This window comes from Winogradskyella sp. PE311, assembly GCF_046545555.1.
Classification (GTDB): domain Bacteria; phylum Bacteroidota; class Bacteroidia; order Flavobacteriales; family Flavobacteriaceae; genus Winogradskyella.
In genome coordinates, this window is sequence record NZ_JBHZTH010000003.1 from 57,672 (window position 1) to 115,342 (window position 57,671).

General features: G+C 32.2%; 60 protein-coding genes and 1 tRNA gene (2 of these 61 cut by a window edge). 39 read left to right on the plus strand and 22 right to left on the minus strand.

Features of this window, described 5'->3' with window-relative positions; translation table 11 throughout:
* Positions 1 to 2,234: the 3' portion of a M14 family zinc carboxypeptidase gene (locus ACFWU4_RS11425; RefSeq protein WP_411127952.1), read on the plus strand. Its footprint begins 277 nt before the window's first position; 2,234 of the gene's 2,511 nt are visible here — the last part of the coding sequence; its start codon lies off the left edge, out of view; its stop codon occupies positions 2,232 to 2,234.
* Between the two features lie 2 nt (positions 2,235 to 2,236).
* Here the strand turns inward: ACFWU4_RS11425 and ACFWU4_RS11430 are convergent, their stop codons facing one another.
* Entirely contained in the window at positions 2,237 to 2,572 is a 336-nt protein-coding gene (locus ACFWU4_RS11430) for a tRNA-binding protein (protein ID WP_411127954.1), read from the minus strand.
* A gap of 35 nt (positions 2,573 to 2,607) precedes the next feature.
* On the opposite strand from ACFWU4_RS11430, the gene ACFWU4_RS11435 reads away from it, so the two are divergent.
* Positions 2,608 to 3,162: a thioredoxin family protein gene (locus ACFWU4_RS11435; protein WP_411127956.1), complete on the plus strand. Its 555-nt coding sequence runs from the start codon at positions 2,608 to 2,610 to the stop codon at positions 3,160 to 3,162.
* Positions 3,163 to 3,185: 23 nt separating this feature from the next.
* Entirely contained in the window at positions 3,186 to 3,725 is a 540-nt protein-coding gene (locus ACFWU4_RS11440; protein WP_411127958.1) for a GNAT family N-acetyltransferase, read from the plus strand.
* A gap of 9 nt (positions 3,726 to 3,734) precedes the next feature.
* Here the strand turns inward: ACFWU4_RS11440 and ACFWU4_RS11445 are convergent, their stop codons facing one another.
* Positions 3,735 to 5,885, minus strand: coding sequence for a TonB-dependent receptor (locus ACFWU4_RS11445; protein WP_411127960.1), 2,151 nt, complete (start codon positions 5,883 to 5,885; stop codon positions 3,735 to 3,737).
* 209 nt (positions 5,886 to 6,094) lie between these two features.
* Here ACFWU4_RS11445 and ACFWU4_RS11450 point away from each other — a divergent pair, with 209 nt between their 5' ends.
* The gene (locus ACFWU4_RS11450) at positions 6,095 to 6,589 is read left to right on the plus strand and encodes an RNA polymerase sigma factor (RefSeq protein WP_411127962.1); all 495 of its coding nucleotides are present in this window, start codon (positions 6,095 to 6,097) and stop codon (positions 6,587 to 6,589) included.
* Positions 6,590 to 6,593: 4 nt separating this feature from the next.
* Positions 6,594 to 7,208 carry a hypothetical protein gene (locus ACFWU4_RS11455; RefSeq protein WP_411127964.1) on the plus strand — a complete coding sequence of 205 codons (615 nt, stop codon included), beginning with the start codon at positions 6,594 to 6,596 and terminating at the stop codon, positions 7,206 to 7,208.
* Between the two features lie 225 nt (positions 7,209 to 7,433).
* Here ACFWU4_RS11455 and ACFWU4_RS11460 read toward each other — a convergent pair whose 3' ends face one another.
* Complete coding sequence (locus ACFWU4_RS11460; RefSeq protein ID WP_411127966.1) at positions 7,434 to 8,234, minus strand: lysophospholipid acyltransferase family protein; 801 nt, start codon at positions 8,232 to 8,234, stop codon at positions 7,434 to 7,436.
* Between the two features lie 48 nt (positions 8,235 to 8,282).
* Positions 8,283 to 8,924, minus strand: a complete 642-nt coding sequence (locus ACFWU4_RS11465; RefSeq protein WP_411127968.1) for an NUDIX hydrolase — start codon at positions 8,922 to 8,924, stop codon at positions 8,283 to 8,285.
* A gap of 2 nt (positions 8,925 to 8,926) precedes the next feature.
* Here ACFWU4_RS11465 and ACFWU4_RS11470 point away from each other — a divergent pair, with 2 nt between their 5' ends.
* Positions 8,927 to 9,631 (plus strand): peptidylprolyl isomerase, encoded by a 705-nt coding sequence (locus tag ACFWU4_RS11470; RefSeq protein WP_411127970.1) that lies wholly within the window; start codon positions 8,927 to 8,929, stop codon positions 9,629 to 9,631.
* 125 nt (positions 9,632 to 9,756) lie between these two features.
* On the opposite strand, the gene ACFWU4_RS11475 is transcribed toward ACFWU4_RS11470, so the two are convergent.
* Both ACFWU4_RS11475 and ACFWU4_RS11480 read right to left on the minus strand, forming a co-directional pair.
* Positions 9,757 to 10,368, minus strand: coding sequence for a trimeric intracellular cation channel family protein (locus tag ACFWU4_RS11475; protein ID WP_411127972.1), 612 nt, complete (start codon positions 10,366 to 10,368; stop codon positions 9,757 to 9,759).
* Positions 10,368 to 11,084 (minus strand): RDD family protein, encoded by a 717-nt coding sequence (locus ACFWU4_RS11480; protein WP_411127974.1) that lies wholly within the window; start codon positions 11,082 to 11,084, stop codon positions 10,368 to 10,370. The genes ACFWU4_RS11475 and ACFWU4_RS11480 overlap by 1 nt, the downstream gene beginning before the upstream one ends.
* A gap of 36 nt (positions 11,085 to 11,120) precedes the next feature.
* Here ACFWU4_RS11480 and ACFWU4_RS11485 point away from each other — a divergent pair, with 36 nt between their 5' ends.
* The 7 genes from ACFWU4_RS11485 to ACFWU4_RS11515 all read left to right on the plus strand — a co-directional run bounded on the left by ACFWU4_RS11485 (position 11,121) and on the right by ACFWU4_RS11515 (position 17,935).
* Positions 11,121 to 12,119, plus strand: a complete 999-nt coding sequence (locus tag ACFWU4_RS11485; RefSeq protein WP_411127976.1) for a stage II sporulation protein M — start codon at positions 11,121 to 11,123, stop codon at positions 12,117 to 12,119.
* Between the two features lie 22 nt (positions 12,120 to 12,141).
* Positions 12,142 to 13,032 carry a hypothetical protein gene (locus ACFWU4_RS11490; protein ID WP_411127978.1) on the plus strand — a complete coding sequence of 297 codons (891 nt, stop codon included), beginning with the start codon at positions 12,142 to 12,144 and terminating at the stop codon, positions 13,030 to 13,032.
* Complete coding sequence (locus ACFWU4_RS11495) at positions 13,033 to 13,767, plus strand: DUF4129 domain-containing protein (RefSeq protein ID WP_411127980.1); 735 nt, start codon at positions 13,033 to 13,035, stop codon at positions 13,765 to 13,767.
* A 65-nt stretch (positions 13,768 to 13,832) separates the two neighbouring features.
* Entirely contained in the window at positions 13,833 to 14,987 is a 1,155-nt protein-coding gene (locus tag ACFWU4_RS11500; protein WP_411127982.1) for a DUF4350 domain-containing protein, read from the plus strand.
* The gene (locus tag ACFWU4_RS11505; protein ID WP_411127984.1) at positions 14,969 to 15,964 is read left to right on the plus strand and encodes an AAA family ATPase; all 996 of its coding nucleotides are present in this window, start codon (positions 14,969 to 14,971) and stop codon (positions 15,962 to 15,964) included. The genes ACFWU4_RS11500 and ACFWU4_RS11505 overlap by 19 nt, the downstream gene beginning before the upstream one ends.
* A gap of 17 nt (positions 15,965 to 15,981) precedes the next feature.
* Positions 15,982 to 17,313, plus strand: a complete 1,332-nt coding sequence (locus ACFWU4_RS11510) for a DUF58 domain-containing protein (protein WP_411127986.1) — start codon at positions 15,982 to 15,984, stop codon at positions 17,311 to 17,313.
* Between the two features lie 145 nt (positions 17,314 to 17,458).
* Positions 17,459 to 17,935 carry a DUF2141 domain-containing protein gene (locus ACFWU4_RS11515; RefSeq protein WP_411127988.1) on the plus strand — a complete coding sequence of 159 codons (477 nt, stop codon included), beginning with the start codon at positions 17,459 to 17,461 and terminating at the stop codon, positions 17,933 to 17,935.
* Between the two features lie 85 nt (positions 17,936 to 18,020).
* Here ACFWU4_RS11515 and ACFWU4_RS11520 read toward each other — a convergent pair whose 3' ends face one another.
* Genes ACFWU4_RS11520 through ACFWU4_RS11530 form a run of 3 tightly spaced genes read right to left on the minus strand, consistent with a single transcriptional unit; the run spans position 18,021 to position 21,812 of the window.
* On the minus strand, positions 18,021 to 20,321 hold the full coding sequence (locus ACFWU4_RS11520; protein WP_411127990.1) for a TonB-dependent receptor plug domain-containing protein: 2,301 nt from the start codon (positions 20,319 to 20,321) through the stop codon (positions 18,021 to 18,023).
* Between the two features lie 3 nt (positions 20,322 to 20,324).
* Positions 20,325 to 21,245 carry a FecR family protein gene (locus ACFWU4_RS11525; RefSeq protein WP_411127992.1) on the minus strand — a complete coding sequence of 307 codons (921 nt, stop codon included), beginning with the start codon at positions 21,243 to 21,245 and terminating at the stop codon, positions 20,325 to 20,327.
* Positions 21,246 to 21,299: 54 nt separating this feature from the next.
* The gene (locus tag ACFWU4_RS11530) at positions 21,300 to 21,812 is read right to left on the minus strand and encodes an RNA polymerase sigma factor (RefSeq protein ID WP_411127994.1); all 513 of its coding nucleotides are present in this window, start codon (positions 21,810 to 21,812) and stop codon (positions 21,300 to 21,302) included.
* Positions 21,813 to 21,947: 135 nt separating this feature from the next.
* Between ACFWU4_RS11530 and ACFWU4_RS11535 the strand changes: the two genes are divergently transcribed.
* Complete coding sequence (locus ACFWU4_RS11535; protein ID WP_411127996.1) at positions 21,948 to 23,273, plus strand: hypothetical protein; 1,326 nt, start codon at positions 21,948 to 21,950, stop codon at positions 23,271 to 23,273.
* Between the two features lie 132 nt (positions 23,274 to 23,405).
* Positions 23,406 to 24,344: a LysR substrate-binding domain-containing protein gene (locus ACFWU4_RS11540; protein ID WP_411127998.1), complete on the plus strand. Its 939-nt coding sequence runs from the start codon at positions 23,406 to 23,408 to the stop codon at positions 24,342 to 24,344.
* Between the two features lie 28 nt (positions 24,345 to 24,372).
* Here ACFWU4_RS11540 and ACFWU4_RS11545 read toward each other — a convergent pair whose 3' ends face one another.
* The 3 genes from ACFWU4_RS11545 to ACFWU4_RS11555 all read right to left on the minus strand — a co-directional run bounded on the left by ACFWU4_RS11545 (position 24,373) and on the right by ACFWU4_RS11555 (position 26,164).
* Positions 24,373 to 24,570, minus strand: a complete 198-nt coding sequence (locus tag ACFWU4_RS11545; protein WP_411128000.1) for a hypothetical protein — start codon at positions 24,568 to 24,570, stop codon at positions 24,373 to 24,375.
* A 216-nt stretch (positions 24,571 to 24,786) separates the two neighbouring features.
* Positions 24,787 to 25,611: a TIGR00266 family protein gene (locus ACFWU4_RS11550; RefSeq protein WP_411128002.1), complete on the minus strand. Its 825-nt coding sequence runs from the start codon at positions 25,609 to 25,611 to the stop codon at positions 24,787 to 24,789.
* A 97-nt stretch (positions 25,612 to 25,708) separates the two neighbouring features.
* On the minus strand, positions 25,709 to 26,164 hold the full coding sequence (locus ACFWU4_RS11555) for a DUF4442 domain-containing protein (RefSeq protein ID WP_411128004.1): 456 nt from the start codon (positions 26,162 to 26,164) through the stop codon (positions 25,709 to 25,711).
* 147 nt (positions 26,165 to 26,311) lie between these two features.
* Between ACFWU4_RS11555 and ACFWU4_RS11560 the strand changes: the two genes are divergently transcribed.
* The 5 genes from ACFWU4_RS11560 (at position 26,312) to ACFWU4_RS11580 (ending at position 30,959) form a co-directional block, all read left to right on the plus strand.
* On the plus strand, positions 26,312 to 26,758 hold the full coding sequence (locus tag ACFWU4_RS11560) for a DUF4870 domain-containing protein (protein WP_411128006.1): 447 nt from the start codon (positions 26,312 to 26,314) through the stop codon (positions 26,756 to 26,758).
* Between the two features lie 88 nt (positions 26,759 to 26,846).
* Positions 26,847 to 27,188: a PadR family transcriptional regulator gene (locus tag ACFWU4_RS11565; protein ID WP_411128008.1), complete on the plus strand. Its 342-nt coding sequence runs from the start codon at positions 26,847 to 26,849 to the stop codon at positions 27,186 to 27,188.
* A complete protein-coding gene (locus ACFWU4_RS11570; protein WP_411128010.1) occupies positions 27,185 to 28,987 on the plus strand; it encodes a PspC domain-containing protein in 1,803 nt (600 codons plus the stop codon). The genes ACFWU4_RS11565 and ACFWU4_RS11570 overlap by 4 nt, the downstream gene beginning before the upstream one ends.
* A gap of 231 nt (positions 28,988 to 29,218) precedes the next feature.
* Positions 29,219 to 29,947: a head GIN domain-containing protein gene (locus ACFWU4_RS11575; RefSeq protein WP_411128012.1), complete on the plus strand. Its 729-nt coding sequence runs from the start codon at positions 29,219 to 29,221 to the stop codon at positions 29,945 to 29,947.
* 181 nt (positions 29,948 to 30,128) lie between these two features.
* Positions 30,129 to 30,959: a GIN domain-containing protein gene (locus ACFWU4_RS11580; RefSeq protein WP_411128014.1), complete on the plus strand. Its 831-nt coding sequence runs from the start codon at positions 30,129 to 30,131 to the stop codon at positions 30,957 to 30,959.
* A 69-nt stretch (positions 30,960 to 31,028) separates the two neighbouring features.
* Here ACFWU4_RS11580 and trxB read toward each other — a convergent pair whose 3' ends face one another.
* Positions 31,029 to 32,012, minus strand: a complete 984-nt coding sequence (gene trxB, locus ACFWU4_RS11585; protein WP_411128016.1) for a thioredoxin-disulfide reductase — start codon at positions 32,010 to 32,012, stop codon at positions 31,029 to 31,031.
* A 158-nt stretch (positions 32,013 to 32,170) separates the two neighbouring features.
* On the opposite strand from trxB, the gene ACFWU4_RS11590 reads away from it, so the two are divergent.
* Positions 32,171 to 32,653, plus strand: coding sequence for a hypothetical protein (locus ACFWU4_RS11590; RefSeq protein WP_411128018.1), 483 nt, complete (start codon positions 32,171 to 32,173; stop codon positions 32,651 to 32,653).
* Positions 32,654 to 32,671: 18 nt separating this feature from the next.
* On the opposite strand, the gene ACFWU4_RS11595 is transcribed toward ACFWU4_RS11590, so the two are convergent.
* Together ACFWU4_RS11595 and ACFWU4_RS11600 are read right to left on the minus strand one after the other, a co-directional pair.
* Positions 32,672 to 33,460 (minus strand): hypothetical protein, encoded by a 789-nt coding sequence (locus ACFWU4_RS11595; protein ID WP_411128020.1) that lies wholly within the window; start codon positions 33,458 to 33,460, stop codon positions 32,672 to 32,674.
* Positions 33,461 to 33,678: 218 nt separating this feature from the next.
* A tRNA-Pro gene (locus ACFWU4_RS11600) sits at positions 33,679 to 33,753 on the minus strand.
* A gap of 103 nt (positions 33,754 to 33,856) precedes the next feature.
* Between ACFWU4_RS11600 and ACFWU4_RS11605 the strand changes: the two genes are divergently transcribed.
* The 14 genes from ACFWU4_RS11605 (at position 33,857) to ACFWU4_RS11670 (ending at position 48,708) form a co-directional block, all read left to right on the plus strand.
* A complete protein-coding gene (locus ACFWU4_RS11605; protein ID WP_411128022.1) occupies positions 33,857 to 34,957 on the plus strand; it encodes a PQQ-dependent sugar dehydrogenase in 1,101 nt (366 codons plus the stop codon).
* Positions 34,954 to 35,412, plus strand: a complete 459-nt coding sequence (locus tag ACFWU4_RS11610) for a c-type cytochrome (RefSeq protein WP_411128024.1) — start codon at positions 34,954 to 34,956, stop codon at positions 35,410 to 35,412. Before ACFWU4_RS11605 ends, ACFWU4_RS11610 begins: the two co-directional genes overlap by 4 nt.
* Before the next feature lie 43 nt (positions 35,413 to 35,455).
* Entirely contained in the window at positions 35,456 to 36,061 is a 606-nt protein-coding gene (gene udk / locus ACFWU4_RS11615; RefSeq protein WP_411128026.1) for a uridine kinase, read from the plus strand.
* Positions 36,061 to 36,378: an FtsB family cell division protein gene (locus ACFWU4_RS11620; protein WP_411128028.1), complete on the plus strand. Its 318-nt coding sequence runs from the start codon at positions 36,061 to 36,063 to the stop codon at positions 36,376 to 36,378. Before udk ends, ACFWU4_RS11620 begins: the two co-directional genes overlap by 1 nt.
* Before the next feature lies 1 nt (position 36,379).
* Positions 36,380 to 37,762, plus strand: coding sequence for a methylmalonyl-CoA mutase subunit beta (locus tag ACFWU4_RS11625; protein ID WP_411128030.1), 1,383 nt, complete (start codon positions 36,380 to 36,382; stop codon positions 37,760 to 37,762).
* Between the two features lie 55 nt (positions 37,763 to 37,817).
* Positions 37,818 to 39,938: a methylmalonyl-CoA mutase gene (scpA, locus tag ACFWU4_RS11630; protein ID WP_411128032.1), complete on the plus strand. Its 2,121-nt coding sequence runs from the start codon at positions 37,818 to 37,820 to the stop codon at positions 39,936 to 39,938.
* A 168-nt stretch (positions 39,939 to 40,106) separates the two neighbouring features.
* On the plus strand, positions 40,107 to 42,965 hold the full coding sequence (locus ACFWU4_RS11635; RefSeq protein ID WP_411128034.1) for a M16 family metallopeptidase: 2,859 nt from the start codon (positions 40,107 to 40,109) through the stop codon (positions 42,963 to 42,965).
* A gap of 152 nt (positions 42,966 to 43,117) precedes the next feature.
* Complete coding sequence (locus tag ACFWU4_RS11640; protein ID WP_411128036.1) at positions 43,118 to 43,885, plus strand: ParA family protein; 768 nt, start codon at positions 43,118 to 43,120, stop codon at positions 43,883 to 43,885.
* On the plus strand, positions 43,885 to 44,787 hold the full coding sequence (locus ACFWU4_RS11645) for a ParB/RepB/Spo0J family partition protein (RefSeq protein ID WP_411128038.1): 903 nt from the start codon (positions 43,885 to 43,887) through the stop codon (positions 44,785 to 44,787). Before ACFWU4_RS11640 ends, ACFWU4_RS11645 begins: the two co-directional genes overlap by 1 nt.
* A complete protein-coding gene (locus tag ACFWU4_RS11650) occupies positions 44,777 to 45,382 on the plus strand; it encodes a DUF5683 domain-containing protein (RefSeq protein WP_411128040.1) in 606 nt (201 codons plus the stop codon). The genes ACFWU4_RS11645 and ACFWU4_RS11650 overlap by 11 nt, the downstream gene beginning before the upstream one ends.
* A gap of 1 nt (position 45,383) precedes the next feature.
* Positions 45,384 to 46,085, plus strand: coding sequence for a 4-hydroxy-tetrahydrodipicolinate reductase (gene dapB, locus ACFWU4_RS11655; protein WP_411128042.1), 702 nt, complete (start codon positions 45,384 to 45,386; stop codon positions 46,083 to 46,085).
* A 61-nt stretch (positions 46,086 to 46,146) separates the two neighbouring features.
* On the plus strand, positions 46,147 to 47,763 hold the full coding sequence (gene lepB / locus ACFWU4_RS11660) for a signal peptidase I (protein WP_411128044.1): 1,617 nt from the start codon (positions 46,147 to 46,149) through the stop codon (positions 47,761 to 47,763).
* A 22-nt stretch (positions 47,764 to 47,785) separates the two neighbouring features.
* The gene (locus ACFWU4_RS11665; protein WP_411128046.1) at positions 47,786 to 48,400 is read left to right on the plus strand and encodes a WbqC family protein; all 615 of its coding nucleotides are present in this window, start codon (positions 47,786 to 47,788) and stop codon (positions 48,398 to 48,400) included.
* Entirely contained in the window at positions 48,400 to 48,708 is a 309-nt protein-coding gene (locus tag ACFWU4_RS11670) for a DUF6122 family protein (protein ID WP_411128048.1), read from the plus strand. The genes ACFWU4_RS11665 and ACFWU4_RS11670 overlap by 1 nt, the downstream gene beginning before the upstream one ends.
* Here the strand turns inward: ACFWU4_RS11670 and ACFWU4_RS11675 are convergent.
* The 7 genes from ACFWU4_RS11675 to ACFWU4_RS11705 all read right to left on the minus strand — a co-directional run bounded on the left by ACFWU4_RS11675 (position 48,700) and on the right by ACFWU4_RS11705 (position 55,187).
* Positions 48,700 to 49,728 (minus strand): endonuclease/exonuclease/phosphatase family protein, encoded by a 1,029-nt coding sequence (locus ACFWU4_RS11675; protein WP_411128050.1) that lies wholly within the window; start codon positions 49,726 to 49,728, stop codon positions 48,700 to 48,702. The two genes, ACFWU4_RS11670 and ACFWU4_RS11675, sit on opposite strands and share 9 nt — an antisense overlap.
* A 29-nt stretch (positions 49,729 to 49,757) precedes the next feature.
* Positions 49,758 to 50,624: a rhomboid family intramembrane serine protease gene (locus ACFWU4_RS11680; RefSeq protein ID WP_411128052.1), complete on the minus strand. Its 867-nt coding sequence runs from the start codon at positions 50,622 to 50,624 to the stop codon at positions 49,758 to 49,760.
* Positions 50,625 to 50,626: 2 nt separating this feature from the next.
* Complete coding sequence (locus tag ACFWU4_RS11685) at positions 50,627 to 51,379, minus strand: rhomboid family intramembrane serine protease (protein ID WP_411128054.1); 753 nt, start codon at positions 51,377 to 51,379, stop codon at positions 50,627 to 50,629.
* Positions 51,380 to 51,382: 3 nt separating this feature from the next.
* Positions 51,383 to 53,236 (minus strand): DNA mismatch repair endonuclease MutL, encoded by a 1,854-nt coding sequence (mutL, locus tag ACFWU4_RS11690; protein WP_411128056.1) that lies wholly within the window; start codon positions 53,234 to 53,236, stop codon positions 51,383 to 51,385.
* On the minus strand, positions 53,236 to 53,541 hold the full coding sequence (locus tag ACFWU4_RS11695) for a hypothetical protein (RefSeq protein ID WP_411128058.1): 306 nt from the start codon (positions 53,539 to 53,541) through the stop codon (positions 53,236 to 53,238). Before ACFWU4_RS11695 ends, mutL begins: the two co-directional genes overlap by 1 nt.
* Before the next feature lie 371 nt (positions 53,542 to 53,912).
* The gene (gene ribH / locus ACFWU4_RS11700) at positions 53,913 to 54,419 is read right to left on the minus strand and encodes a 6,7-dimethyl-8-ribityllumazine synthase (protein ID WP_411128060.1); all 507 of its coding nucleotides are present in this window, start codon (positions 54,417 to 54,419) and stop codon (positions 53,913 to 53,915) included.
* Positions 54,420 to 54,422: 3 nt separating this feature from the next.
* On the minus strand, positions 54,423 to 55,187 hold the full coding sequence (locus tag ACFWU4_RS11705; RefSeq protein WP_411128062.1) for a tetratricopeptide repeat protein: 765 nt from the start codon (positions 55,185 to 55,187) through the stop codon (positions 54,423 to 54,425).
* 139 nt (positions 55,188 to 55,326) lie between these two features.
* Here ACFWU4_RS11705 and recF point away from each other — a divergent pair, with 139 nt between their 5' ends.
* The 4 genes from recF to ACFWU4_RS11725 all read left to right on the plus strand — a co-directional run.
* Positions 55,327 to 56,406 (plus strand): DNA replication/repair protein RecF, encoded by a 1,080-nt coding sequence (gene recF / locus ACFWU4_RS11710; protein WP_411128064.1) that lies wholly within the window; start codon positions 55,327 to 55,329, stop codon positions 56,404 to 56,406.
* Positions 56,403 to 56,888, plus strand: a complete 486-nt coding sequence (locus tag ACFWU4_RS11715; protein WP_411128066.1) for a hypothetical protein — start codon at positions 56,403 to 56,405, stop codon at positions 56,886 to 56,888. The genes recF and ACFWU4_RS11715 overlap by 4 nt, the downstream gene beginning before the upstream one ends.
* Positions 56,889 to 57,059: 171 nt before the next feature.
* On the plus strand, positions 57,060 to 57,356 hold the full coding sequence (locus tag ACFWU4_RS11720) for a DUF721 domain-containing protein (RefSeq protein WP_411128068.1): 297 nt from the start codon (positions 57,060 to 57,062) through the stop codon (positions 57,354 to 57,356).
* 73 nt (positions 57,357 to 57,429) lie between these two features.
* Positions 57,430 to 57,671, plus strand: partial view of a CIA30 family protein gene (locus ACFWU4_RS11725; RefSeq protein WP_411128070.1) — the 5' portion only. 286 nt of this gene lie beyond the right edge of the window; 242 of the gene's 528 nt are visible here — the first part of the coding sequence; the start codon lies at positions 57,430 to 57,432; its stop codon lies off the right edge, out of view.

A 57,671-nucleotide genomic window follows, 5' to 3' on the forward strand; every position in this document is an offset into this window, starting at 1 on the left:
CACCAGAAAATCACCAGAATCTAGATGCTATACAGAAGGCTCATGTAGATGCTACAGAATCTAACACAACTGATACTAATGAAAGACCAATAGTTGTTTATCAAGGTTTTTCAATACATGGTAATGAACCGAGTGGCTCAAACGCTTCATTATTAGCCGCTTATTATTTAGCTGCGGCTAAAGGCTCTAAAATTGATGATTTACTAAAGCACACAATTATTCTTTTTGATCCCTCTTTAAATCCAGATGGCCTACAACGTTTTGCTTACTGGGCAAATACAAATCGAGGCATGAACCTTAACCCAGATCCTAATGATAGAGAATACAGTGAAGTATGGCCTGGTGGACGAACAAATCATTATTGGTTTGATATGAATAGAGACTGGTTACCAGTCCAGTTGCCAGAATCGAGAGCTCGTATAGAATCCTTTCATAATTGGATGCCCAATATATTAACAGATCATCATGAAATGGGAACAAACTCTAGTTTCTTTTTTCAGCCAGGTATTCCTTCTAGGACGCACCCACTAACGCCAAAGCTAAATCAAGATTTAACAAAAGGTATTGCTACTTATCACGCTAAAGCTTTTGATAAAATCGGTTCGCTCTATTACTCTGAAGAAAGTTTTGATGATTTCTACTATGGCAAAGGTTCAACCTTTCCAGATATTAATGGCGGAATTGGTATTTTGTTTGAGCAAGCCAGCTCAAGAGGACATATACAAGAAAGTGATAACGGTGTTCTAACTTTTCCATTTACTATAAGAAACCAATTAACAGCTGCTTTATCAACGCTTGCTGCAGCAAACGGGATGCGTAGTGAGATTTTAACGTACCAACACAACTTTTACAAAAATGCACGTAAAGAGGCTACGAAAGAAGGAAATAAAGCAATCGTTTTTGGTGATGAAAAAGATGCTGCAAAAACCTTTCATCTAGCAGAAATACTTAAACGTCATAAAATTAAATTTCATGATATAAAAGCGGATTTTTCTGCTAATGGAAAAAATTATAAGAAAGGATATAGCTATATCGTACCAAAAAATCAAAAAAATACAAGACTCATTAACGCAATGTTTGAAAAACGTACATCGTTTCAGGATAGTCTTTTTTACGATGTTTCTGCTTGGACTTTCCCATTGGCATTTAATTTAGACTATACTGAAACAACGACTTCCAATGCTGGTAGTGTTGTTACTGACTTACAGCATAGAATAGGTGGCATCAATTCAAAAAGTGAATATGCTTATTTATTTGAATGGAATGAATACTATTCTCCAAAACTTTTAAATGCCATTTTAAAGAAGGGACTTAGGGCAAAGGTGAGTATGAAAAATTTTAAGGCAAACAGTAAATCATATGATTATGGAACTATTATGATTCCTGTTAAAAATCAACATATGAATGCATCAAACATTTATACCTTTATCAATCAATTAGCACAAGAAAGTCATATTAATATTGATGCAGTATCAACAGGACTAAATGATGGTATTGATTTAGGGAGTAATAATTTTAGAACTCTTGAGTTACCAAAAGTTGCCATTTTAGTTGGTGATGGAATGACATCTTATGATGCCGGTGAAATATGGCATCTATTAGATACACGATATGATATTGTAGCTACAAAACTAGATACCAAGCAATTTAGCAGAGCTGATTTGGGTAGATATAATAACATAATTATGGTGAACTCATATTCTGGCTTAAATGAGAGCAATTCGAAGAAATTAAAATCTTGGATTCAAGATGGAGGAACCTTAGTTGCATATAGAAATGCTTTACGTTGGCTTAATTCTAGCGAGTTAATGAAGATTGATTTTAAAAAGAATAAAAGTCTAACTGCTAAAAACATAAGCTTTGAGCAACGCGGTAATTTTAGAGGAGCGCAGGTTATTGGTGGAGCAATATTTGAAACTAAATTAGACCGTTCTCACCCTATTAACTTTGGTTATAAAAACGATAATTTAGCTATATTTAGAAACACTACTATTTTTATTAATGCGAATAAGAATAGCTATAGCAACCCAATTCAATATACTAAAGCTCCATTATTAAGCGGTTATATTTCTGAAGAAAACTTAGATAGTTTAAGCTTATCCGTACCGCTAAAAATAGGTGGTATAGGACGAGGGAATATTATCGCATTTACGGATAACACTAACTTTAGAGGATTTTGGTATGGCACTAATAAGTTATTAATGAATGCCATTTTCTTTAGAGATGAAATGTAAATCTAAGAAACGGTTGTACCATTCTTAACTTTAGTTTCTGGGTGCAGAAGAAATACATCATTTTCTTTAATAGCTCCCATAACTAAGCATTCACTCATAAAATCAGCAATTTGCTTTTTAGGAAAGTTAACCACAGCTACAATTTGTCTGTTTTTTAAGTCCTCCTTAGAATATTGTGCAGTAATTTGTGCAGAAGATTTCTTAATACCTAAGTCACCAAAGTCTATAGCTAATTGATAGGCAGGTTTATGTGCGTTTGGAAAGTCATTTACTTCAACAATAGTTCCTATCCGCAAATCTACCTTTGTAAAGTCTTCAAATGTTATTATATTATCCATACTTTAAAACTAATAAATAAAAACGACATAATTATATGGCACTAACACCTTCAAATATGTTGCCTCTTGGTACAAAGGCACCAGGTTTTACTTTAACTGATACAATCGACAACCAAGAAAAATCGCTAACAAATCTTAAAGGCACGAATGGAACATTAATTATGTTTATTTGTAACCATTGTCCTTTCGTAATTCATGTTAACAAGCAATTAGTTGCATTATCAAAAGACTATATTACAAAAGGAATAAAGTGTATAGCTATTTCTAGTAACGATGCCATAAAATATCCTCAAGACGGACCCAACCAAATGCAACAACACGCCAAGGATAACAACTATCCTTTTCCATATTTATATGATGAAACACAAGTTGTAGCTAAAGCATATGATGCAGCATGCACACCAGATTTTTTCTTATTTGATGCCGAATTAAAATTAGTTTACACTGGTCAACTCGATGATTCTAGACCTGGCAATGGTGAAGCCGTTACAGGAAATGATTTAAGAAACGCTATGGATGCATTAATTAATGGTACGCCTTTAGATTCAAATCAAAAACCTAGTATGGGTTGTAATATTAAATGGAAATAACATAAATTCATTCTTAGTATAAAATGACAATTTCAATCGAAACCGAACGTCTAATCTTAAGACCACTTACAGAATCTGATACCAAAGACTTTTTTGAATTAGACTCAAACCCAAATGTTCATATATATCTAGGTAATAATTTAGTAACTCATATTAAAGAATCTGAAGCGGCCATAAAAAATATTCTTCAACAGTATAAAGTTAATGGTATTGGTCGATTAGCAATAATAGACAAACAAACCAATGAATTTTTAGGTTGGTCTGGTCTTAAGTTTGAAAAACAGCTGCGTAAAGAATTTAATTACTACGATTTAGGCTATAGATTAAAAGAGCAATATTGGGGCAATGGTTATGCGACGGAAGCAGCAATTGCATCTTTAGATTATGGCTTTAATGATTTAAAACTAAAAGAGATCTGTGCTGCAGCCGATGTTAATAATTTAGCTTCAAATGCTATTCTTAAAAAAATTGGACTTCAAACTAAAGGTCAGTTCACTTACGAGGGTTCTTTGTGCAATTGGTATATATTAAAGCACGATGAATGGCTTACTTCTGACCTTTAATTCTAGCTTCTACAAATTATCTAACTGATTATCAGTACCATCTTCACTAATCGTCCAGAAGAAACCAACAAAGAAAAACTGATCTGCAGCAGGCGTTAAAGCGCGTCTATTAAATTGTCCATTAAAGTCTGGCGTATCTGCATATTGATAACCGTTTATATTTTTAAAGCCTAAGACATTGTTAACAGAACAGTATAAAATCTTCTGAGGACTCACTAAATAAGCCCAATTGAGACTAAGACTATTAAATGATTTTGTACGCTCACCTAAAAACTGATTGGTATTTGGATTTGTATAAGGTCTCCCAGATGAAAATCCATAAGCAAGACCTACTTGACTTTTCCAACTATCTATCCAGTATTTACCAACTACAGATAAGTTATGATTAGTAGCAAAACTTGGTTGCGCTGATTGACTAAAATTTCTAGCATTTCGCTCAGTATCTAAATAAGAATAGCTTACCCAATAATCTAAATTCTTTACACTTGTATTATCTCTCCAAAATAAATCTATACCTTGAGCATAACCTTCACCATTATTATTGAAATTACTATCGAAAGCTGTGAACTCCGTATCAAATTTAACTAGATTGCTGTATTTTTTGCGATAAGCCTCTGCTCTAAATATTTTGCCACTATTAACGTATTGGTAGTTTAATATGTAATGAGCAGTTTTTTCTGCTTTCAAATCTCGTTCAAATTTTAATATTGAACTATTAGGGTTCTGAAAGAAATTACCGTAAGCCAAAGAGAATTGTCCATTTTTAGAAATTTTATAGGCTATTGCCATTCTTGGTGCTATATCGGTTTCATCAAAAAGAGAACTATGATCTGCTCTAACACCAACTTTTAGAGCTAAGTCTTTGGAAAAAATAAGGTCTGCTTCAGCAAAACCTGCTGTTATGTTATTTTTAAAACCATAACTCAGATTAAAATCAGAATTTCTAAAATTTTCATTGAAGTCTGTAATAAATTGCTCGCCGCCAAAACTTAACTTAAATCTACTATTAAAACGCTTTTTAACTTTTAATTTAAAATGAGCAGAATTTTCTTTGTCTTCAATATTATTTGTAATAACTGAAATGTCATTTTTAGCGAATGTATAACTTAAACCTGTTTGTACACTCCAGTTATTACCGAGAATGCCCTTGTAAGATGTATTCAAATAAAAATTATTGTTATTTAAAGCAAAGTCAACACCTTCTTCAACATTAATATCTTCTTGGGTTAAATTAAACTTAGATGTATCAAAAGCGGCATAAAATTTTAGCATTCCGTTATTCAATTTCTGTCTAAATACCATTTCACCTTGTGCACCTTGATAAGGTGTTTCCCATTCATTGCGATCTTTAAAAACAGATAAATAAGGGGCTAAATTTATATAAGAAGCATTAAAACTTAATGACGATTTTTCCCATTTCTGAGTATTACCGAGTGTTGCACCTACAGTCATAATTCCGATATCTGTTTTTTCTTGATCTGGTTCGTCGATAGTATTTAAGAGAAGTACGCTAGACAATGCTTGCCCAAATTCTGAAGAGTAACCTCCTGTGGAAAACGTAATACCATCAAACAAAAAAGGTGAATAACGTCCGCGTGTTGGAATGTTGTTCGTTGTTGGTGTATAAGGAGTGAAGACTCTTATACCATCAATAAAAATTTGCGTTTCATCAGCGTTACCACCACGAACAAATAAGCGACCATCTTCTGCAACGTTTGATGTTCCTGGCAAGGTTTGTAATGCACCTACAAAATCGCCAAGTGCGCTTGCTGTAGTGACCACATCTAGTGGCTTTAATACAGATACTTTACTATTGTCATTAGCTTCAAAGGTTCCTGCGCTCAAGACGACTGCGTCTAATGATTCTACATCTTCTCGTAATTTAATATTTAGATTAGATAATTTAGAAACATCATCAATAATCATCTTGGTCTCATAAGATAAAAAAGAGATAATTAAAGTCTGGGTTCCTTTTTCTTCGGTGGTGAATGTAAATTTACCCTCTTCTATAGATGTAGATCCATCGTAGGTACCATCTAAGTAAACATTTGCACCAATAATAGGTTGATTTTTATTGTCAACTACACGACCAGAAATAGTAGTTTGTGCCTGCAGTAATCCTGCTAGAAGTAAAATAATTAAAGTGATTAACTTGTTCATTGTTTGATTGATTAATTCCTGAAAATGCATCCAGGACGTTTTGATAGAACAAACTTCTAGTATTTTTAAACCAACATGAATTCATTTTTACTGAACTGTAAAAATTCTATGATGAATTGAATATATTTGAACACAAAGAAAATCTTCCTATAAATTTGTAACAATATCTAATCTATTACTACTTATAGGTAACTAACCAATCTCATCAATTGAATAAAGAACTTGAACATACTTTTGTAGAACTGTTGCAAAAGCATCAAAATATTGTGCATAAGGTCTGTCGTTTATACACCAATAACTCAGATGCTCATAACGATTTGTTCCAAGAAATAACAATACAGTTATGGCGTGCATATCCTAAGTTTAGAGGGGATTCTAAATTTAGTACTTGGATGTATCGCGTTGGGTTAAACACAGCAATTACACTGTATAGAAAATCTAAACGTCGAATTAATACCCAAGAGTTTGATGCTGTGGAATTTAAAATAAAAGCTGAAGAATATGACGATACCGAAGAACAACAATTAAAGCTCTTATACAAAGCTGTACATCAATTAAACGATATTGAAAAGGCCTTAGTTTTCTTATATCTAGAGGACAAAGATTATAGAGAAATAAGTACAACTTTAGGTATATCTGAAGTTAATGCGCGTGTGAAAATGAATCGTGTGAAAAAGAAATTAAAAACAATATTAAATCCGTAAAATTATGGATGAATTAGATTTATTAAAAAAGGATTGGAACAAAACTGATAATAGTTATCCCACTTTATCCTATGATGAAATATATAAGATGGCACATTCAAAATCATCTAGTATTGTCAAGTGGATTTTTTATATTAGTATGATTGAGCTTGGAATAGGTATTCTTCTTATCTTAATAAATCCACGGATAGATAATCAAATCACTTATCCTTTGTGGTTAGAAGTAGCTGGTTATCTAACAATTCCTGTTATCCTATATTTTATTTATAAATTCTACAAGAATTATAAAGCTATTACAACAACTGACAATGTTAAGAAACTGATAAAGAGTATTTTAAATACTCGAAAAACGGTTAAACACTACGTTATTTTTAATTTAGCATTTGCAGGATGTTTTTCTGCAGTTGCGGCCTTTATTGGTTATACACAAGCCTCAGGTGGTTTTGAGAAATTTAATGAAACTGCACATTTTAAAGAATATGCTATACTTATTTTGGTTATAATTTTGTTCTGCGCTCTTATTCTAGGAATGGTATACGGAATTTACTATCTACTTTACGGGATACTTTTAAAACGCTTAAATAGGAATTATAAAGAGTTGAAAAAACTAGAGGTTTAATGGTCTATAGTTAGCATATTTCAATTGCTTATGGCTAGAACATTAAAAATCCAGAGAAATTAAGTCGCTTTGAGATACCAATATTGGACTAAACAAACAAACACTTTAACAGGGCTATAGGGCTTAAAGCGAAGTTATAAATCATTAGCACTTCAAGTAGATAAGAATAAGCTTTTTAAGAGTTATATTGAAGAGCTAATTAATGCTTAGAAGATTAACTATTAATCACCAATCTCTAAGTTCTTTATTTAATCGCTCTTTTTCTTCGATTTCCTCTTGCGGAATTACTTTTAAAAATGAAGGGTGTTGCTCAATAGCATATTCAATCTTTTCTACAATATCTGCTATAGATTCATTTTCATAATCGATTTTTAAGGGTTCTTTAACCTCAAAAGATTGATAAATATTTTTCTTTTTAATTCTCAAGCCTTTTTTATCAAAAGATCGTCTAAAACCATCTATAACTATAGGAACTACGATTGGCTGATATGTTTTAATAATATGCGCGGTCCCTTTTCTAATAGGCTTAAATGGTGTTGTCGTACCTTGAGGAAATGTTACAACCCAACCATCATCTAAAGCGGTCTTAATAGCGGTAATATCACTCATTTTCACCTGACGATTCACATCCTTACCTTGCGAACGCCATGTACGCTCAATACTAATAGAGCCCGTATAAGCAAATATTTTTGGGATTAATCCAGATTTCATGGTTTCCTTAGCTGCTACATAATACATATTTAGCTTAGGATTCCATAAATAACCAACATTTTTAATATTATCCAAACGGCCGCTTAAACTGGCATTAAATACATGAAACATTGCTATAACATCAGCAAAATATGTCTGGTGATTAGATATGAACAAGACATTTGTATCAGGCAAATTTTTAATAATCTCAGAGCCTTCGATCTGTAAGTCATTAAAACCTCTAAAGCGTCTATGTGTTGCAACGCCTAAGATTCTAATCAACCATTTTTTTACCCAAAGTATATGTCCAAAAGGATTTTTTTTAAATAATCCCATAAATAGTTTTCAGTTTTAGTCAAATACAAATGTAACAAATAACAAACGTTACAGAACTTGTTTTAATAAGTCTTTTAACTCCCCAAGCATCATGGCAGTTGCTCCCCAAACAATTTGATTATTAAGATTAAAAGCTGGCACATCAATATCTCTATTAAAAGACGTTGGTACTGATGCATTTAAGACATTAGAATCGTCTAAGAAATCATGGAGTTTCACTTCAATAATAGCTTCAACCTCCGCTTCTTGTTTAACAAAAGTTGGTGTAATTTTAGAAACTGCCAAATAAGGATGTACCATAAAATTACTTGGAGGAATGTACAATGGGGACATTTTTTTTATAACCTCAATAATAGATTCTGGCACACCGATTTCTTCCTCAGTTTCTCTAATTGCAGTTATTTTCAAATCCAGGTCTTCATCTTCATATTTACCACCAGGAAAACCAACTTGTGCAGAATGAACACCCTTGTATGTTTTTCTTAATATTAAAACTAAGTATGTTTCCCCATCAATATTCGGATAAAATAAAGCCATAACACCAGCTTTTTTTGCTGATTGAGACTTCGCTTTCATTTTTTCTGCTAATTCCACACGATAAGGTGGTGACATTTTAGCATGGGATATTTCGCCAAAAAGCTCTAGATGTTTTACTTTTACTACAGATTTTAAAAACGTATTAAAGCGCATTTATGAGAATTCTATTAGTTATAATAACACTTTTGTTATTATGGAATTGTGAAGATAAACAAACTTCAAAACAAACAGATCGTACGCTAAAAAAAGATTCTGTCGTAGAAAAGTACGAGGCTAAAACAGTTAAGGTTAGTGTAAAACCAGAGTTTCCTTTACTAACTAACAATAATGCCATGGAGTTCTTTCTAGAATATGAGAAAGTAAATAAGGAAAACAAAGTACGAATCTCAACCGATTTTGGCACCATAGATATACTATTATATGACAAAACTAAATTTCATCGCGCCAATTTTATTTACCTAACCAAACGAAATTATTTTAGTGACACACAATTTTACCGCGTCGTCGAGAATTTTGTAATACAAGGAGGTAGTAGTGATGCTTTTGATTTGTATAAGAAGCGTCGTAAAATTGGTAATTATTTATTACCACCAGACACTAAGAGAGGTTACACTCATAAACGTGGCACGATTTCTATGCCTAGTAGCGAAATTGAGAATGCTTATAAATTAGCATCACCATTTCAATTTTTTATTATTAACAGAATTGGCGGAGCCGATTATTTAGATAAAGATTACACTGTTTTTGGTGAAGTTATTAAAGGTATGGATGTAGTTGATAAAATAAATGCTGTTGAAACAGATAAGGGAGATTGGCCACTGCAAAATGTATATATAAGAAAGGTAGAAATTTTAGACTAACAGATTACCATCAATTCTAATACTCTGCATAAGCGTTTGAAATCTAAAGAAGATTTACTTTTCTTTAGAGCTAAGTATATACTGGATTGGTGTTTTCATTCTAAGAATTGAGAACGAGCCTTCATTTACGGCTCATCCTTATAAAGACTTGGCAAGCTAATTTTAAACTTAACGGCTAGTATTCTAACTATTATAACAATAAGACCTGCAATTATAAAAAGATAATTACGATCTTCTAAAATTTCAAGTAGCAAGAAATAAGTGATTCCTCCCAAAATACAAGCTGTTGCATAGATCTCTTTTCTAAAGATTACAGGAATTTCATTACATAAAATATCTCGTAACACACCTCCAAAGCAAGCTGTCATTGTACCTAGTGCTATGCAAATAATTGGGTGCAGACCTGCAACCAAACCAGTCTCAATACCAATAACAGTATACAGAGCAATTCCAATTGTATCAAAAAGAAATAACGATTTGCGTAGATATGAGATTCTTTTTCTAAATACTACAGCAAAAACTGTTGAGCCTATTATAACATAAACAAAAGTCATGTTTCGCATCCAAGATACGGGTTCTACACCAACCATAATATCTCGTAATGAACCACCACCAACTGCGGTTACAAAAGCAATAATAAGGACTCCAAAAGGATCCATACGCTTATTCATTGCTACCAAAACGCCAGAAATAGCAAAGGCAATAGTACCGAATATGTCTATAATATTAAAAAACATTACATATTCTGGGTATAATAGTTATAGTCTTTTATGACCTTCGAGACAAAATTTACGGGATTTTCTTTTGGCTCAACTGCCATAACTTTTATAAGCCTATGGTGTAAATTTAAAATTACATTATGATTGCCTTTTCTTACTGCATCATCATAAAGATTTTTAATTGTTTGCATATCACTATCATTGAGCACAGTAACTTGGCTGTAGGTTGGCACATAATCAACAGGTAAATCTTTAACTAATGTATGATTTATCGTCAATTTTTCCTTTTCGCTAATTACTGTTGTACCAGCCGCAATATCACCAACACGCTGACCGTTTCCTTTGAACAAAATTGTTAGTACAGCAACACCACCAGTTGTTAAAACGACATCAATAACTCTTAATATCCACCTCACAAAATAGTTAGCAAAACTAGCGGGCGAACCATCTAACTTAACCACTCGCATCTTCATAATACTCTTACCAACCGTTTTACCATCCATAAAGGTCTCTAAAAGCACATAGTACAAAAACGCAGGTAAAGACACCAATAGATAGACAGCCCACATATCGCCAGGATCTAAGTCTAACTTTACTAAAAGTAGGATTGCCAAAATCGTGTATAATAGAATTATTGCACTATCAATTAAATATCCCAGCATTCTATCACCAATACTTGCGACGTTTTGGTTTATTCCTACATTTTGAGCAGTTTCTATTTGAAATTCATCCATATTTTCTTTTCTTTGAAAGTCTAAAGGGATTAGTGTATGCGCGAGGCAGCTTTTGTGAAGCAAAATAAAGATAAATGGTTAAGATTTGAAACTATTCTTACAAATAAAACCAATATCGATCCTGATTTACTTTCGGACCTTTATATTGAAATTACAGATCACTTAAGCTACGCTAAAACATTCTATGCTAATAGTAATACAGAACGCTACCTTAACCAAATTGCTTCAAAAGCACATCAAAGTATTTATAAAACTAAGAAAGAGGCTAAAAACAGATTAATTACGTTTTTTACAACTGAATTCCCTTTAATGTTTCACAAACATCATCGTGAGCTACTAATCACATTTTTAGTTTTTGCATTTTTCACTTTTGTTGGGGCATTTTCTACTGCAAGCGACGATGATTTTGTAAGATCCTTTGGATTAAGTGATGGTTATGTTAATATGACATTAGAAAATATAGAGAAAGGTGATCCAATGGCTGTTTATAAGGAGCAAGGAGAATTTAATATGTTTTTAGGTATAACTCTAAATAATATAAAAGTGGCACTTTTTGCCTTTGGCTATGGTATTTTATTTGGAGTAGGTTCTCTTTACTTTATGATGCGTAACGCTATTATGCTTGGTAGTTTCCAATACTTCTTTTATAAACAAGGTCTTTTATGGGAATCTGCTCGGACTATTTGGATCCACGGAACTATTGAAATATCAGTTATTATTATAGCTGGTTGTGCAGGTTTAGTTATGGGAAATGGAATGCTATTTACTGGGACATTGCCAAGACTAGAGGCTTTTAAGCGAGGAGTAATTAATGGACTAAAAATTTTAATGAGCACAATTCCCTTTTTTATTGTTGCTGGTTTTTTAGAGGGTTTCGTTACAAGACATACAGAAATGCCAGATTGGCTAGCTATACTAATAATTTTAGGCTCATTAGCACTTATAATATTTTATTATGTTATTTATCCTATTCGGCTTCACAAAAAAGAGCAAGCCTTTACCGAGTTTAAAAATAAAATAGAGCTCACCAATTAATACACTAACCTAACCGACTTAAATGATGAAAAAGCAATATATAGAATTAAGAAAACAAAGCGACTTCAGTGGCATCTTAACCGATACTTTTGGGTTTATCAGAAATGAATTTAAGCCTTTTATGAAAACTATATTTAGTATAGCAGGACCAGCCTTACTTATTTACATGTTATCATTCGGAGTCTATAATTATGTTGCGGGTGATATATTTAACTTCACTGCCTATGGAGAAACTACGTTTAACTCAGGAAGTATCTTTATGACACTAATTGCTGTAGTTTTCTATGTTATTTCTGCTATTGTGACCTATGTTCTTATGGCTTCTTCTGCGCTCTTCTACATCAAATTTTATATACAAGAAAAAGGAACACCAAATTTAGAAGATGTTAAACGTAGCGTCTACAAATCATTTTGGCCATTTTTGGGCTTAGGGTTTCTTAAAGGGCTCACCTTAGGAGTTGCTTTAATGCTATGCCTTTTGCCTATACTTTACATGATGGTACCTATGGCTGTAGCATATAGTATTTATGTTTTTGAAACGAGACGCTCTGCAACTGACGCGTATAGTCAAAGTTTTAGTTTAGTTAATGCAGATTTTTGGACAGCTTGGGGCTCTTTTATTGTTTTATTTATTTTATACTATGTATTAGCTTTAGTATTCTCTGTACCAAGTACTATATATGCAATGCTCGGAACTGGTATTCTTTCTGGCGAAATAGATCCTGCTAATTTAGATAGTTTTGGGCAAGATCCAGTTATTATTGTTTTAAGTGTAATACAATCTTTTTTTCAAACAGTATTTAATATTATTCTAGTTGTTGGTGGTGCTGTTATTTATTTTCATCTCTATGAAAAAACAAACTTTACTGGCACTTATGAGCGTATTAGCGAAATCGGTAAAATAGAAGAATAAATGAAACTATATTGGTACATCTTTCTATGTTTATTTTTGTTGCAGTTTTCTGTTGCGCAACAAAATGAACAACCGATAAAGCTTGATGATACTGTTATCCAAAAACAGACTATTAATGAGGACGATTTAAAAACTTACAAATCAAATAAAGATTTTAACTATCTTGAAGTTGAAGCTGAAGAAGGTTTTTTAGATAAGGTATATCGCTGGTTAAGAAATGGGTTGCGAAAATTCTGGGAAGCTATTTTTGGCGCAGGTACTGCACAAGGTTTTTTGTATTTTATATTCAGAATTCTGCCGTATATTTTATTAGGGTTTCTAATCTTCTTGCTTGTTCGCTTCTTCCTTAAGGTTAATTCAAACAGATTAATTTATAATGCAAAACAAAGCGGTTCAATTCTTTTAACTGAGGAAGAAGATATTATTAAGAATGAAGATATACCTGCCTTAATAAAGGAAGCTATTAACCAAAAGAATTATAGATTAGCCATACGATATTACTACTTATTGTCATTAAAACATTTAAGCGAAAGTGAACGTATTTTGTGGCAACCACAAAAAACAAATGTAGATTATATAAACGAATTAAATAAAGACAACATAATAGACGGTTTTAAAAATATTACAAAAATCTATGATTATGTTTGGTATGGGGAATTTAATGTCGATGCTCTAAAATTTGAAGCGTTAAAACTACCTTTTGAAAATCTAAACACTATAATTACCAAATCTTGACCAAAAGAGGAAAACTATATATCGTACTGATAGTGTTAACCATACTAACAATAGTGGCATTAGAAATGACAAAACCTAAATCTATTAATTGGTTTCCGTCTTATGCTACACATCATAAAATTCCGTTTGGTTCTTATGTGTTTAATGAACAGTTAGAGCGTATCTCTAATTCTGTAACCTCAGTAAACCGTCCACCATTTGAATTTCTAAAAGACAATAGTATAAATGGTACTTATGTTTTTTTTAACGGAGGTATTGATTTTGGTAAACCAGAACTTAATCAAATACTTGAGTGGGTATCCAATGGCAATACTTTAGTAGTATCCGCGGCAAATTTTGAAAAACAATTACTCGACACCTTAAATCTTAAAACTAAATCCATAAATACAATAGATAATTTTAACAATGTTTTTCAGGTTAATCTTGTAAATTCAAGATTAGATAATTCGGCTAACTATAAATATGACAAAGGTTCAACATTTTATCACTTCGATAAAATTGACACTACACAAACAGCCGTCCTAGGTTTTATTGATAAGTTTAGAGGAGATGGTGAATCTATCCAGGATTCTTTAGTAAACGTAATTAAGCAACCCTTTGGAGGAGGAGAAATTGTACTAAATACATTTCCGCAAGCCTTTACAAATTACTTTATGCTAAAATCACCGAATCAGAATTATACTGCTGGATTATTATCTTATATAGATGTAGAACAGCCTATTTACATAGACACCTATTATAAAACAGGGAAAACTTTTTATACATCACCAATGTATTTGTTTTTAAATACTAAATCTCTAAAATGGGCTTACTACCTAGTTTTAATTGGTGCATTAATTTATATTCTTTTTGAAGGCAAACGCAAGCAACGTGCTATACCAGTCGTAAAACCTCTGAGAAATCAGACGGTAGATTTTACAAGAACTATAGCCAATATGTATTATGAAAACAGTAAACATAAAGACATATCGCAGCACAAAATTCAGCATTTCTTAGAATATATTAGAAATACATTACACCTCAGTACTTCTGAAATTAATGATAGTTTTATAATAAATTTAGCAGCAAGAAGTAATAACACAAAAGAAGATACAAAGGCATTATTTAACTTCATTAATAATGTAAATACAAAAACACAGATTAACTCAAAAGAGCTAGAAAGGTTAAATACCTTAATAGAACAATTTAAATCGCATAACCAATGGAAAACGAAGCAGTAAACAACGACTTAAATTTTGATAATAGAATTCAATTAGAAGGTCTCAAAAATGCTGTAGAAAGCATAAAAGAAGAGCTTAGAAAAGTTATTATAGGGCAAGATAATTTTGTAGAACTACTAATAGTAGCACTTTTAGCAGATGGTCATGTACTTATAGAAGGGGTTCCAGGAATTGCAAAAACCGTTACCGCTAAACTTTTTGCTAAAGTTTTAAAGACTGATTTTAGCCGAATTCAATTTACACCAGATTTAATGCCAAGTGACGTTCTAGGGACATCAGTGTTAAACATGAAAGCGTCTGAATTTGAGTTTAAAAAAGGTCCAATTTTCTCTAATATTGTTTTAATCGATGAAATTAATAGAGCGCCAGCAAAAACACAGGCTGCATTGTTTGAAACTATGGAAGAGCGCCAAGCAACAATTGATGGTACAACTTATAAGTTTGAAAATCCATTTATGGTTTTAGCTACTCAAAACCCAATTGAGCAAGAAGGAACTTATGCATTGCCAGAGGCACAATTAGATCGTTTTATATTTAAAATTAAAGTTACATATCCAACATTAGAAGATGAAGTAAAAATAATTTCATCTCACCACGAACGTAGAGGAGAAAAGCCTCAAACACTTATTAATCCGATATTAGATACGACTTCTTTAGAAGATTATAAAACCAAAACACAGGCTATTCTTGTAGAAGAAAAAATTATTAAATACATCGCAGAAATCGTCTCAAAAACACGTAATCACCCACATCTATATCTTGGTGGATCACCACGAGCTTCAATAGCTATACTAAATACGGCTAAAGCCTTCGCTGCGATTAATGGAAGAGATTTTGTAACACCAGAGGATATAAAAAAGGCATTAAACCCTGTTCTTAATCACAGAATTATTTTAACTCCAGAACGAGAGATGGAAGGCATGACAACTGAAAACGTTATTGAGATGATAGTGCAATCTGTAGAAGTACCAAGGTAAGTAGGCGTAAATAAAATATGAAATTCATAAAATCATTATACATACATAAGCAACTATATATCTATATAGCCATAGCTTCCGTATGCTTTCTTTTGTCTTATTGGTTTCCTGTTTTATATGCTATTGCATCAATACTTACTATTGCATTATTAGTCATCTTTTTTATTGATCTTTTACTACTCTACCAACCTAAATCTGCAATTAGTGCTAAGCGTGTTCTACCAGATAAGTTTTCTAATAGCGACAATAACCCAGTTCCTATAACTATTACAAATAAATATAGTTTTAAAACCTATTTAGATGTTATTGATGAGCTACCCAAGCAATTTCAAAAACGGGACTTCTCATATAAAACAAAGTTAAATCCTCAGCAAAATCATGACTTTGACTATTTAGTGAGGCCAGTGGACAGAGGTGAATATTATTTTGGACATCTTAATATATATGTTTCCTCAATTTTAAAAATAGTAAAGCGCAAATATCAATTTCAAAATGAACAAATGGTAATGGTATACCCATCCATTATTCAAATGCAGAAGTATGATTTCTTAGCAATTAGCAATTCACTTACAGAAATTGGGTTAAAAAAAATTAGACGAATAGGAAACACTTCAGAATTTGAACAGATAAAAGAATACGTGCAAGGCGATGATTTTAGAACTGTTAATTGGAAAGCAACTGCAAAACGAGCTCAATTAATGGTAAACCAATATCAAGATGAAAAATCACAACCCGTTTTTTCTATTATAGACACAGGTCGTGTAATGAAAATGCCCTTTAAGGGGTTAAAACTTTTAGATTATGCTATTAATTCTACGTTAGCATTTAGTAATGTAGCACTAAAAAAACATGATAAAGTAGGAATGTTATCATTTTCTAAAAAAATTGAAGCCTTCTTACCTGCTATAAATAAACTAACATACCTTAATCGTATCTTAGAAAATCTATACAATATAGATACACAGTTTAGTGATAGTGATTTTGGCTTACTTTATGCACAACTCAAACGAAAAGTAACGCATCGTAGTCTATTATTATTATATACTAATTTTGAACATCTAAGTGCATTAAAGCGTCAAATGCCATATCTGCAAGCTATTTCAAAGAAACATATGCTTGTTGTTATTCTTTTTGAAAACACTGAACTCGATCATATTATCAAAGAAAATGCAGAAGACTTGCAATCTATTTATCATAAAACTATTGCAGAAAAATTTGCTTTTGAAAAGCGATTAATGGTTAAGGAACTTCAAAAATATGGTATACAGGCTATACTTACTCCGCCAGAAAAGCTTACAATTAATACTATAAATAAGTATTTAGAGATTAAGGCACGTGGATTATTATAGTGAATAAATAAGGTTCTTGGGTTAATTAACTACAACTCATCCTATAATAATTACAATTCGGTAATTACAATTATTTCTTTTTTACTGTTTATTGGATATTTGAATCATCAAACAAAAAACAATAACCATTAAAACACAAATTATTATGAAATCTAAGATTCAAGAACACAGAAAAAACAATAGAAGTATTGTGATTAAAAATTTAATTTTAACTTTCGCTTTAGCCTTATCAACTTTAATTGGCTTTTCTCAAGATTCTGACACAGAAACGGGTATTAGTATAACAGTAACTATTGACAATGTAAAGAACGACAATGGCACTGTTTTATTCTCTCTACATACAAAGGATACTTTTATGAAAGGCAAAGGTATTATAGATACACAAACAAAAATAAAAGATGGCAAGGTTACTATTACATTTAAAAATGTAATGCCAGGTGAATATGCAATCATGGCATTACATGATGAAAATGACAATCAACGCATGGATTTTAGAGAAAACGGAATGCCTTTAGAATCATATGGTATGTCTAACAATGTGATGTCATTTGGACCACCTCAATACGGTGATGCCAAGTTCAAAGTAGAAAAAGAAGATTTAGAAATGGCAATCAGATTCTAAATTTAATAAAACAAAGCAAAAAGAAAAGACTGAGTTTTCTCAAATGAGATGAGCTCAGTCTTTCGAAATTAATTAAGGGCTAAATCTACCAGTATAATCTAAACATAATGTTTGGTGTTATACCTATGGAGTATCTTTCTATTAGTTCTACAGCATCATTTAAATTATTATTTCCTCTATATTCTCGAGCAATTAAGTTGTTTCTATTATATAGATTACGCACAGAAAGCCCAACCTTACCTTTTAAGCTTTTGGTTTTAGAAAAATTAAAACTATAGGTTGAAGAAAAATCTAATCTGTGATATACTGGAAGCACTCCTGTATTTATACCTTCGTTAAACTCTAATCCATCACTACCTTCTTGTGCAATTGTAAAAGGTCTTCCTGTTTGCCATTTCCAACCCAAAGCAAATTGTAGCTTATTCAACTTATAGCTCAACGCTGTGGATATGGCATGCGTAACGTTAGACTTCGATTTAAAGGATTTATTTTCATTAAGATTTATAAACCGACTTCTAGCACGGTTATAAGAATAACTGACCCAAGAATTTAATCCTCTAAACTGCTTTTTTAAAAACACATCAACACCAAAAATATTTTGACTACCAATATTAAAACCACTATTCTCTGGGTTTAAAAACCCTAAGGATAGGGCTGTTATATTTTTAAGTTTTTTCAAATAAAAGTCAGTATCAAAACTAAAGCCATTTTTTGTGTAAACAAATCCTGTAGAAACGTGCCTACTATTAATTATGGGGAAATCGAGATTATTAGACAATCTCCATACTCTATTCTCTAATGATAAGTCGCTAAATACAGTTTCATCGATTTCACTAATTATCTGGTTTTTAATCTCAGCACTAACCTGAAGTTTAATACGGTCATTTAAGGATTTAAATAGAAGTAATCTTGGCTCTATCCTAACTGCATCTAACTCATTAAAATAGCTACCTCTTAACCCAAATGACAAATCAAATAATTTAGAGTTTTTGTAATCTAAATTTCCATAAACACTATGGGTTTGGACGATATTATCTTCAGTATCTAAAATAAATACTAAATCTGAAGTATTTATAAATGCATAAGCCACATCTTTTAGCGTATATTGATAACCAAAGCTTAAGTTATGTTGGTTTGATGCTCTATAATTTACCTCCGTTGATATCCCAGAATCAAAAATTGAATTTCTTTTTTCAAAATCCGACACTTGACCATCCGTACCAGTAGTTACAAAATTATAATTGAATTTATAATCAGAAAAATAAGCTTGTGTTGTTTGTATTGTTTTCTTATTCCATTTAATATGCCATCCTAATCCATAACCACCATTCTTTATCTTTAAAATATCATTAAAAGTCTTACCCTCTTCACTATCGTTAGACAAATAATTAAGTTGATTATCAATAAAAATTAAGCTAGCATAAAAGCGGTTTGAATCATTGAGCTTATAATTCAGTTTTACATTATAATCTAAAAAAGCAAAATCATTATTACCATTTTCGTCCTGATTAATCTTAGTACTTTCAAAAACTTTATCTGTAAATTGCTTAAAAGTAAAGGTTTCGAATAGACTCGAGTAGCTATGCCTAATGGCCCCTTGAAGGCTTAACTTATCTTTAATTATTGGTAATTCTAAAATCGCATCAGCACTTATTCCATTAAAACCTATTTGAGCTTTAACCTTATTATCAATTATAGACTTTGATTTTATATCAATTACACTAGATAAACGCTCTCCATATTTAGCATCCGTACCTTTATTTACAAATTTTATTTCAGAAGTTATATTAGGATTTAATGGAGAAATCATACCAAACAAATGTCCTTTGTGGTAGATATTTATACCATCAAAAATTAGACGGTTTTGATCAACAGAACCTCCTCTAACAAAAAAACCAGATGCAGTTTCATTAGGACTTAAAACGCCTGGTAATAACTGAATACTTTCCAATACGTCTGGTTCTATTAAACCAGGAAGGATTCCTAATCGAGATGGATTCAATGTATATGTGCCATCTTTATTTTTCTCTATACCTTTTGCCAAATAACTTTTAACAACCACTCGCTGTAAGGGTTCTGTGTTAATTATTTCATCCTTATCTTGACTAATTATTATGTATCGATTTTCTATTAATTGAAAAAATAAATTTGTCTGACGGTTGAGCTCATTCAAAATTTCAGCTAAGGTCCTTTTCTTAAGATTTAGAGTTATACTTTTCTCCTTTATATATTCGTCTTTATAAGAAAATAATACACTGTAAACAGCTTCAATATTTTCTAAAGCGTCTGCCAGCGGAACATTGCTTAATTCAATGGAAAAAGCCTCTTCTTGCGAAAAGGCTGGTAATGAGAGTAACATTAAGACAAAGACACAGATCAACCTCATCCTTTAATATCTGAGTTTAATGTTACGTTTTTCTTCTTCAATATATTTTATATTTAATGGTCTAAAAACTGTCTTCAAAGCAATATTTAAACTATCGTGAGGAAAACTACCTGTAAAGACATCTGTGTCGTTTATGTCGTTGGAGTCAAACCTAATATTATATTGATTTTCTAAAGCTTTTATAACAAATTTTAAAGGGACACTCTTAAAGGTGCTTTCACCGTAAATCCAAGCTGGCAATTTTTCTTCATTTTGTGAAGTTGTAATAGAATATCCATTTACTCGTCTTAAAGCGTCGTTTTGCAACAAGATATAGTCAGATTGCTTGGTCTTTACTCCAACCTTACCTTCGTAACAAACTACATCAAAGAAGTCTTTTGTGCTATTAATATTAAACTGCGTACCTAATACAGTAACTGTACCATTATTTGTATTCACATCGAATTTTTTCCCTTTAGCCACTTTAAAATAAGCCTCGCCATCTAAATTTAGTTTTCTGTTTTCTTCCCAATTATCTTCATTGTAAGTTATCTTAGAATTAGAATTTAGAATAACTTCAGAACCATCTAAAAGCGCAATAGTTTTTTGCTCACCAAAACCTGTCTGAATAATCGTTTCAGTTTCATTTAAAAACATAAACAAACCAAAAATTAATGCAATGGACGCTGCAATAGCAAATGACCAATTTTTATAAAGTGGTATACTTTTTTTGGTCTTCTTTGTAATTTTTTCTTGAATTTTAGCAAATGACAACTCTATTGGTGCATCTAAACACTCTTTTACATACAAACCTTTTCTCAACTTTAAAAAAGCAATATAATCTTGTTCGTCTACAAGATCTTTAAGTTCTTTGTCCGTTAATTCTCCCTCTAACCATTTGGCTAAAAATGTATCTAATTGGTTATGTGAAATCTCTTTTTTCATTTGTTATACTAGTAAGACAACCTAGATATAAAAAACCCTACTTAATATTTAAAATTAAATATTGCCAATCTCTTTTCGCATAACTAAAAGTGCTTGGTGCATTCGTTTTTCTACAGCCTTAACGCTAATGTCTAGTTGGCTTGCAATCTCTTTATACTTTTTCTTTTCTATTCGATTTAACAGAAAAACCTCTCGCTGTTTTTCTGGTAAGTTCGCGATGGTCCTTTCTAACTTATACATAAACTCTTTTTCTAGCATAATAAATTCTGGTGATTCACCAGTACTAGAATTCTGATGTGTTTTAGTATAATTTTGCACAACTTTTAGATGTTTTACATCATTTAAAAACAAATTGTTCGCAACAGTGTAGATATAACTTTTTACTTTATTAAAATCCACCTTACTACAATTATCCCAAAGTTTTATAAAAGCTTCTTGTAACAAATCTTCCGCTTTATCAATGCTTTGTGTTTTAAAAAAAAGGAAACGCCTTACTTCCTTTGCATGAGTATTATAAATACTTTCAAAGGTTTTTGATTCGCAAATATTATAATTGTCTTTAGCCATTGAAGCTTTTAAAATTAAAAAATCAAAACTATGAAAAAAATAGTTTGAGTAAAAAGTAGGGTTTATTAAATCTAGGTTGTCTTACTACTGATTAACCTCAATAATTAATTTTAATCTTATAAATTTTAAGTAAAAATGAAAACATTTAAACTAGCACTTTTTAGCTTAGCTTTCACTTTATTGATGTTTACCTCTTGCACAAATGACGAACCAGTTGTTATGGAGGATCAATCAACAGAAGAAAGTGAATCTATCATTACAACATTTAACCGATTAAATCAACAAGTAGATCAAAATGGCAATTTTAATGTAGAGAACAATCCTGCAGGTAATATTGTATTTGATTTTTGTTTTGACTTTGTTTACCCATTAACACTTTCTTTTAATAATGGTACAACAGTAACTGTAGAGAATTTAGATGGTTTAGTAGATGTTATGATTAACTCTACAGAAGACCTTTATGTTAACGGCATAGCGTTTCCTTTTGATGTTGAAACATACAATGAGACTACAAATGCTATTGATATTGAAACAATTAATAATGAAGAAGAGTTTGCAACTTTACTTGAGAGTTGTTTATTTGACGATTTTGAACCTTGTGACTGTTTCGAAGTTTATGAGCCTGTTTGTGTACAAGTTACTGATCCAAATGGAGAAACTTTCACAATAACATATTCAAATTCATGTTATGCAGAGTGTGATGGCTTTACAGAAGCCGACTTTGTAGATGACTGTGAGGAAGATTATTTTTCTTTCGATTTTGAGTGTTTCACACTTAATTACCCTTTAGAAATTATCATAGATGATGAAACTACTGTAACTGTTAACTCTAATGAAGAACTTGGCAATGCTATTTATGATGTCTATAATTTTGATTTTGTTTATCCTTTTTCAGTAACATTAGAAAATGAAGAGGTTGTTACAATTAATAGTGCTGAAGATATAGAAGCACTAATCGAAACTTGTTTTGGTGATTTAGGAAATTCTGGAGAATGCGAAGAATGTTTAAACTTACCTTTTGATCCTGTTTGTGTTGAAGTAGAAGGTCCTACTGGAGAAACGGCAATCTTCGTTTTCTCAAATGCTTGTGTAGCTGAATGTGAAGGATATACAGAAAACGATTTTGTTAATTGTGAAGATAATACACCTGTTGAATGTACATCAGATAGCGTAGAAGCCATTGCTTTAGAGTGTCCTTGGATTGCTATATATGCTAGCGGCACTTTTGGCTACTCATTTAATAGTGATGGTACGTTTACAGTATCTGACGGAAGTGGTAATACCATTACTACAGGAACTTGGTCAGTTGTACAAGGAAATACTGGTGCACAAACAATAATTTTAGATGCAGTGTCTGGAAATTTTGACGATGAGTGGGCATTTTTAGATTGTAACTGGGACACTTTAAGTGTACAAAGCCTTATAGATCAGAGTGCCGCAATAGGTTCACTCTGCGATTAAATTTAATCATAAGTTAGTAAATTGATTGATTGAAAAAGTCTTCAGGATGTAATAGTCTGAAGGCTTTTTTTTGCATTTTTTCTATAAGTAAAAACAATAGATTTTGTATTTTTATAGTCTTAATCAATCGATATGACAATCACACAACTAAAATATGCATTAGCCATAGCAGAGCATAAAAACTTTACCAAAGCTGCTGAAAAATGCTTCGTTACTCAGCCTACATTGAGTACACAAATACAAAAACTAGAGGACGAATTAGACATTATAATTTTTGACAGAGGTAAAAAACCAATTGAAGTAACCGATGTTGGTAGAAAAATCATTTTTCAGGCGCGTAATATTGTCAACGAGGCAGATCGCATACAAGATATTGTTGATCAGCAAAAAGGATTTATTGGTGGCGAATTTAGATTAGGTATAATCCCAACCGTTATGCCAACCCTTTTACCTATGTTTTTAAAAAACTTCATTAAAAAATATCCAAAAGTGAAGTTGAAAATTGAAGAGCTAACCACAGAAGAAATCTTAACACGTATTAGCGACGGACATTTAGATGCAGCAATTGCAGCAACCCCTTTAGAAAGCGACAACATAAAAGAACGCGTCTTGTATTACGAACCGTTTGTTGCGTATGTACCAAACAATCATCGACTTAAAGATAAAAAAAAGATAGAAATAGCAGATCTAGATATTGAAGATATGTTACTATTAGAGGACGGTCATTGTTTTAGAGATGGAGTTCTTAATTTATGTAAAGCTTTTAAAGATCAAATAGATGAGACCTTTCAATTAGAAAGCGGAAGTATTGAAACCTTAATAAAACTATCTAACGAAGGGATGGGAATGACACTACTTCCTTATTTACATACTTTAGATATTAAAGAAAAACTGAGTTCTAATTTAAGACACTTTACAGAGCCTTCACCAGCAAGAGAAGTAAGTATAATATATCACAAGAGTGAATTAAAAATGCAGATTATCGATGCAATGCATAACGTAATTTCTGGCATTATAAGAGGTGCAATTGCGTTTCAAAATGTCGAGATTATAAGTCCATTGCCTAAATAAAAAAAGCGACTCGTAAGTCGCTTTTATTTTATGCTTTTAAATAAATTAAACATTGATTTAATTCTGGGTTCTGATTAATTAGGGACTGAATAAAAATTCTTAATTCTTCAAGCTCGTGAGGCAGTAATCTATTTACCGCTTTTTGCACTTCTTTGCAGAATAATGTCGCATCAAAACTAACCTTGTTAAGTATTGTTTTAGTATACTCATACATCGCTCTCGCCATAGGTAATCTTTGGTTTTAGGTTTAACAAAAAGTAACTTTTTCTATAGGCTATTGTTTCAATTTATGAATTAAAGTTATAAAAAAAACGCTTCGTTTCATTAAATCATATAAAGTTTAACAGCTTATTATGTTAAAAGTTTGATGTTAATCGATGATAAGTCTAATTGTTAAAGGTAAATTCTGACACTTTAAATCATTAATTTATGACACATAGATCTAAAATCGATTATCCCCATCTAACAAATCGCCTAATCCACCAAGAATACTACCCTCTCCTTTAGACTTACCTCCTCTTGGCACCGATGCTAAAACACGACCTGCTAATCTACTAAAAGGTAAGGACTGAATAAACACTTTTCCTGGCCCTTGTAGTTTTGCAAAGAATAAACCTTCTCCGCCAAAAATAGAATTCTTTATGCCACCAATAAACTCTATATCATAATCTACACTTTGAGTAAACCCAATGATACAACCTGTATCTACACGCAAAGTTTCACCAGCAGCTAAAGTTTTTACTGCTGTGGTTCCTCCTGCATGTACAAATGCCATTCCGTCTCCTTCTAATTTTTGCATAATGAAGCCTTCTCCACCAAAGAGTCCACGGCCCAATTTTTTAGAAAATTCAATACCTACACTTACACCTTTAGCGGCACACAGAAAAGCATCCTTTTGGCAGATAAATTTTCCGCCAAATTCCATTAAGTCAATTGGGATAATTTTTCCAGGATAAGGTGATGCAAAAGATACATTCCGTTTTCCTGTAAGGTCGTTATAAAATGCCGTCATAAACAAACTCTCACCTGTAAGTATGCGTTTACCAGCACCTAAAATTTTACCTAAAAAACCAGTATCTTTCTGAGATCCATCACCAAAAATGGTATCCATTTTAATACCATCATCCATCATCATAAAACTGCCTGATTCTGCAATCACGGCCTCTTGTGGATCTAATTCGATTTCTACATACTGCATCTCTTCACCATAAATACGGTAATCTATTTCGTGTGCGTTTCTATCGTTATAATCTGGTAATTTTTCCATAATATTATTTTTGATTTAAGATTGATTCTCTTATAAGTTGTGAAAATTCAAATTTTGTTACAATTAATGAGATTGCCACGTTTCGCTCACAATAACGTTACGATTTTACTTTCAACGTCCATTCAAAATTAAAAGATGATACTTGTACTCCATCTTTATTGATACCGTTAGCGCTTAACCAAATCGTTTGCCCTTCTCCAGTTTCAAGAGCTTTGCGCATCGCGTCATCTAATTTTAAACCATCATCGCATGTGAAGGTTATTCTCCCAGTTGCCTTTTTAGTAAACGAAGCATTATTATTAACCACTAACATTGATATTTTTTTTCCGCTTTCTCTAATCTTTTTCATTACTAATGCACCAGTTGCTAACTCTGCTGCCATACCTTGTACAGCCCAAAACATAGATTTAAAAGGATTTTGATTTACCCAACGATGTTTTACAGATACAATACAAGTAGTGTCATTAATTTGTGTAGCTCTAACACCAGTTAAATATGCTGCAGGTAGCTTAAACATTAGAAATGTATTGAGTTTAGACGGTGTTATCTTCATATGATTTGATTATAATTTCCCACTAAAATAATTGAAAATTTCAAGCCTAACTAATGTTAATAAAATGTTAATTTTTAGTACTATGCGTAACATAATACCTTTTTAAAGACATATATTTGTATAAACAACTATTATATACTCTTAAAAATGACAAATAATCACCATAAAAATTTAGCCACATTTATACATCTCTCCACATTCTCTAGATTTATAATTCCTTTTGGTAATTTCATTGGGCCAATAGTATTGTGGGCAGCCAATAAAGAGAAATCAGATTTTATAGACCAGCATGGTAAACAAGCTATTAATTTTCAGATTAGTGTTTTACTTTATGCTATTATTATCGGTACAATTAGTGTCCCATTCTTTATATTCAAACTCTTTAGAGGTCTAGATGTTATAGATTTTCATGGCCTTCATAATTTTCATATTAATGTTGGTGAACCTTCTCCTCTATTGTATATAGGAGGTGGATTAGGAGCTTTGGCAGTTATAGCATTTATTATAGAACTCGCTCTTATTGTTAAAGCAAGTTTATCTGCGAGAGATGGAAACATTTATAAATATCCATTAACAATCAATTTTTTAAAATAAAATAGTCATCAATCTGTGCTGAACTCGCGTCAGTATCACAAATCAATCAAAAAATGAACAGTTTAATTAAATTAAATCGAATGATACTATGAAGATAGAAAACACAAAAGCACAAATGCGTAAAGGTGTTTTAGAATATTGCATTTTATCAATTTTAAAGGATGAAGATGCGTATGTTGCAGAGATTCTAGGAACTCTTAAAGACGCAAAAATGCTTGTTGTAGAAGGAACAATCTATCCACTATTAACAAGACTAAAGAATGCTGGATTGCTCAATTACCGTTGGGAAGAATCCACGTCTGGACCACCAAGAAAATATTATGGTCTTACAGAGACAGGAAAACTGTTTCTAAAAGAATTAAACTCCACTTGGAGTGACTTACAGAATGCCGTAAACCTAGTAACCAGTTCAAAAACACCAAAGAAATGAATAAAACAGTCAATATAAATTTAGCAGGTATATTCTTCCACATAGATGAGGATGCATACCTTAAGTTATCGCGCTATCTTGAGGCTATAAAACGTTCATTTACAGACTCTCAAGGTCGTTCAGAAATTATAGCAGATATAGAAGCTCGTATTGCTGAGTTATTTTCTGAACGCATACAAAACGAAAAGCAAGTTGTAGGTGTAAAACTCGTTGACGAGGTTATAACTATTATGGGGCAGCCAGAAGATTATCTAGTCGACGACGAAATCTTTGAAGACGAACCACAACCAAAACAAAGGCATAGCTCTAAACCTTCTAAAAAATTATATAGAGATACTGATAATTCCTATATAGGAGGAGTTGCTGCAGGTTTAAGCCATTATTTTGGTATCGAATCTATTTGGACCCGCTTAATATGGTTGTTACTAGCCATAGGTTCTGGTGGAACATTTATTTTTATCTATTTTATCTTCTGGGCATTGGTACCAGAAGCAAATACGACGGCAGAAAAATTGACCATGACTGGTGATGCTGTAAACATTAGCAACATCGAAAAAAAAATTAAAGACGGCATTGATTCAGTTTCAGAAAATCTAAAAAATGTTGATTTTAAAAAACATGGAGACAAATTAAAAGAAGGTTTTGACACCGTTTCAGATAACATTTCAGATACAGTAAAAAGCGTCGATTTTCAAAAACAAGGGAATCGCATAAAATCGAGTTCTCAGACATTCTTTGATTCTATAGGAAGTATTTTAATGTTCTTTCTAAAAATTATGGCAAAGTTTATTGGAGTCATATTAATTATAGTAGGTATAAGCACTTTAATCTCATTAATTGTAGCATTTTTTACTATAGGAATTACTGATGCCATTCACTTACCAGGCATGGATTTTCTTTATGTTGCTAATGCAGCAAACATACCAATATGGCTTATGTCTTTATTGTTGTTTTTTGCTGTTGGAATTCCATTTTTCTTCGTCTTTTATTTAGGGCTTAAGATTTTAGTAAATAATTTAAAATCTATAGGTAATGTTGCCAAATTTACATTACTCGGTCTTTGGTTGATGGCTATTATAGGTTTGGTTATTACTGGTGTAAAACAGGCTACCGAACATGCTTTTGACGCTAAAGTAACTGCTAAAAAAGAAATAAATATCAAATCGGGTGATACATTAAATTTAAGTATGAAATGGCTAGATAATTATAACAGTTATAGATACAATAGAAATAGTGGTTTTAGAATAGTTGAAGATGATAATGGGCAAAGTCTTGTATCATCAGACGTGAGATTAATAATAAAGTCTACAACAGATTCTATTGCATCATTGATTATCGAAAAAGAAGCAACTGGAAGCAATTATAACATTGCCAAAGATCGCGCAGATAATATCTTTTACAATTATGATTTATCGGGTAAAAACTTAGTATTAGACACTTATTTAACAACCGATATTAAAAATAAGTTTAGCGAACAAGAAATTAGACTAACCCTCTATTTACCCGAAGGTACCATTTTGTACGCTGACAATAATACGCGTAGTTTTCATCAGAACTATAGCTATTATAATGATATACTAAAAACAGGGATGGAAGAACAATATCTCAAAGTAATTGAAGATGATGTAGAATGTTTAGACTGTGAAGTCATAGAAGAGGAAGAAGAGAATATTGGGCAAGTGCAATTAAAAACAGCGGAAAGTGAGACCTTAATTGAGCAATCAACAAATGAAGAAAAGCCAGATGTTAGCGTACAAATTGACGAAAATGGCGTTGACATAGAGGTTAATGACAATTGAGAGTACAAAATCAACAGTTCAGTATTATTTAATATTAAACGACTAAAATCTTGTAGATATTTGTATAGAATAAATTAAAAAAAAATCAATCAATCAATCAATCAATCAATCAATCAATCAATCAATCAACCCACTTGAGCTATGCAATATCAAAATCTTTATTGTTTTTTGATATTGCTTTGGCCAAAGTGAATTTTTAAAAAACTAAACATCAATCAAAAAATAAAAATCATGAGTACATTAACCAGAATTATCGTTTCAAGCATTATCAGTCTATTTATGCTATCCTGTAACTTTTCAATGAATTTTGGACCAGGTATAGACGGCAGCAAAAATGTCGTTAGTGCTGATAGAAATATTTCCACAGACTTTAACGCTGTGAAAGTGAGTCAAGGTCTAAATCTTTATATCACGCAGTCTAAAAATGTTTCTTTAAGCATTGAAGCAGATGATAATCTTCACGACATAATTGTGACAAAAGTTGAAAATGGAACACTAAGCATTTATACTACAGAAAATATAAGAAGAGCTTCGTCTAAAAACATTCTATTAAGTGTACCTAATTTAAACACAATTAAAGCTACAAGTGGCAGTAATGTGTATGCAACTAGTGCAATCGATTTAAATAAATTAGAGCTTACTACAACTAGTGGGGCAAATATTAAACTAGATATTAAAACACAAAATTTAATTTGTCGTTCAACTAGCGGAAGTAATATTATACTAAACGGAACTACAAAAAATATGACCGCTGAGGCTACAAGTGGCAGTAATATTAGAGCATCCAACTTATCTGCTGAAACTTCAAATGTTAAGGCAACTAGTGGTGCCAATGTTACAATAAACACCTTAAAAGAATTAACTGCACGAGCTACAAGTGGAGGTAATGTAAGATATTCAGGAAATCCTGAGAGTATTAATAAATCAGATAGTTCTGCAGGAAGTATTAGAGCGCAATAGAGATGTTTTTAATTAAAATTAAAAATATTTAAGTATCTATATACCTTATAATCACATAATTAATAGCCGTTTTAAATTCTTTAGAGAGTTTGGGACGGTTTTTGTATATCTTTGTTTAAAGGCTATAAAAGTGACATTACTAATGTTTTGTGTCTTACTTATAGCGCAATTAAACTTTGAGATGAAAAAAATATTACTTGTTCTTGTTTTAATGATATTTGTTGCACCAACTGTCATCGCACAAGAAAAAATAAAAGGAGACCGAAATGTAACTATTAAACAAACTTACATTGACGATTTCGAAACAATTGTAGTTAATGGAGATTTCTCTATTGAAATTGTATATAACAGTAAACCATCTGTTCAAATTGAAGCAGACGATAACTTGCACGAAGTTATACAGTTTGATGTTGTTGATGGTGTTTTATCCTTTATCGAAACGACTCGTATTACATCAAAAAAGAAGTTAGCTATTACCGTAAATTATGGTGATGCTTTACAAAATATTGAAACCATGGGAGATGGAGAAATACGTTCTTTAACTTCTATGGAACTTGGTAATGCTACGCTTAGCACTTCTGGTAATTCTAGGGTTTATTTAAATATTAGAGCGAAAAACTTTATTTATAAAAGTTCTGGAAAATCCAAAACGCGCTTAAATCTAACGGCTGATTCAACAAAAATAGAATTAAGTGATAATAGTAAGTTAGACGCTTTAATAAATAGTAAAGTTGCCGATTTTGATCTATATTTAAGATCCGATGCTGTAATTGAAGGGTCTGCCTCTAGCTCAATAATTCGTTTAGACAATTCCACAAACTTTAATGGCCCAAAATTCGATGTTAAAACTGTCGATGTAACGCTAGAAGATAATAGCGATCTCACCATTGCTGCTAATGAAAGTATTACAATAGAGGCTTCTGGAGATAGCGAAATTTATTTATTTGGAAATCCTAAAATTGTAATATCTAAATTTGAAGATACTGCCAAACTTCAAAAGAAGAAGCGTTAAATAAACAATTTATATAAAATAAAAAAGCCGAAGTTTTTACTTCGGCTTTTTTATGAACCTTCTTGTCTATTAATTATAAGTTGGAGTTGAAACTTCGAAATCAGATTCTTTAGCAGCCAAATAACGCTCTGCATCCAAAGCAGCCATACAACCAGTACCAGCAGCAGTAATAGCTTGTCTATAGACATGATCAGCTGCATCTCCACTAACAAATACACCGTCAACATTGGTTTTACTTGTTCCCGGAACTGCATTTACAATATAACCCGTTTCGTCAAGTTCTAAATAATCTTTAAATATATCTGTATTGGGTTTATGACCTATGGCTACAAAAAATCCAGTTGCTGGTATATCAAATTTTTCATTAGTCTGATTGTTAAATGCTCTCACGCCTGTAACAACCTGGCCATCGCCAAGTACTTCGTCTGTTTCAGTATTAAATAAAATTTCAATATTCTCAGTATTCTTAACACGATTAGCCATAATCTTAGATGCTCTAAACTCATCACGTCTAACTAACATAGTTACTTTTTTACAGAGCTTAGATAAATAATGTGCTTCTTCTGCTGCAGAGTCACCTGCACCAACAATAACTACCTCCTGATTTCTGTAGAAAAAACCATCACAAACCGCACACGCAGAAACACCTCCACCTAATTTTAAATATTTTTGCTCAGATGGCAATCCTAAATACTTGGCTGAAGCTCCTGTAGAAATTATTACAGTAGAAGCATGTATTTCGGTCTCACCATTGACCCATACTTTATGAACATCTCCCGAGAAATCTACTTTAGTAATCCATCCATGACGTACATCTGTTCCAAAACGTTCCGATTGTTTTTGTAATTGTATCATCATCTCCGGACCAGTAATACCATCTGGGTAACCCGGAAAATTCTCTACATCATTAGTAGTTGTAAGTTGCCCTCCTGGTTGTTCACCTTGATATAATACTGGAGCCATATTAGCTCTAGACGCATAAATTGCAGCTGTATAGCCAGCAGGACCAGAACCAATTATTAAACATTTTATTTTTTCAATTGTATCAGACATATCTTGTATTTTATTACATAACAAAAGTAGGATTTTTGGCTAAATCCTTACATAGAAGTTATTAACACTACTTATAGGGCTATAAAAAGATTCAATCTTTTCTTTATTCCGATTTAATTTCTTAATTTATAAGGGTTTAATAGTAAAATCTAACCATTATGAAATCTAAAATTTTAATTTTTATTGCGACTTTCTTGTTAGTATTCACATGTAAAAATTCAACCGATAATGCAATAACGTCTATTGAAGAAGATACAGCCAAACAAAAAGAAAATAAAGCCTCACTAAAAGGCACTTGGGAATTAATAGGCTTTTATAATTACAAAGATAATGTAGTAGTGGATTCTTTTAAAATGAACCCTGAATTTAGACAACTAAAAATGTATACAGACACTAAAGTAATGTGGTGTAAACATAGGCCAGCAGACTCTTCAGAATGGTTTGGTTATGGTACTTATAAATTTAATGAAGGTAGCTTAACAGAAACATTAGATTTTGGATCAACTGAAATGGATTTAGTTATAGCTGAGAATAAAGAATTCACATTTGAACTAACACTTCAACCAAATCGTTTTCAACAGATAGAGCTAGATGAGGATGGTAATCGTATTTATTCTGAAAATTATAAAAGAGTTGAATAAAATTTCAATCTAAGAGATTTAATTATAAAAACTGAATTCTTTACGAATTTTTTTAGTAGTTCTTCGGATGCTATAATTGAAAAGTTTCATTAAAATTCTTTTAATACCTTCAGAAGACATCCATCCTTTATGATTATTAAATTTCTTGATGTTTGATATTGACATTAGGTGATTTTCGCCATTTGCCATGCTATAGATTCCACCGTAAAAGGGTAATTCTGACAATACTATATTTTTGTTCAATACTTTTAAACGATGATCAAAATATAAAATTGGGTCTACTTCAAAAAAGTATTTTAATATCTCTGGTTTTACAATTATTGAGCTACCACATAGGTAACTAAACTTAATGGTAGAAAACAAGAAAGGCTTTCCGTCTAAATGTATGTAACCCTTTTTTATATACCAACCTGGTTGGTCAACAGTATTTGAATTAATATACTCAGCAATGCGATTACTTATAAAATCATCAGAATCTACGGTCATTACATAATCCGTATTAAAATTATCGTTAGCATAAGCACTACCTAATTTCAATTTTTTTCCTTTATCAATTTCTCTTCGTTTATTGATACTTGCGGCGCTTTCTGTTTTTCTTTTTATAGGTGGTTCAAATTCAACTTGAATATATTCAACATTACTATGTACAAAATCAATTTTTGGTATTTCGTGACAGACTGCTATAACCTTAAAGTCTTTGTCTGTTTGATTACAAATAGACTTTAATGTGCCTTCAAACAACTTGCAGAATTTTGGCCAGTTGTTTGTTACTCGTTCACTTTTAATCGGTACAATAAATGTTATCATTAAATAAAAGTAATTACCTACAGTGCAAAGTATTAAAATAATAACGGATATGGACAAAAACTCGTTAAATCCTTAATTTCCAAAGACAATCGCTAACCTTTTTAGAATTAATAGGGTATAAATAGTAATTTTTGAGCTATCACTTGGAAAATGAAGAACTTTTCAAAATACTTACAACAAAAAAAAGCACAGTGAATACTGAGCTTTTTTAATTAAAGTCGGGGTGGCAGGATTCGAACCTGCGGCCTCCACGTCCCAAACGTGGCGCGATAACCGGGCTACGCTACACCCCGAAATAATAGATTCTTATTTTCGGTGTGCAAATATATAGTTTTTCTTCTTTATCCAATAACAATTTTCTAAATTTAGACTCTCATAATTTAATACCTTTAAAACATGAAATTGAGATTTCCAGTTATAGTATTAATTTTTACTAGCCTCTTAACTTGTGCACAAGATAAAAACCCTGTAAACACAGAAAATAGCCATGAAGTTATAGTGCCTGATCTCAGCATTCCATGGGCTTTTACATTTCTTCCGGATGGATCTATATTAATTAATGAAAAATCTGGCGAGCTTATACACTTTAAGGAAGGTAATAAAACAAATGTTTCCGGACTACCAGAAATTTATCTTAGAGGTCAAGGTGGATTAATGGATATTATTCTGCATCCAGATTATAAAAATAATGGATGGATTTATTTCTCGTACGCCTCTGAAAAAGGAGATGGCCAAGGTGGTAATACCACAATTGCGAGAGCAAAATTAAAAAATAATACAATAACCAACTTTAATGTACTTTACAAAGCTGAACCTAACTCTAAAAAAGGACAGCACTTTGGGTCTCGTTTAGCATTTGATAATGATGGCTATCTTTATTTTAGTGTTGGTGATCGAGGAAACAGAGACGTAAATCCTCAAGATATCACTAGAGACTGCGGTAAAATCTATAGAATTAATGATGATGGGAGTATTCCTAAGGACAATCCTTTTATTAAAAATGCTAAAGCAAAAAAAGCCATTTATTCATTTGGGCATAGAAATCCTCAAGGAATGACATTACAACCAGGCACTGGTGATATTTGGACACATGAACATGGTCCAAAAGGAGGTGATGAAATTAACATTATACAGCCTGGTAAAAATTATGGGTGGCCAATAATCAGTTATGGTGTAAACTATAGTGGTACTAAATTCACCGATATAACAAAAAAAGACGGAATGGAACAGCCAATTCATTATTGGGTTCCTTCGATAGCACCGAGTGGCATGTCTTTTATTGACAGTGATAAATATGGGGATTGGAACGGAAATCTTTTAGTTGGCTCACTTAAATTTCAATATTTAGACATGTGTACCATAAAAAATAATAAAGTTATAAAAGAAGAGCGTTTACTCGATGGATTAGGAAGAGTAAGATGCATAGAACAAGGACCCGATGGTTATATTTACGTCGGAATTGAAAATTTAGGAATAATTAAATTAATTAAAAAATGAAAAAAATAGTAAAGCTTGTGGTATTGTTATTAATTGTTGTCTCATGTAACTCAAATGAGAAAGAAGATAAAACGAATAAAGTTAAGTACCCAAAAAAGACATCTATTAAGCAAGTTTCACCAGAATTAAAGGCGAGTATCATAGAAGGCAAACTTGTTTACGAAAATTTATGCATCACCTGCCACATGGCTGATGGAAAGGGCGTAACTAAGGCATTTCCACCATTAGCAAATTCAGATTACTTAAAGAAAAAACAAACAGCTAGTATTAAGGCTGTAAAAAACGGAATGTCTGGTGAAATTACAGTAAACGGAATAACGTATAATAGTGTAATGGCCCCTTTAGGCCTTTCGGACGAGGAAGTAGCTGATGTAGTTAATTATATCAATAACAGTTGGGGAAATAATTATGGCAAGATGTTAACGGCAGAACAGGTAGGAAAAATTGCTAAATAATAATACCTAATTTTGAAAACTAAATCAATCAAAAAAAATTATAATGTTAATAATAGGGATTGCAGGCGGAACAGGATGTGGCAAAACTACAGTTGTAAATACAATTCTTAATGAATTACCAGAAGGAGAAGTTGGTGTAATCTCACAAGATTCTTACTACAAGGATACGTCTCACTTGAGTTATGATGAGCGTGTGAAAATTAATTTTGACCATCCACGTTCTATCGATTTTGAACTTTTAGAAGCACATTTAAAAGAATTAAAGAAAGGAAATACAATAAACCAACCTGTATATTCTTTCGTAAAACATAACCGCACAGGTGACACTATTTCTACAAAGCCCAGAAAAGTTATGATCGTAGAAGGTATCTTAATTCTTACTAATCCAGAAATAAGAGAATTATTTGATATTAAAATATTTGTTCATGCAGATTCAGACGAACGCTTAATTCGTCGTTTAAAAAGAGATATAACCGAACGTGGTCGAGATATTGATGAAGTTTTAACTAGGTATCAAACAACACTAAAACCAATGCATCAGCAATTTATTGAACCTATGAAAGAATATGCTGATATTATTATTCCTAATAATAAATACAACACTGTTGCGGTAGATATCGTTAAAACAATAATTAACGAACGTTTATAATGGGAATTTTTGATAACAAATACTTAAAGCCTTTTAAAAGTATCTATCTACTTGTATTAATTGTTTTTGTGGTATGGATGCTATTCTTTGATGCTCATTCTTGGCTATTTCACCGAGAACTAAATGATGATAAACGAGAATTAGAATATCAAAAAGAACATTACAAAAATGAAATGACCAAAGACGCAAAGGCTATTAAAGCCCTAAGCACTGAAGAAGGAATTGAGCGGACTGCAAGAGAAACATATAATATGAAAAGGCCTAACGAAGATATTTTTATTATAGAATACGAGGATAGTATAGCCAAAAACCAATAAGATGAGTAAATCTTTATTTAATGAGTTTGAAGACACATCTTCAAAGGCCTGGAAACAAAAGATTCAATTTGATCTTAAAGGTGCTGATTATAATGACACATTAATATGGAAAAACAATGAAGGTATACATGTAAAACCTTTTTACCATGCTGATGAATTTGATAACTTACCAGAAGTTTCTTTAAGCAATGCAACTGAGTGGAAAATATGTCAATATATTAATGTAGTTAATGGTAAAGATTCTAACCTTACAGCTATTGACGCTATTAATCGTGGTGCAGAAAGTATAATATTCAATATTAAAAAAAGTGCAGTAGCATTAGAAGATTTATTCCAAAACATAGATATCAATTCAATACCTATTCATATTAAATCAGATTCTATTCCTAAGGCATTCTTAAATAAATTTAGCTTTTTATCTGAAAATAATACAAAACAAAATTTAACTTTTATTCATACAGATATCATTGGTAATCTTGCTAAAACAGGAAACTGGTATAACAATATAAAAGACGACTTCGAAGAATTTAGACTTACGGTTAAAGCAACTAATCAATTAAGTATAGATACAGAAATTTACCAAAATGCTGGTAGCACAATTACGCAACAACTCGCCTACGGAATGGCTCATGCAAACGAGTACTTAAACTATTTAGAAGACAACCTTAATGGAGAAGCCAAGACATCTCTTCAAATAACCTTTAATGTTTCTGTCGGGTCAAATTATTTTTTCGAAATAGCGAAGTTAAGAGCACTAAGATCTCTATGGGCTTCTTTGGCTTCTGAATATAATGTGAATACAGATTGCAACATAATTGCTTCACCTAGTAAACGCAATAAAACAATTTACGATTACAATGTAAATATGTTGCGAACAACTACAGAATGTATGAGTGCTATTATTGGAGGCGCAAATACTATCTGTAATTTACCCTATGATGCTATATATCATAACCAAAATGAATTTGGAGATCGTATATCTAGAAATCAACTTTTAGTATTAAAACACGAAAGCTATTTCGACAGAGTTAACAACCCTGCTGATGGAGCATATTATATTGAAAGTTTAACGCATCAACTTTCCGAAAAAGCACTAGAACTATTTAAAAACCTAGAAGCTAATGGCGGTTTTTTAAAGCAATTAAAAGAGGGTACTATTCAGAGAAAAATCAAAGAAAGTTCAGAAAAAGAACAATTAGATTTTGATACAGAAAATTTAGTACTACTTGGAACGAATAAATATCCAAATCCTGCTGATAAAATGAAGAATGACCTAGAAATAAGCCCTTTCTTAACTATAAAAAAGAGAAAAACTCTTATTGAACCAATTATAAGAAAAAGACTATCAGAAAATCTGGAAATCAATAGATTAAATAAAGAGTAAAAATCAGTATAGATAAAATCTATTACAACTTTTACACTTAAAAATCATATTAAAAATGCCAAGAAAGAATCTTCAACATATATCAATTAATAGTCAGAAAGCTAGCACGAATACTAACCAGAAACTGTCGCTAACAGCTGAAGATATAGATGTTAAATCTACCTATTCTAAACTAGACCTTAAAGATTTAGAGCATCTAAATTTTGTTGCTGGAATTGCTCCAAACCTAAGAGGACCATATTCAACAATGTATGTTCGCAGACCTTGGACGATTAGACAATATGCTGGTTTTTCAACAGCCGAAGAAAGCAATGCCTTTTACAGGCGAAATCTTGCCGCAGGACAAAAAGGGCTGTCGGTAGCTTTTGATTTGGCAACACATAGAGGTTATGACTCGGACCACGAGCGTGTGATTGGAGATGTGGGCAAAGCAGGTGTAGCAATAGATACAGTTGAAGATATGAAGGTTCTTTTTGATCAAATTCCTTTAGATAAAATGTCAGTTTCTATGACAATGAATGGAGCCGTTTTACCAATTATGGCGTTTTACATTGTTGCAGCAGAAGAGCAAGGTGTAGAACCTGCATTACTAGCAGGAACAATTCAAAATGATATTCTAAAAGAGTTTATGGTGCGTAACACCTACATATACCCACCAACACCTTCGATGAAAATTATTTCAGACATCTTTCAATATACAAGTGAGTATATGCCAAAATTTAACAGTATTAGCATTTCTGGATACCATATGCAAGAGGCTGGAGCTACTTGCGATATTGAACTAGCTTACACACTTGCCGATGGACTAGAATACATAAGAAAAGGTCTAGATGCAGGTATGGATATTGACACTTTCGCTCCTCGCCTATCCTTCTTTTGGGCTATTGGCATGAATCACTTTATGGAAATTGCTAAAATGCGAGCAGCACGAATGCTTTGGGCTAAAATAGTTAAACAATTTAACCCAAAGAATCAAAAATCTTTAGCTTTAAGAACCCATTGCCAAACCTCTGGCTGGAGTCTAACAGAGCAAGATCCTTTTAACAATGTTGCTAGGACTTGTATAGAAGCATCTGCCGCTGCTTTTGGAGGTACACAAAGTTTACATACTAATGCATTAGATGAAGCCATAGCACTACCTACAGATTTCTCCGCCCGAATCGCAAGAAACACTCAAATATATTTACAGCAAGAAACACATATCACAAAAACAGTAGATCCATGGGCTGGTAGTTATTATGTTGAAAAACTAACACATGATATTGCTCATAAAGCTTGGCAATTAATTGAAGAAGTTGAAGAATTAGGAGGTATGACTAAGGCTATTGAAGCTGGTATCCCAAAACTTAGAATAGAAGAAGCTGCTGCCAGAAAACAAGCAAGAATTGACTCCGGCCAAGATGTTATTGTTGGTGTAAATAAATATCAACTAGACGAGGAAGATCCACTCCATATTTTAGAAGTCGATAATCAAACAGTTAGAACGCAACAAATAGAACGCTTAAATCAAATCAAATCATCGCGAAACTCTAAAGAAGTTAAAACAGCATTATTAAAATTAACATTAGTTGCCAAGACTGGTGAAGGAAATTTATTAGCTTTAGCCATAGATGCCGCACGCAAACGTGCCACTTTAGGAGAAATAAGCGATGCTCTAGAAGTTGAGTTTGGACGATATAAGGCACAAATTAAATCATTTAGTGGAGTGTACAGCAAAGAGATAAAGAATGACAAAAGTTTTCAAAAAGCTAGAGAATTAGCAGATGAGTTTGCTGAGCAAGATGGACGTAGACCACGTATTATGATTGCTAAAATGGGACAAGACGGACATGACAGAGGTGCAAAAGTGGTAGCAACGGGTTATGCAGATGTTGGTTTCGATGTAGATATTGGCCCACTTTTTCAAACACCTAAAGAAGCCGCTAAACAAGCGGTAGAAAATGATGTCCATATTTTGGGTGTATCCTCTCTTGCTGCCGGACATAAAACCTTGGTACCACAAGTTATTGAAGAATTAAAAACCTATGGTAGAGACGATATTATGGTAATTGTTGGAGGTGTTATACCAAAACAAGATTATCAATATTTGTTCGATTCTGGTGCTGTAGCCGTTTTTGGACCTGGCACAAAAATTAGTGAAGCTGCAATTCAGATTTTAGAAATTTTAATTGATTAGTAAACTAGACAATAACGTTAGCATAAGTCTCTCAACACGCATCTCAAATAACAGTAGTTTTGAACTAAAATTTTAGTTAAAATAATGTTATACATTATTATCAGTAACTTAGATTGTATAAATTAGAGGAATTTTCTTATAAATTCTATTAATTAAAACCATCAATCAATGAAAACTCATTTCCCTCAAGTGTTGAAAACACTTTTTATTTGTTTCCTTTTTGTCGCATTCTCGGCAAACGGACAATCAAAAACACCAGAACAACAAAAATCAGTTTCGGTACCATCAGACGTATTGCCAACAACACCAGATGTTAAAATTGGTAAACTTTCTAATGGCCTCACCTATTACATCCAAAACAATGGTAAACCAGAAGACAAAGTAGAATTGCGTTTAGCATTAAAAGCAGGCTCTATTTTAGAAACGGATGACCAAGTTGGACTAGCACACTTCATGGAACACATGAATTTTAATGGTACAACTAACTTTCAAAAAAATGAATTAGTAGATTATTTACAGAGTATTGGTGTGGAGTTTGGAGCAGACTTAAATGCGTATACTGGTTTTGACCAAACGGTTTATATTCTTCCTATTCCTAGTGATGACCCAGAGAAGTTAAATAAAGGATTTCAAATTTTACAAGATTGGGCTGGTGGTGCATTACTTACCGATAAAGATATTGACGATGAACGTGGAGTTGTTATAGAAGAATATAGAACACGTCTAGGAGCTGCAACAAGAATGCAAGCTAAATACCTAAACAAGATTGCTTATAAATCAAGATATGCAGATCGTTTACCAATCGGAACTAAAGAAAATCTTGAAACATTTAGTTACGAGAGTTTAAGAAATTTTCAAAAAGACTGGTATCGTCCTAATCTAATGGCCGTAATTGCAGTTGGTGATTTAGACGTAGAAACACTAGAAAAGAAAATAAAAGAAAACTTTGGAGGCCTTAAAAACCCTGCAAGTCCAAAGCCAAGAGAAAAATATTATTCCGAAAATCATGAGGATACATTCGTTGCAATTGAGTGGGATGAGGAAGCTACAGGTTCTCAGGTTCAAATTTACTACAAAGACAAAGGCACCCCAAAAAAGACAAAAACGATTAGCGATTACAGAGATAATATGGTCGAAGGGCTTTTTGACCAAATGATAAATAATAGACTTAACGAGTATAGCAATAAACCAAATCCACCTTTTATTTATGGTTTTTCATACAAAGGAGGAATAATTGGTAATAAAGAAGCTTACCAATCTTTTGCTCAAACCAACGAAACTGGACAATTAGATGCCTTAAAAACCTTATTAGAGGAAAATGAACGAGTAAAACGTTTTGGGTTTAAGGCTTCAGAGCTAGAACGCGCCAAAAAAGATTATGTAGCAAGATTAGAACGTCAATTTAAAAATAAGGACAAACTAGAATCTAATAGAATCGTAAATGGCTACATACAAAATTTCTTACAAGAAAGCCCAATACCTGGGATTGAATGGATATTCAATTATGCACAAAAAGAATTACCAAACATAAAATTAAAAGAGGTAAATGGCTTAATTGCAGATTTTTTACATGATGATAATAGATTAGTAGTGCTTACTGGCCCTAAAAAAGAGGGGCTAACTAAGGTTACTGAAAAGCAAGTGATTGATTTACTAGATAGTGTTAAAAAAGCAGATATAAAAGACTATGAAGATGAGGCTGTACGTGCCCAGCTAATGCCTGTAAAACCAAAGAAAGGGACTATAACGTCTGTTGATATTAATAATCATGAAAAAATTAATGAAACTACTACGCTAACACTTAGTAACGGAGCTAAAGTAACTTATAAGAAAACAGATTTTAAAAATGATGAAATCTTGTTAGACGCGTTTAGCTATGGAGGGACCTCATTATATTCTGATGAAGATTTAAAACAAACCTCTAGTGCTAATGGTGGTATTTTTGAAGCCAGTTTAGATGGTCTATCAAAAAATGATATGACTAAAATGACATCTGGTAAAATCGTTAGAGTTAGACCATATATTGGTGGTAATGATGAAGGTTTTAGAGGTTCTGCATCGCCTAAAGATTTTGAGATGATGTTTCAGATGATTCATCTTTACTTTACCAAATTAGATAAAGATCCCGAAGCATTTGCTTCATATATTAGTAAACAAAAAGCATTCTTAGGTAATATTTTATCAAGCCCTAATGTTTCCTTTTCTATTGCTCTTGGTAAATATTTGAGTGAAGGCAATCCGAGATATACAGGATTCCCTGATGAAGAAGCTCTAGACAATGCAAATTACGACTTAGCCTACGAGAAATATAAAGAGAGATTTGCAAACGCAGGAGATTTTCACTTTTACTTTGTTGGTAATATTGATGATGATAAAATTGCCGAATATGCGCAAACCTATATCGCTTCTTTACCTGGAAACGGCACCAAAGAATCTTATAAAGTACATCCTTTTAGAGGTAAATCTGGTTCTCACGAGTTTACTTATAACAAAGGAACAGAGCCTAAGAGTCAAGTTAACTTAATTTTTAGAGGAGAAACTGAATATAATGAAAAAGAAGCTAGAGCAATGAGTGCGTTAGGCGAAATCTTAAGCATTAAACTTATCGAAAAATTAAGAGAAGAAGAAGGCGGTGTTTATGGTGCTGGTGCAAGAGGCTCTATTAGTAAAATCCCTTATGGCCGTTACAATTTTAGTATTTCATTCCCTTGCGGACCAGATAATGCTGAAAAACTTGCAGCCGCATCTATTGGAGAGCTAGAAAAAATAATAAAAGACGGCCCAACAGCTACTGATTTAGATAAGGTGAAGAAAGCTTTACTACTAACAAGAAAAGATCAACTAGAACAGAATCGTTTCTGGTTGAGCGCAATAAAAGGGGCTGATTATAATAAAAGTGACTTAGATAATGTCGTTAATTATGACGCTAATGTTAATGCTATTACAGCTGAAGATGTGCATAATGTGGCTAAGAAATATTTAAATGATGGTTACATAAAAGCTATTTTAATGCCAGAAGAAGAATAAAACATATATAACCTAATAATTGAGTTTATATTCAAACAATCAAGGCAGCTAATACTATAGCTGTCTTTTTTGTTTTAATGATGTTAACAACTTCAATTTCCTAAACTCATAAATAATCGTATTTTTAAACCCTATTAAAACCAAATCATTTGATGGGTAAAATCATTGCAATTGCTAATCAAAAAGGAGGTGTTGGTAAAACGACCACCTCAGTAAACTTAGCAGCTTCTTTAGGTGCTCTAGAGAAGAAAGTCCTACTTATAGATGCCGATCCGCAAGCCAACGCAAGCTCAGGGTTAGGTATTGATGTTGATGCCGTAGAAATTGGTTCTTATCAAGTATTAGAACACACCAGATCTGCTAAAGAGGCCATAACAACCTCTAACGCACCCAATGTAGATATTATTCCTGCACATATTGATTTAGTTGCTATTGAGATAGAACTTGTCGATAAAGAGGAGAGAGAATACATGCTTAAGAAAGCTATTTCAGAATTAAAATCTGATTACGATTATATTTTAATAGACTGTGCACCATCGCTTGGTCTACTTACTTTAAATGCACTTACAGCAGCAGATTCTGTTATTATTCCAATCCAATGCGAATATTTTGCACTAGAAGGTTTAGGTAAACTGTTAAATACTATTAAAAGTGTACAAAAAATACATAATAAGGCGTTAGACATTGAAGGACTTCTATTAACAATGTTCGATTCTCGTTTACGTTTATCAAATCAGGTTGTAGAAGAAGTACAAAAACATTTTAGTGAGATGGTTTTTGAAACTATTATTCAACGCAATGTGCGCTTAGGTGAAGCACCAAGTTACGGAGAGAGTATTATTAACTACGACGTTAGTAGTAAAGGAGCTGAAAACTATTTAGATTTAGCAAAAGAGCTTATAAAGAAAAATGAATTATAATGGCGAAAGCAACTAAAAAACAGGCGTTAGGACGCGGACTTTCTGCATTATTGAAAGATCCTAATAACGATATAAAATCAGCTGAAGATAAAAATGCGGATAAAGTTGTTGGTAATATTGTTGAACTCGATTTAGAAAGTATTGAGGTTAACCCTTTTCAACCGAGAACCAATTTTAATGAAGAATCTTTAAAAGAGTTAGCGTCTTCAATACGAGAATTGGGTGTTATTCAGCCAATAACAGTTAGAAAATTAGCATTTAACAAATATCAATTAGTATCAGGAGAACGTCGTTTTAGAGCTTCAAAATTAATTGGATTAGAAAATATACCAGCATATATTAGAATAGCTAACGATCAGGAATCTTTAGAGATGGCATTGGTTGAAAATATCCAACGCCAAGATTTAGATCCAATAGAAATAGCACTCTCCTATCAGCGTTTAATTGACGAAATTAATTTAACTCAAGAGCAAATGAGTGAACGTGTTGGGAAGAAGCGTTCTACTATTGCTAACTATTTGCGCCTTCTTAAATTAGATCCAATTATTCAAACAGGTATGCGAGATGGTTTTATTTCGATGGGCCATGGTAGAGCTATGGTAAATATTGAAAGTCAAATTGACCAATTAGAAGTTTACGAAAAAGTAATTACTAATAAGCTTTCTGTAAGAGCCACTGAGCAGTTAGTGAAAAATTTAAATTCTACAACGGATACAGCATCAGAAAACATACCTAATGAAATCCCTAAGTATATTAAAAAAGGTATTAAAGAATTTTCGGACTATTTTGGACATAAGATTGATGTAAAAGTGTCTAACAATGGTGCAGGGAAAATCACTATACCTTTTCATTCTGAAGAAGATTTTAATAGAATTAAAAAATTAGTGCAGCGTGCTAAATAAAGCTCATTATTTATTATTACTTTGCCTCAGCTCTGCATTACTCTCATTCTCTCAAAAAGATAAAGATAGTATTGGTCTTGGTCTAGATAAAGAACTAGTTGTTATTGAAGAACAAACAATTCAAAGAAAACCAATAGACCCTTTAAGACCTTCTAAGGCTGCCTTTTTCTCTGCAGTATTACCAGGAGCAGGCCAAGCTTACAATAAAAAATATTGGAAAATCCCAATTGTTTGGGGTGCAATTGGTACAGGTGTGTATTTTTATATAAAAAATGATAAGGACTTCGATCGTGTTAGAAATGCTTACAAAAGAAGATTAGCAGGTTTTACAGATGACGAATTTTCTGATGCAAATGGAGAGCCTCTAATTTCTGATGATGGTCTTATAAGAGCACAACAACAATTTAGAAGAAATAAGGAAGTCTCATTATTAGTAACGATAGGACTTTATGCACTTAACATTATAGATGCTAATGTAGATGCCCACTTATTACAATTTAATGTGGACGAAAACTTAAGTCTAAGCCCACATTACCAATATAATCAGTGGGAAAATTCTTCTGACTTAGGACTAACACTTAATTTTAAGTTTTAATATGAAAATAGCTTTACTTGGTTATGGTAGAATGGGTAAAAGCATTGAAACCATTGCGTTAAAACGAAACCATTCAATAACTCTAAAAGTAATTGATGGATCTTCAACTTATGATTTTTCGGAGGCAGATGTAGCCATAGATTTCAGTATACCAACAGCAGCAGTTTCAAATATTAAAAAGGCCATCGATGCAGGTATTCCTGTTATTTCAGGCACAACTGGTTGGCTAGATAGTTATGAAGAAGTGGTTACCTATTGTGAATATAAAAAAGGAACATTTCTTTACGCCTCTAATTTTAGTTTAGGGGTGAACATTTTTTTTGAAGTCAACAAAAAACTAAGTCAACTTATGGCTTCACTTCCAGATTACTCATTAAAAATGAAAGAAATTCATCACACAAATAAGTTAGATGCACCAAGCGGCACAGCTATTACATTGGCTGAGCAAATTATTGAGCATACTCATTATAATAAATGGACCTTAGACCAAGAAAAGTCTAACGAAATTTATATCGACGCTCAGCGTATTCCTGATGTACCTGGTACACATAAAATAACTTATAATTCGGATGTTGATTCTATAAGTATAAAACATACCGCACATAGCAGAGAAGGCTTTGCAATGGGTGCTGTTATTGCTGCAGAATGGATTAAGGACAAAAAAGGCATCTTTAGTATGAAAGATGTGTTAAACATTGGTTAATTTGCCAATGTTTTGAAACAAATTAAAATATTTTTCAACCAACTAGACTAAATGTATTAGCATGACTTGGACACAGTGGTTTATCTTCATAATAATTTTACAAATAATTCATGGCCTTGGCACATGGAAATTATATATTAAAGCAGGTCGAAAAGCCTGGGAAGCATTTGTACCTATTTACAATGCTGTAGTATTGATGAAGATAATCTCGCGCCCTTGGTGGTGGGTTGTTTTAATGTTTTTACCAATTGTAAACCTAATTATGATTCCGGCTGCTTGGGTAGAAACTGCTAGAACTTTTGGCAAAGACACTAAACTAGATGCATTATTATGCATTTTAACCCTTGGGTTTTATTTGTATTACCTAAACTATGTTGCTGATGTCAATTATATAGAAAATAGACAACTAAAGCCAAAAACATCTGCAGGAGAATGGATTACTTCAATTCTCTTTGCAATTGTTGCTGCCACCATTGTACATACCTATTTCTTTCAACCCTTTGTAATTCCGTCGTCTTCATTAGAAAAATCGTTACTTGTTGGTGATTTTTTAATAGTAAGCAAACTACATTATGGACCAAGAACGCCTATGACGACAGTTGGTGCGCCAATGGTACACGACACAATACCTGTATTAAAAAAGAAATCTTATCTCTTTAATGACAATTTTGAAGAAAGGAATACATCATGGTTAAATAAATTGCAATTACCATATTTAAGATTACCTGGTTTTGAAGATATAGAACGTAATGATATCGTCGTATTTAATCAACCTGCGGATACACTGTTGGATATGAATAATTTTAATCCTGATCGAAATTATTATAAACCTATTGATAAAAAAACAAATTTAGTCAAACGATGTGTAGGTGCTCCGGGAGATACTTTAGAAATAAGAAACGGTTATGTATTTATAAACGGTATACAAAACAAATTACCTCCGAGAACTCAACTTCAATTTTCATATCAAATTAGTCTTAAAAAGCCACATACAACTCAAGGAGAACAATTTCGATTTTTTGATTTATTAAAAAAAATAGGAATAAGTGATGGCGCTAGACTAAATCCAAATACTGGCGAATACACAGTCTTTGCGGCGACGAATGAAGCTATTGCTCAATTAAAAATTCAGCCAAACGTAAAAGAGATTGTACCCATAAAAAGAACACCTGGTGTAAAAGATGATATATTTCCAAGAGACGCAAACTATAATTGGAATATTGATAATTTTGGACCAGTGTGGATACCCAAAGCTGGTGGATCTATAAATCTTAATGTAGACAATATAGCATTATATAAAAGAGCAATTTCAGAATACGAAGGACATAAGGTCGTCACTCGAGGTAATCAGGTTTTTATAGATGATAAGCCTGCCACGGGATATACATTTGGGCAAGATTATTATTGGATGATGGGAGATAATAGACATAATTCTATTGATAGCAGATTTTGGGGATTTGTTCCTTTTGACCATACTTTTGGTAAACCAGTATTTATTTGGATGAGTATTGATGGTATTAATGATGGCCTTAAAAACTGGAGTTTCCGTTGGAATAGAATTTTTACTACTGTTAGCGGAAATGGCGAACGGACTTCATATTTTATCCCATTTATAGTTTTAATTTTTGGTATAACTTTCTTTAACAAATGGAGAAAGAAGAAAAAAGCTAAGTCATAACGTCTAAAATATTAGAGACGTTATGAATTGTCTTATTCACCCAACATACTTCCCAAACATAGCACACTTTGTTGCTATGGTAAATTCGAGCATAGTATACTTAGAGGTTTGTGATAATTACCAAAAGCAAAGTTTTAGAAATCGTACAGAGATTTATTCTGCAAACGGAAAACTAGCACTAACAGTTCCTGTTAGCTATACTCAAAAAAATAGACAATTGTATAAGGATGTGAAAATTGCAAACAAAGATAACTGGCAACTCCTGCACTTAAAATCATTACAGTCAGCCTATCGTATGTCTCCATTTTTTGAGTATTATATTGATGACTTATTACCACTTTTTGAGAAGCGTTTCAATTTTATCTTAGACCTAAACATAAGTTGTCTTGAGGTGCTTTTAGAAAGCTTACAGATTAACATTACAACCGTTGATACTTTAGTTTTTGAATCAGAAACTAGTAATAAGGTGGATGATAGAACTATGGTAAAACGAAACTATAAAGCCACCAACTTTGAGACATATACGCAGGTGTTTAGTAAAAAACATGGATTCATATCTAATCTAAGTATTTTAGATCTACTTTTTAATGAGGGTCCAAATTCTGAATTATATTTAAAAAAACAGAAGTTAAAGTAATGCTTAAATTTGCTATTCATTACGGTTTACACTTTGGTTTACCTCTGGCTATTTCTTTAATCTTTTTCAAAAAAAACTGGAAGAGTTCTTATGTTATAATGTTACTCGCTTTTGTTATCGATTTAGACCATTTACTTGCTAATCCAATTTTTTCACCTAATCGTTGTAGTATTAATTTTCATCCACTTCACTCCTATTATGCCATAGTAATTTACTGTCTTATGCTAATTCCTAATCGGACGAGAATTTTTGCAATCGGCTTATTAGCACATATCATTTCTGATAGCGTAGATTGTTTATTAATCTAACTTTAGTGTTGCTTTTATAGGATAATGATCTGACAATATAGTCTTATTATAAGTTTTAAAACTACTGACTTCGAAATCTTTATCGGCTAATATAAAATCAATTCTGAGAGGAAAAAATTTGAAATCAAAAGTTTTACCGAACCCACTACCTGCCTCTTCAAAAGTATCCACTAAGTCATCTCCAAGAACTTCGTTATAACTATAAGAGAAAGCTGTATTATTAAAATCGCCTGCTACAATGGTTTTGTATTTGCATTTAGACTTATGGTTTTTAAATAATTCTACTTGATTCTGCTGCATAATAAATGCTTCTTTTACGCGCTTTACAAATAAGTCTCTAGAATATTGATTATTTATATAATCTATCTGAGTATTAATTTTTGAAGATTGTAGATGCAGATTATACACTCTAATGGTATCCATATCTTTTACAATATCTACGAAAAGCGCATTATTATTGGTGTTTTTAAACTCCAAAGAACCAGAATTAATAATCGGAAATTTTGAAAAAATAGCAAGACCACCTCTCGTATTTTTAGTATAAGTTCCGTTAAAATGAGAGTAGCCTTCTAATTTAATTGGTTTACCTCTAGTGTACTCTTGTATACAAATAATACCTGGTTCCTTCTCATAAAAGAAATCAACAATATCATCTTTTGTTGTTTTATTTGGTTTCCAATTGTATTTATTAAATAACCGAACGTTAAATGACATCACAGACATATTATTTGATGCTTCATCAGTTGATAAAAACGAAAACGCGTACATAGATTGCATATAATTCCAACCAAGAATTAATACTACTAATGATAAGAAAATCTGCTTCTTAAATCTTATTAACCAAAAAATAAAAAATAATATATTTAGTAATATTAAAAGCGGCACACCAAGACTTAAAACGGATAAAGTAGCAAAACTTTTTGGAGGAACGTATGGTAAAACATAGGATATCAATAATAAAAATGCAGCCAATGAATTGACTATAAACATAATTTTATTAAAGAATTTTAATTTCTTCATACCTAAATTAACACATAGCTAGATTCTATCTATTTACCAGCTTTAAACAAAAACGCTTTCTCTTCTGCGGTTAAACTTTCATAACCACTTTTACTTATTTTATCGAGAATTAAATCTATCTTTTTCTGATTATTAAACGTATTAAACTCGTCTTTAGTCTTTCCTGCATAAGATCCTTTTTTGGATTTTCTGTATACAGTTTTTAAATTAGATTTTGGCTTAAACCAACTCATTACTGTATCCATTAAACGCTCAAAACCTAATCCTATGTCTTTGCCTTCCTTTAATTTTATAGCGTATAAATAACCTAAAAGCGCTCCACCAAGATGAGCAACATTTCCTCCTTGGTTCCACCCAAACAAACCTAAAACATCCATTACTACCAAAATAATAGCAATATATTTTAGTTTTATATTTAACATAAATACACGTACATCCTTCTCTGCCATATAAACACCTAGAAAAATCAATAGGGCCCTTATACCAGCCGATGCACCAACAACTGAAGATGTATTTATTAAAAATCTACTAGGTAATACATTGTAAACAAACAAAAAGGCGAGTCCACCAACTATAATACCCAGAAAATAAATATTCAGAGCCATTTTTGGCCTAAATAAATTTAATAACATTCTCGATATATAATATAATATCAATAAGTTAAAAAGAATATGAAAAAAACCATAATGTGTAAATCCATAAGTTATAAGACTCCAAGGCTTTAACAAAAACTGAAAGAAATCTGATGGTAAACCCAAATAAGATAAGGAACTGTTTGTTCTACCGAAAACATTAATAAGCTGACCAATGAAATAAATAATAATATTTAGCACTATTATTTTCTCAAAAACATTAAGTCTATTAAACTTATATTTTAAATCTTTAGACGTACTCATAATTAATTCCAACGGTATTTATCATTCTCATTTTTTTTCCAAAAATACATTAGTATAAATCCTGTGAATGCACCACCAACATGTGCCATATAAGCCGTATTGCTAGGACTAAAGAATGACTGGCCTGTTATACCAGAAAACAAATCTAATGCGATTATAGCAGGAATAAAATACTTCGCTTTAATTGGCACTGGTAAAAATATCAGCATTAATTTCGATTCTGGAAACAACATACCAAAAGCTACCAAAACACCCATAATTGCACCAGAAGCTCCTACCATTGTAGAGTTAAAAGCACTTACAAAACCTTTAAAATCATCGCCTAAAATAGGTACCCAATTCGTATTGTATTTCCCTTCACTTAAAACACTTAGAATATCAGTCTGTGAAATCCCTGTCTCTATTAAAGTTGCCAAACCCGTATTGAACTGAAAGTATAAAAATGCAACCTGAATAATTGCTGCACCAAAGCCTGAGAGTAGATAAAAGACTATAAATTTTTTCCAACCAAAAATTTGTTCTACAGCCGTTCCAAACATCCATAAAGCAAACATGTTAAATAAAATATGCATAAAATCACCATGCATAAACATATGAGTTAATACCTGCCAAGGCTGAAATAAAGAATTCTTCGGAAAATATAATGCAAACCACTGATAAAAAGCTTCACCATTGCCAATTGCTATGGTACCTATAAACATTATTACATTAATAATCAATAGATGCTTTACTGCATCAGTTATTTGTCGTCTCATATGCTAAACAAATTTTTTTTCAATATCATTAACTGCCATAGTGATAAATGTTGGTCTGTTGGTTGGTGACACATTAGGTTCCTTACAAGCAAAAAGGCTATTTACTAAATGTTCTTGCTCTGTATTATTTAAAGATTGCCCATTTTTTATAGCTAAACTTTTGGCCATAGACTTAGCTAATAGATCTGTAGAACTAAAATTAGCGTCTGGTACATCATTCTCTACATCGCTAATCAGTTGTTCTAATATTATAGATACCTCACTTTCAGGAACACCTACAGGTAGACCTGTAATGGTTATACCATCTTCAGATAACTCAGAAAAAACAAAACCCGTATGTTCTAAATCACTTTTTAAACCATCAATAATATGTATTTCATTAGGTGTAAAATGCAGTTGTAACGGAAATAATAATTGTTGACTTGTTGCCTCCTTTATAGTGATATGCTTTAAAAAATTCTCATATAACACACGCTGATGTGCACGATTTTGATCTATAATCAACATACCAGACTTTAAAGTGCTTACTATATATTTTTGCTGTAATTGAAATGTTGTTTTTGTCGTTTCTATGGATGCATCTTCAAAAATCGATTCTGTTTTGGTGTCACTTTCAAAAGTCACCTCACTAAACTCCGTATCTGAGGCATTACCCTTAGACTCTAAACCTACATACAAACTTTCCCAAGATGCCGTTGGAGCTTTAGTAAAAGATGTTCTATTTATTTTATTGCCAACATCAGTATTATCTGAGAACGGGTTAAAACCTCTATTTACATCAATTATTGGTGCTGTTACTGTTTTATCTTTATACTTATAAGGTGTATTTAAACTACTTTGATGCTCAAAATCTAATATCGGTGCAATATTAAATTGACCTAAACTATGTTTTACAGCGCTTCTAAGAATAGCATATAATGTATGCTCATCATCAAATTTTATTTCTGTTTTAGTAGGATGAATATTAATATCTATAGTCTTAGGATCTACGGTAAGATTTAAGAAATAACTGGCATGATAACCATCCTTAAGTAGACCTTCAAAAGCAGCACTAATTGAATGATTAAGATAAGGACTCTTTATAAATCTGTTATTGACAAAAAAGAATTGTTCTGATCTTGTTTTTTTAGAATATTCGGGTTTACCAACAAATCCAGAAATTTTTAAAACCTCAGTTTCTTCTTCAACAGGCACTAACTTTTCGTTCGTCTTTGCCCCAAAAATATGCACAACACGTTGTCTGTAATTTTCATTTGGAAGGTTAAATAATTCACTACCATTATGATAAAAGGCAAACCCAATATTTGGATGTGCTAATGCTACACGATGAAACTCATCTGTGATATGACGCAATTCTACAGTATCAGACTTTAAAAAATTACGCCTGGCAGGAATATTAAAAAACAAGTTTTTTACGGCTACTGAAGTACCAGTTGGTGTTACTGAAACATCTTGCGATTTAACTGTGCTTCCTTCAATTTCTATAGAAGTTCCTAGTTCATCACTACTCCTTTTTGTTTTTAATGAAACATGCGCGATTGCTGCAATACTTGCCAAGGCTTCTCCTCTAAAACCTTTAGTGTTTAATTGAAATAAGTCTTCCGCTGATTTTATCTTTGAGGTCGCGTGACGCTCAAAACTAAGTCTTGCATCAGTTACACTCATTCCTTTGCCATTATCTATGACTTGTACTAATGTTTTACCTGCATTTTTTATAATCAACTTAATCTCTGTAGCTTCTGCATCTATGGCATTTTCTAAAAGTTCTTTAACTACTGAAGCTGGTCGCTGTACTACTTCACCTGCTGCAATTTGGTTAGCAACATGGTCTGGCAAAAGTTGAATAATATCTGTCATTAGCGATTTAGAGAGAAAATAGAAAGATCAAAATCAATGATATAAAGAAAAATTAAAACAAATAATGCGATCAAAATTAAAATTGTTCTATTAAATCCAGAATTGTTTCGATTTCTATTATTTATTCTACTTTCATGCCATTGCCCAGAAAAATCATTTTTATTATAGGTTTCAGCATAGGCATCAAACTTGGTCATATACTTTGACGAATCTGCATCTTCTTTACCTTTATAATACCTAGGTGTATAATTAAACCTCTTGTTTCTTGGTAGTCTTTTAATTAAAGTGAATTTTATTGGTCCCATGATAATTTTATTTAATATACCCTTCTAGGATATACATTAAAACAAAAAGCGTAACTAAGAATATAATTAAAAAAGGCAAGGAAGTAAATATACTTCCTCTACGATTGGTATTGCCTTTCATTGCATTCCATTTCGCTTCCAAGTCGTCCTTCGACTCTTTCCGATATCTATCGGTATTAGAATCCTGATAACGAGGCTTATAACTAAAACGTTTATTTTTTCGTTGATTTAACAAATTGTATTATAACTTAAACCTTGGTTCAACTCAAAAATACTTAAATTACTATGAAAAATAGCCTAAGGATTCCTTAAAATTATTAACAAAAAGGATGCCACGAATAGAATTTAAAAATGAAAATAAAAATTGAGGCTTAAGAAGTTTGCCTCCTTAAATCTGCCATTTTTATGGCTGCAATAGCTGCTTCAGTACCTTTATTACCGTGTTTACCTCCAGATCGATCAATAGATTGCTGTCTATTATTATCCGTTAACACACAAAAAATAACTGGAATATCACCTTTGAGATTAAGATCTTTAATCCCTTGAGTGACACCTTCACATACAAAATCGAAATGCTTTGTTTCTCCTTGTATAACGCAACCAATAACAATAATAGCGTCTAACATACCAGAATCTGCATATATACTTTTAGATAGTCTAGCAGCACCATAGGTTAGCTCAAAAGTTCCTGGCACATTCCAACGAACAATGTTATCCTTAACTGCACCACAGTCTATTAATGCATCAAATGCACCTTGCCAAAGTCCTTCAGTTATCGTGTCATTCCACTCAGAAACAACAATCCCAAACCGAAAGTCTTTCGCGTTTGGGATTGTTGCTTTATCGTAATTAGATAAATTATGATTTGCTGTTGCCATACACTATAGCTTAGCTTCTACCATACCTATAAGTACATCTACCTGTCCTGCTTCAGTTGAAGTTGAGAATTCAGTTTTAATGCGGTTTAAATAATCTAGTGCTTTTTGATTGTCTTCTAATCGAATCGCAATTCGAGCAGCTTTCATTAAAAACATAGGTGTAGTATAGTCGTTTGTGTTTGCCTTAAAAGCTTTCTCGTAATAATCTAGACCATCAGCTAATTGGTTTAACTGAACAAAAGCATCTCCCATAGCACCTTTGGCCATTGGGTTCTGAATTTTATTATCACTAGAAAAATCACCTAAATAAGACACAGCATTTTGGTAGTCTTTCAAATTTAAATAAGCCATACCAGCGTAGTAGTTTGCTAAATTTGCAGCTGGTGTTCCTCCATATTCATTAATAATATCTAACATACCATACTTACCTTCACCTCCATTTAAAGCCATAGTAAAAAGAGAATCTGAAGAAATACCACTAGCAGCATCGTCAAAATACTTTTTTGCTTGGTACATTTCATTCATAGCTTCCTTCTCTTGAGGAGCAGCAATAAATTTCTTATATCCTAGATACGCTAAAACAACCAATGCTATAACCGCGATAACACCGATAATGTAGTTTTGATTTTTCACAAACCATTCTTCAGTCTTAGAAGCACTTTCATCTAGCGTATTGAATACCTCAGCAGTTGCCGAGTTTTCTTCAATCACTTCTTCCTTTTCCTTTTTGGTTTTTGGTTTATATCCTCTTTTCTTATACGTTGCCATCTGTTGTCTATTAATGCGTGCGCAAAAATAAAATTTTTATTGGGATTTAAAAGCCTATTTATTTGTTATTTTTCAATAATTTGCAGGATAATTTTTTACCGCTTAACCTCAGTAAATTCAAGGAAACAGTGTTATTCTTATGATTCTAAACACACTATCTTTAGTTAATTATAAAAATTTTGAAAGTCAGGTTTTCGATTTCGATGCTAAAATCAACTGTTTTGTTGGTGCAAACGGAGTCGGAAAAACCAATGCCTTAGACGCCATTTATCACATTGCATTCGGGAAGAGCTATTTTAACCCAATTGCACTTCAAAACATAAAACACGATACAGAATTTTTTGTAGTTGATGGTAATTTTACCAAAAATGAGCGTACCGAAAAGATTATAGTGTCTTTAAAACGTGGTCAGAAAAAAATTATTAAACGCAATGGAAAAGCCTATGATAAATTTAGCGATCATATCGGATTTATTCCTTTGGTCATTATTTCGCCAGCAGATCGTGATCTTATAACAGAGGGCAGTGATACACGAAGAAAATTTATTGATAGTGTTATTTCGCAAAGTGACAAAAGCTACTTAACTAACCTCATTGCTTACAATAAAGTACTATCACAGCGCAATGCCTTACTCAAATATTTTGCTCTAAATAATACCTTTAATGCAGATACACTTTCTATATATAATGAACAGCTTAACACCTTCGGTACAGCTTTATTTAAAAAACGAGATGATTTCTTAAAAATTTTCATCCCTATTTTTAAAGAGCGTTACGAGGCTATTAGTCAAAGTAAAGAGGCGATTGACTTAACCTATAAAAGCGATTTATTTAATGGAAATCTAATAACACTTTTACAAGCATGTATCAATAAAGACAAGGCGCTACAATATACAAGTACTGGTATACACAAAGATGATTTAGTGTTTTTGATTGATGGATTTCCTATTAAAAAATTTGGTAGTCAAGGTCAACAAAAATCATTTCTAATTGCGTTAAAACTAGCACAATTCGATTTTATAAAACAACAAAGTGGTGTATCGCCTATTCTACTTTTAGACGATATTTTTGATAAGCTAGATGAAAACCGCGTTGCACAAATTATAAATCTTGTGGATAACGAACATTTTGGGCAAATTTTTATTAGTGACACACATGCCGAACGTACAGAGAATGTAGTGAAGCAGATTCATCAATCCTATCAAATTTTTAAATTATGAAACATAGAGCTGTCATTAAGAAGTCCCACTTAAAGCAAGACTTTTGTAATCTCCTAAAATTGAGAAATTCAGTTGTAATACTTCTTTCAATACTAGTCTTTAACTGCTCAAAAACTGCAAACATTAGTACTGATGATATTAATGGCTATTGGGAGATTGAAAAAGTAACGCTTTCTAATGGTACAGAAAAAGAATATAAATACAACGAAACCATTGATTTTATAAAAATTAACGACAGTTTAATAGGCTTTAGAAAAAAGTTAAAACCAGGAATTAACGACACCTATTTCACCTCCGATGATGCAGAAAAATTGCATATTAAAAGAGAGAATGATAGCGTTAACATGTATTACAGTACGCTTTATTCTGAGTGGAAAGAAACCGTTTTAGAAGTCTCCGCAGAACATCTAAAAGTGATAACTAAAAATAAGGATGTATATTTATATAAACGCTACACTCCTATTAAATTAGACATAGAGTAGTTTTTAAATGTAGCATCAATTCGAGTGATTTTATCCAGAAAGCTTAGACACAAATTAGAATTGTCGATAAAGATTTAAGACTTTTCAATCGTTAAATTCATTCGATTTCACGAATTTTATCATAATTAAGCGATTACCTCCCGATAGCTATCGGGATTTAAGGCAACTTAGATGGCAAAGAGAAACAACGATAACCAAACTATACAAGACGTTCTAAAAGAGTTTGTAGACAACAACAATTTACAATCTGGTTTAGATAAAGTGAACGTGCGCGAGGCTTGGGCAAATCTTATGGGTAATGGTGTTAACAACTACACAACGGCCATTGAGTTAAAACACAACATACTCTATGTGCAATTAAGCTCTAGTGTTTTGCGAGAAGAATTAAGTTATGGGAATGAAAAAATCATTAAAATGCTTAATGAAGCTATCGGAAAGGACGTGGTTAGGAAGTTAGTACTTCGCTAATTAAAGATGCTAAAGTTTTCAAAAACTAAAACATAGCTGTACTACCACTTCGTATCTTTACCAAAAATGTAGTATGCGTTTCTTAGCAGTCTTAATCCTTCTAACTTTCTACCAAAACATGACACTTTTTAACTTTAGTACAGATAGTGATATTTCTAATTGGCAGATTTTAGATGATGTTGTTATGGGCGGCCGTTCTAATGGAAATTTTAAACTAAACACAGCGGGTTATGGTGAATTTTATGGCGCTATTTCATTAAAAAACAATGGTGGATTTTCATCTTTGCGTTATTATTTCGACGCTATAGAAAGTAA

What these genes read in the sequence shown, in the direction of transcription:
- ACFWU4_RS11430 (WP_411127954.1), bottom strand. Translation starts at nt 2,572, where the DNA reads ATGGATAATATAATAACATTTGAAGACTTTACAAAGGTAGATTTGCGG.
- ACFWU4_RS11435 (WP_411127956.1), top strand. Translation starts at nt 2,608, where the DNA reads ATGGCACTAACACCTTCAAATATGTTGCCTCTTGGTACAAAGGCACCA.
- ACFWU4_RS11440 (WP_411127958.1), top strand. Translation starts at nt 3,186, where the DNA reads ATGACAATTTCAATCGAAACCGAACGTCTAATCTTAAGACCACTTACA.
- ACFWU4_RS11445 (WP_411127960.1), bottom strand. Translation starts at nt 5,885, where the DNA reads ATGAACAAGTTAATCACTTTAATTATTTTACTTCTAGCAGGATTACTG.
- ACFWU4_RS11455 (WP_411127964.1), top strand. Translation starts at nt 6,594, where the DNA reads ATGGATGAATTAGATTTATTAAAAAAGGATTGGAACAAAACTGATAAT.
- ACFWU4_RS11460 (WP_411127966.1), bottom strand. Translation starts at nt 8,234, where the DNA reads ATGGGATTATTTAAAAAAAATCCTTTTGGACATATACTTTGGGTAAAA.
- ACFWU4_RS11465 (WP_411127968.1), bottom strand. Translation starts at nt 8,924, where the DNA reads ATGCGCTTTAATACGTTTTTAAAATCTGTAGTAAAAGTAAAACATCTA.
- ACFWU4_RS11470 (WP_411127970.1), top strand. Translation starts at nt 8,927, where the DNA reads ATGAGAATTCTATTAGTTATAATAACACTTTTGTTATTATGGAATTGT.
- ACFWU4_RS11475 (WP_411127972.1), bottom strand. Translation starts at nt 10,368, where the DNA reads ATGTTTTTTAATATTATAGACATATTCGGTACTATTGCCTTTGCTATT.
- ACFWU4_RS11480 (WP_411127974.1), bottom strand. Translation starts at nt 11,084, where the DNA reads ATGGATGAATTTCAAATAGAAACTGCTCAAAATGTAGGAATAAACCAA.
- ACFWU4_RS11485 (WP_411127976.1), top strand. Translation starts at nt 11,121, where the DNA reads ATGCGCGAGGCAGCTTTTGTGAAGCAAAATAAAGATAAATGGTTAAGA.
- ACFWU4_RS11490 (WP_411127978.1), top strand. Translation starts at nt 12,142, where the DNA reads ATGATGAAAAAGCAATATATAGAATTAAGAAAACAAAGCGACTTCAGT.
- ACFWU4_RS11495 (WP_411127980.1), top strand. Translation starts at nt 13,033, where the DNA reads ATGAAACTATATTGGTACATCTTTCTATGTTTATTTTTGTTGCAGTTT.
- ACFWU4_RS11500 (WP_411127982.1), top strand. Translation starts at nt 13,833, where the DNA reads ATGACAAAACCTAAATCTATTAATTGGTTTCCGTCTTATGCTACACAT.
- ACFWU4_RS11505 (WP_411127984.1), top strand. Translation starts at nt 14,969, where the DNA reads ATGGAAAACGAAGCAGTAAACAACGACTTAAATTTTGATAATAGAATT.
- ACFWU4_RS11510 (WP_411127986.1), top strand. Translation starts at nt 15,982, where the DNA reads ATGAAATTCATAAAATCATTATACATACATAAGCAACTATATATCTAT.
- ACFWU4_RS11515 (WP_411127988.1), top strand. Translation starts at nt 17,459, where the DNA reads ATGAAATCTAAGATTCAAGAACACAGAAAAAACAATAGAAGTATTGTG.
- ACFWU4_RS11520 (WP_411127990.1), bottom strand. Translation starts at nt 20,321, where the DNA reads ATGAGGTTGATCTGTGTCTTTGTCTTAATGTTACTCTCATTACCAGCC.
- ACFWU4_RS11525 (WP_411127992.1), bottom strand. Translation starts at nt 21,245, where the DNA reads ATGAAAAAAGAGATTTCACATAACCAATTAGATACATTTTTAGCCAAA.
- ACFWU4_RS11530 (WP_411127994.1), bottom strand. Translation starts at nt 21,812, where the DNA reads ATGGCTAAAGACAATTATAATATTTGCGAATCAAAAACCTTTGAAAGT.
- ACFWU4_RS11535 (WP_411127996.1), top strand. Translation starts at nt 21,948, where the DNA reads ATGAAAACATTTAAACTAGCACTTTTTAGCTTAGCTTTCACTTTATTG.
- ACFWU4_RS11540 (WP_411127998.1), top strand. Translation starts at nt 23,406, where the DNA reads ATGACAATCACACAACTAAAATATGCATTAGCCATAGCAGAGCATAAA.
- ACFWU4_RS11545 (WP_411128000.1), bottom strand. Translation starts at nt 24,570, where the DNA reads ATGGCGAGAGCGATGTATGAGTATACTAAAACAATACTTAACAAGGTT.
- ACFWU4_RS11550 (WP_411128002.1), bottom strand. Translation starts at nt 25,611, where the DNA reads ATGGAAAAATTACCAGATTATAACGATAGAAACGCACACGAAATAGAT.
- ACFWU4_RS11555 (WP_411128004.1), bottom strand. Translation starts at nt 26,164, where the DNA reads ATGAAGATAACACCGTCTAAACTCAATACATTTCTAATGTTTAAGCTA.
- ACFWU4_RS11560 (WP_411128006.1), top strand. Translation starts at nt 26,312, where the DNA reads ATGACAAATAATCACCATAAAAATTTAGCCACATTTATACATCTCTCC.
- ACFWU4_RS11565 (WP_411128008.1), top strand. Translation starts at nt 26,847, where the DNA reads ATGAAGATAGAAAACACAAAAGCACAAATGCGTAAAGGTGTTTTAGAA.
- ACFWU4_RS11570 (WP_411128010.1), top strand. Translation starts at nt 27,185, where the DNA reads ATGAATAAAACAGTCAATATAAATTTAGCAGGTATATTCTTCCACATA.
- ACFWU4_RS11575 (WP_411128012.1), top strand. Translation starts at nt 29,219, where the DNA reads ATGAGTACATTAACCAGAATTATCGTTTCAAGCATTATCAGTCTATTT.
- ACFWU4_RS11580 (WP_411128014.1), top strand. Translation starts at nt 30,129, where the DNA reads ATGAAAAAAATATTACTTGTTCTTGTTTTAATGATATTTGTTGCACCA.
- trxB (WP_411128016.1), bottom strand. Translation starts at nt 32,012, where the DNA reads ATGTCTGATACAATTGAAAAAATAAAATGTTTAATAATTGGTTCTGGT.
- ACFWU4_RS11590 (WP_411128018.1), top strand. Translation starts at nt 32,171, where the DNA reads ATGAAATCTAAAATTTTAATTTTTATTGCGACTTTCTTGTTAGTATTC.
- ACFWU4_RS11595 (WP_411128020.1), bottom strand. Translation starts at nt 33,460, where the DNA reads ATGATAACATTTATTGTACCGATTAAAAGTGAACGAGTAACAAACAAC.
- ACFWU4_RS11605 (WP_411128022.1), top strand. Translation starts at nt 33,857, where the DNA reads ATGAAATTGAGATTTCCAGTTATAGTATTAATTTTTACTAGCCTCTTA.
- ACFWU4_RS11610 (WP_411128024.1), top strand. Translation starts at nt 34,954, where the DNA reads ATGAAAAAAATAGTAAAGCTTGTGGTATTGTTATTAATTGTTGTCTCA.
- udk (WP_411128026.1), top strand. Translation starts at nt 35,456, where the DNA reads ATGTTAATAATAGGGATTGCAGGCGGAACAGGATGTGGCAAAACTACA.
- ACFWU4_RS11620 (WP_411128028.1), top strand. Translation starts at nt 36,061, where the DNA reads ATGGGAATTTTTGATAACAAATACTTAAAGCCTTTTAAAAGTATCTAT.
- ACFWU4_RS11625 (WP_411128030.1), top strand. Translation starts at nt 36,380, where the DNA reads ATGAGTAAATCTTTATTTAATGAGTTTGAAGACACATCTTCAAAGGCC.
- scpA (WP_411128032.1), top strand. Translation starts at nt 37,818, where the DNA reads ATGCCAAGAAAGAATCTTCAACATATATCAATTAATAGTCAGAAAGCT.
- ACFWU4_RS11635 (WP_411128034.1), top strand. Translation starts at nt 40,107, where the DNA reads ATGAAAACTCATTTCCCTCAAGTGTTGAAAACACTTTTTATTTGTTTC.
- ACFWU4_RS11640 (WP_411128036.1), top strand. Translation starts at nt 43,118, where the DNA reads ATGGGTAAAATCATTGCAATTGCTAATCAAAAAGGAGGTGTTGGTAAA.
- ACFWU4_RS11645 (WP_411128038.1), top strand. Translation starts at nt 43,885, where the DNA reads ATGGCGAAAGCAACTAAAAAACAGGCGTTAGGACGCGGACTTTCTGCA.
- dapB (WP_411128042.1), top strand. Translation starts at nt 45,384, where the DNA reads ATGAAAATAGCTTTACTTGGTTATGGTAGAATGGGTAAAAGCATTGAA.
- lepB (WP_411128044.1), top strand. Translation starts at nt 46,147, where the DNA reads ATGACTTGGACACAGTGGTTTATCTTCATAATAATTTTACAAATAATT.
- ACFWU4_RS11665 (WP_411128046.1), top strand. Translation starts at nt 47,786, where the DNA reads ATGAATTGTCTTATTCACCCAACATACTTCCCAAACATAGCACACTTT.
- ACFWU4_RS11670 (WP_411128048.1), top strand. Translation starts at nt 48,400, where the DNA reads ATGCTTAAATTTGCTATTCATTACGGTTTACACTTTGGTTTACCTCTG.
- ACFWU4_RS11675 (WP_411128050.1), bottom strand. Translation starts at nt 49,728, where the DNA reads ATGAAGAAATTAAAATTCTTTAATAAAATTATGTTTATAGTCAATTCA.
- ACFWU4_RS11680 (WP_411128052.1), bottom strand. Translation starts at nt 50,624, where the DNA reads ATGAGTACGTCTAAAGATTTAAAATATAAGTTTAATAGACTTAATGTT.
- ACFWU4_RS11685 (WP_411128054.1), bottom strand. Translation starts at nt 51,379, where the DNA reads ATGAGACGACAAATAACTGATGCAGTAAAGCATCTATTGATTATTAAT.
- mutL (WP_411128056.1), bottom strand. Translation starts at nt 53,236, where the DNA reads ATGACAGATATTATTCAACTTTTGCCAGACCATGTTGCTAACCAAATT.
- ACFWU4_RS11695 (WP_411128058.1), bottom strand. Translation starts at nt 53,541, where the DNA reads ATGGGACCAATAAAATTCACTTTAATTAAAAGACTACCAAGAAACAAG.
- ribH (WP_411128060.1), bottom strand. Translation starts at nt 54,419, where the DNA reads ATGGCAACAGCAAATCATAATTTATCTAATTACGATAAAGCAACAATC.
- ACFWU4_RS11705 (WP_411128062.1), bottom strand. Translation starts at nt 55,187, where the DNA reads ATGGCAACGTATAAGAAAAGAGGATATAAACCAAAAACCAAAAAGGAA.
- recF (WP_411128064.1), top strand. Translation starts at nt 55,327, where the DNA reads ATGATTCTAAACACACTATCTTTAGTTAATTATAAAAATTTTGAAAGT.
- ACFWU4_RS11715 (WP_411128066.1), top strand. Translation starts at nt 56,403, where the DNA reads ATGAAACATAGAGCTGTCATTAAGAAGTCCCACTTAAAGCAAGACTTT.
- ACFWU4_RS11720 (WP_411128068.1), top strand. Translation starts at nt 57,060, where the DNA reads ATGGCAAAGAGAAACAACGATAACCAAACTATACAAGACGTTCTAAAA.